Source organism: Butyrivibrio sp. TB, assembly GCF_900110805.1.
Classification (GTDB): domain Bacteria; phylum Bacillota; class Clostridia; order Lachnospirales; family Lachnospiraceae; genus Butyrivibrio; species Butyrivibrio fibrisolvens_C.
The window spans coordinates 1-51889 of the sequence record NZ_FOER01000030.1 but is presented as its reverse complement, the minus strand read 5'-3'; the positions used below and the strand labels follow the sequence as shown (position 1 = coordinate 51889).

Here is a 51889-nt window from a genome sequence, read left to right as displayed (position 1 = left end):
AAGCTTCATCAGCGCTAAACTCCGTTCGACTTGCATGTGTTAGGCACGCCGCCAGCGTTCATCCTGAGCCAGGATCGAACTCTCACTTTAAAATAATTGTTCTTTCCGGTTCAGACTTATGCTGACTTAATCAGAATAATTCTGCTCCACTGTTATTTCTAACAGCTTGATGGTGGCTAAACCATCAAAAATTTACTTTTGGTTTTTGTTCTTCTGAACATTCTGTCCTTCTTTAAAAAGAAGAACTGGAATTTTCAGGGTTGCATTACTGTTAAGTTGTCAAAGTGCTTTCAAAAGCTCTTGTCTTAAGGCTTTTAAGCTTTTGTGTCTTGGCTTTGTCCGCCGCAACGTGATTTATTTTAACTCGTTGCTAGTAACTTGTCAAGAACTTTTTAAATCATTTTTTGCTGCAACTCGTTGTCTGATGAAGCTCTCGCTCTTCAAAACAGCTCGTTTCTTACGCAGCGAAGATGATTATATCTTGATGCTGATTTTTTGTCAACATCTTTTTCGATTTTCTTTTTCTTATTTATAAGCGATTCGATCGCTCATATTTAAGGGACAAAAAAAGAACCTTGTAAACCTCTCAAGATTCTCTTTAAGCAAAAGCATTAAATCGAAAAACGGAGAAAGCGGGATTTGAACCCGCGCACCGGTCGCCCGGTCTACACCCTTAGCAGGGGCGCCTCTTCAGCCACTTGAGTATTTCTCCACATGTCTGAATAACCACTCTACCAAATGGTATAAATATTTGGTTCAGCATCTCTCCAGAAGCCGATCATACTACCTCGTATATCGAAATACTTCCTTCGCGACGCATCATTTATTATACAGATGACATTTCCTGTTTGTCAATCGTTTTACGCAATAATAATAAATATTTTTTTCAGACATTTACAAACTATTCTATTGATCATCTTGAACTGTATTTACAAAATCACACATTCGTAAAAATGCTATTCATGAAAGTGTTAAATCTGTTCATACAGATTGGTTCCCTCTGAGTCTATTACAACTATACAAGGGAAGTTCTCTACGTGAAGTCTTCTGATGGCTTCTGTTCCAAGATCATCATAGGCTATAACCTCAGATGAAGTTATGGCTTTAGATAGCAGGGCACCAGCTCCGCCTATTGCAGCAAAATACACTGCTTTATTCCTGACTATGGCATCCTGTACTTCCTTGGTTCTCTTACCCTTGCCTATCATGCCTCTAAGGCCAAGATCAAGAAGTGAGGGTGCATACTTGTCCATACGGCTTGCTGTTGTAGGACCGGCTGATCCTATAGGTCTTCCCGGTCTTGCAGGAGATGGTCCCATGTAATATATTATATTGCCATCAAGTTCAAAGGGGAGCTTCCCACTTTTTGAAAGAGCCTCTGACATTCTCTTATGAGCCGCATCTCTTGCTGTATATATAGTTCCGGTGATGTATATCATATCCCCGGCTTTTAACTTAGATGTATCCTCTTTGGTCAAAGGAGCATTAATATGGTATTCCATTTTTTAACCTCATGTCGCGAGCAAAGCGAGTGACTAATGGTTCAAATTGGTGGAGCTCGCGACACCAATTTGGGTTTGAAAGTGGAACACTTTCAAACTTAACCTCTCACAGTGTTCTGCTTATATGTCTGTTAACATGGCAACAGATGTTAACAGCAACAGGAAGTCCTGCTATATGTGTTGCATAGGTGTTTATATTAACGGCAAGCGCTGTAGTAGATCCGCCCAGTCCTCCGGGGCCTATACCTGTTGCATTGATACGCTCTAGCATCTCCTCTTCCATATCTCTAATATATGGTATATCCGAATGCTCTCCTGCAGGTCTTGTCAGTGCCTGCTTGGCCATAATAGCGCATTTTTCAAAGGTACCACCTATTCCTACTCCGACAACCATAGGAGGGCATGCGTTAGGGCCGGCATCCTTTACGGCTTGAAGTATGGCATTCTTCACTCCCTCTTCTCCGTCAGCAGGTTTGAGCATATAGATCTTGCTCATATTCTCGCTTCCAAAGCCCTTGGGGGCACAGGTGATCTCAACTTTGTCACCTGGTACTATCTCAAAATGGATCACGGCAGGAGTATTGTCTTTGGTATTTTCTCTTATAAGAGGATCTCCTACTACTGATTTTCTAAGATATCCTTCTGTGTATCCTTGTCTTACACCTTCATTGATCGCATCTGTGACACTTCCTCCTACAAGGTGTACTTCCTGTCCGACTTTTATAAATACAACGGCCATTCCTGTGTCCTGACAGATCGGGATCTTGTCAGTGTCAGCTATTTCAAGGTTCTTTTGAAGCTGAGTCAGTATGCTTTTTCCAAGGGGAGATTTCTCAGAAAGTGCATTATCATCAAGGGCTTTTTTCATATCAGGCGAAAGATGATAATTGGCAGAGATAACCATCTCTTTCACCGCAGTTGTTATATTACTAACATCAAGTTCGCGCATACTACCACCTATTATCAAAACTTAAGCTTTTTGCAGATGTCGCGAAGCTTGTCATCTTCGGGCTGCGTTGGTTTCCATGCTATTGTCTGTCCATCGTTAGTAAATCTTGGTATCACATGGAGATGAAAATGCTCTACAGTCTGTCCTGCAGCAGCTCCGTTGTTCTGAACAAGATTGACACCATCGCACTCAAGTGTATCTTTAAGTTTTTGAGCTACTTTCTTGGCAAGGATCATAGCTTTGCCAAGTGTTTCATCAGGAGTCTCAAAAACATTGGCGCTGTGATCTTTAGGGAGAATAAGTGCATGACCAAGGTTTGCAGGACCATTGTCCAGTATCACGTTGAACATATCATCTTCATAGATTGAATTAGTTGGGATATCCCCATTTGCAAGTTTACAGAAAATACAGTTATCGTTCTTCATACGCTCTCCTTTTGGTAGATTGTTTTTATTTTTTCTACATTATCATGTATTATACGGCTGCGACTTGCATCACAGCTGCATAGGTTTGATCTTACTGCCACGGATAAGGACCAGTGCTGTGCACACGATCATACCCATGATAAGTCCGCCTATATGAGCAGTGTTGTTAACACCGCCTTCAGTAAAGCCTGAAGCCACCATAAATACTACCACAAAAAGGCCCCTGTAAAGAAGGCTGCCTGCTGGTTTTCCTTCTCTTGCGGACCTTATTCTTTCATATGCAGTGAGAATGAGCAGAGCCCCGATAAGGCCAAATACTCCTCCACTTGCTCCTATTGAATAGCGCTCTATGTGTTTGAAATTCTCATAATATACAGATACAAGGTTGCCACCTATACCGGACATGAGATATATGAGTGCAAAGCCGATATGCCCTACACTTATCTCTATAAGTCCTCCTATAAAGAACAGCCCTATCATATTAGAAACAATATGGGATATATCTGCGTGGAGAAAGGTTGCAGTTATAAGCCTGTACAGCTGACCGCCATAATATACATTATCTGTGATCAAGGCTCCGCTGTCTGTAAGTCTGTTGCCAAGGATCATCTGACTTACAAAGAACAATATATTAAGAAGTAAAAAAATTATCATCACAAAGGAAGTAAGATATCTTCCATAAAAATCCCTATACCACTGCTGATCATACTTGGCCATAAAAAACTACTGCAAACCTCACATCCGTTAAATTTCGCGCTGTCACTTATCCAAAAACAAAAATCTGATCAAGCCCGCGCAAGAGCTTGAAATCGCCTTTCATCTTCATATTACCTGCCATAAATGCTCTCTGGAAGGTCATACGTCCTGTAACTATCTCATCAAGAGAATCCTTGGTCATAGAAAGTGCAACATCTATATCACTTGTTTCAGAAGCTATGACTTGTGTGACAAGACTATCCCTAATCGTTAAGAGCATGGTCTTCATGCCAGGTCTGTCCGTTACAGTTATAGCATATGTTCCCTGAACTTTATTATCAGGCCTGTAATGCTTTTTGAATGTATCTAAATAGTCTTCTGAAGTAGACGTGCGCTCATCATTTTTAAGTTTATCACGAAAAAGAGAAGAAAGCTCCTGAATATCAGCTTTTTGAGTTTGAACATATCTGTCATCAGAGACATACTTAGAAAGCTGTTCTGATTCCTGCGGAGTCAGATCGACGCTCTTGGTGAGAGATACTTTCTGCTTTACTACCTGATTGCTTGCAGGAAGGGCGGGGATTTTCTGCGAGATAGTCCTATAGAAGTTCTCGGCCTTTTTTTCTATAAGACGTATATAATCCTGATTGCTGTCAAAAAGTGAAGTATCAGCGATATAGCCGCATACTCCGTCGCAGGGAAGGCCTCCAAGTATCTCCCAGGCCGTCTCAAGGCTGGTCACGCCTTCGCGCTCTCCGTATGTAGTAGACATGATAACAGGCATCATGTACATGCGTCCTATCTTGTCCTTATCGCCATAAAGCCAGCATGCATCTAAAAATTCCATGAGATATCCGCCGATACCGTACCATTCAACTGTAGAAGACAAAATGATACCATCGGCATCTTTAAGTGTACCAGGAAGTGCTGTTATTGCATTCTTTTGATCGAACAGATTGAATCTTTGTACCTCGACATTGAGTTCTTTTAATACATCCGTCATTCTGTTTATCACATACAAAGACGGATCGTCAACAATGCCGCGGCCTCCGTAGTAAATGTTGATCTTCATGGCTTATGTGCTCCTCCATTATTAACCTCATGTCACGAGTAAAGCGAGTGACTAATGGTTCGAATTGGTGAAACTCGTGACACCAATTCGGGTTTGAAAGTGGAACACTTTCAAACTTTAACCTCATGTCCCAACACAACAGGCTGTAGAAAGGGAACGCCAGACAGTACAGAAAAGTACTTCTATTCCCAAAGACCATAATCATAATTAAGTATAGCACATCCGGTACATAGAAATACATCCATGTATTTCTGGACATGTCACGTTACTTCCTGTAACGGTACATAGAAATACATCCATGTATTTCTGGACATGTCACGTTACTTCCTGTAACGGTACATAGAAATACATCCCACCATCATCTATAGTCAAAGACGATATCTGAAAATCTGACTTCATCTCCGGGAACTATTCTTACAGGTTTTTGTGCCTGGAGTCTGCATCCGTTGTGGTATGTTCCATTGGTAGAGCCAAGGTCTATAAGGAACATGTTGCCGTTTTCTCTAAAAAGGCGCGCATGGATCCTGCTTATGGTCTTATGGGGTATCACGAAGTCAACACAGCCTTCCATCTTGCCTATTGTAAGAGGGAGCTTGTCGGTGCTTATCTGGATGCAGTTGTTAAGACCTCTACTGTAAAGGCGTCCCTGTTCCTTGACAGGACTGTCACTTAGGACTGTAGTTCCGGGATCCTTAGGGGCTGATGCATGTGCATATGTATCTGCCTTCCTTGATGCGAACATCTGGAGATTGGGCATAAGTACAGAGTGCGCTGCAGCTCCAAAAGCCTTCTCATCTGATCTTGCAAAAGCAAGATTGCCCGGGCCGAATGCACTAGAGCCTCCTTTTTCACAAGCTCCTCCGAATTCATTTCCGATTTCTTCATCTATATCAAAATCATCGTCTTCATATGACTTTGATCTTCTTTTCTTTTTTCTATACTCGTTTTTATTGGTCAAAGCAGAGTTTTTCTTTTCTGCTTCTTTTCTCTTCTTCACATGAGAGATCTCTGATCTTATGTTGTCATCAATCTCCTGCATCTCTAAGGTTTTGCGTTTATGACTTGCATATATAAGAGCGGCAATACCCATAGCAAATGTCACGCCTATAATAGAAAGAGAGATGATATTCTGTCTTGGAGTAAGAGGATATCGATATCTTATAGCAATACCAAGTAATCCTATTATTATAGAAAGTATTGAAAAGATATAATAACTCTTCATATCATTATCTTTTGACTTTCCTTTTGATGATGTATCTTCCTCTTCTGTTTCATCAAAATCTTCATAAAAGTCCGGGCTGGGAGTAGCCTGTACAGCACTTCTATCTGCGATATGTTCTACAGGCTGCTGCCCTTCTACTTGGCTTACTGTTTCAAGACTCTGTGCCATCTTGTCACGCATCATCCTTGCAATAACAGAGAGGTTGTATCCATTCTCTTCGACAAGCATACAGAATTCATATGCTGTATTTACCGCCTTCTCATCGTTATGATCAACTATATCTGTTAGTTCCATGGCAAAAGTTTCGATATCTTCTCTGTTATCTCCGGGAAGGCACATAAAGCGAAAGCTTCCGCGCGCAAGATCCACCATAACTGTATCCATTGTCATAACAAGGCTGTCTTCTTCAAGAAGGTATTCCGCCATATCTATGCAGGTCTTCTCAAGATCCGTGAAAAAATCTATAAGCTGCGAATAGTTCATTTTCTTACTTGCAAATCTGTCTGCAATACTCCTAAGGCCGTCAGCTTCATAATATAGAAAGGAATCAGAATTGATATTCCTAAGGCTGCAGGCCATAAGACCTTTGGTTTTCTGGGCTTCAAGCATCTTGTACCTGTAATCCCCTGTATCTATATCACCAAGACCAACTACCATGTAATTATGTGACAAGTCTCTTTCATAACGTATATTGTAATTCATTCTTAACCTCATGTCGCGAGTGAAACGAGTGACTAATGGTTCAAATTGATGGAGCTCGCGTCATCAATTTGAGGAGTTAATTCCTAATTAACTCCCTTGAAAATGGAACATTTTCAAACTACCCCTAACATATAATTGTAAGCAAAAAGTGATTTTTTAATCAGAAGTCAAAGCCTCTGTAAATACCTTATAAAGGTCATAAGCCCTTGTGAAAAGCCGGACTCTCTTGGCAGGTCTTGTATAACTTGCCTTCCAGGATATGGAAGATGCCCATTTACCCTGAGGATTTATGCCGTAATAGCTGGTCCCTCCATGGTAAGTCTCCATAGACAGAGTTACTTCGACATTATTAAACAGCCAGTCGCTGGAGGTCTGAACAGAGGGTTTATCACTTCCAAAATACCAGGATCCAAACTGCCAGTCGCTATTGTCAAGCGCATACTGCTCAGGCTCATCATCAGATATAACCGCACCTCTTAAAGCAAGAAGGTATGCATCCTGAGACATTATCACTCTGTCATACATCATAAAGCTCCAGTGTACGACCAAGACTATAACAAGTAATATGATAGGAAATATCAGTGACAGTTCTATAGTAAGGTATGCGCCCTGCAGCCTTTGAACTGTATCTTGTATATTCTTATGATCAATATCATCTTTTTGATAATGTGATCCTTTGGAATGATTTCTTGTATCAGATTCTTTTGGATAATATTCTTCCTTAAAAGGAATTATGGTATTAGATTCTTTTTTATCACAATCTACCTTCTCAGAATAATTATGATGTCTGTCTATAAGATCATATGCTGCAAAGTACACAGACTGCCCCCATTCCAGCCGCAAGGAAAGGAAGAAATGGTAACGACTCCTTTTTCCCGGCTTTTTTGAACATCAATAATCCTGCTGAAACAAAAGCTGATATCACAAGACCTGCGCACAAACCTATAAGCACATTGATAAGCCCAAATACAGGTCCCAGGAAAAGAATCATAAGTCCATCTCCATAACCTATCTGCTCCTTGGTAAGATATGAAAGTGCCAGCATAAAAGCGCCCGGCAAAAGTGAGCATATTTCCATATAGATAGTAGAATCATAAAAGAGCTGACATATACCGCAGATACAAGATATGCATCCTGCTATAACAAGGATTTTGACAGAAACGGATTTATTTTTGATATCATAGACAGCTGATATTACAAGGATCAGCATCATTAGAATTATAAAGATCATATTATTCCTTTCCTATTATCCACCGGCGCATACAGAACACGGTCTATATCCTTGCTCCTTGGCGGCCGATAGTTTAAGCGTTATTATGTCGCGGGTAAGCTGATGACAATCAAGACTTGAATGGTATCTTCTTCCATAATCTGTGTAATATACCGTTCCGGATGTTCCTCCGCCGCAGGTACTACAGGGATAATATATGGCTCCGCCTTTATTCCTTTTATCTTCTATCTCTATGTAAGGACAGTTATGTATATTCCTTGTAAGATAGGTGCAGCCTTTGTCCGTGTGATATACAGCTCCTGCTCTCTTAGCTATATATACGTCAGGATCTTCATCTTCCTGCTCCTCTTCCTGGTCAGAAGCAACTGCAAATCCTGACCAGTCATGGCCATAGTACCTTGCTTCCATCCTGATGTCAGAAAGGCCAAAGCACTTAAAATACGGATGCGTCGTATATACAGCTTCAAGCCCTACTTCACCTTCATTGGTCAGATTAAGAGGTGCTATGTATATCTCACCATCAAGGACTGGTGTTTCTAAGATACTTGATGGATCAAGATAATTCTTGACCATCATATACGTAACTGCCGAATCGAATACATTCCTTCCGGCAGTTTTGTAACTGTCAGGGATACCCGCCAGATCATCGAATATGGTGCCGCTCTCATCTCCTGTACTAAGCAGCTCCTCTCCAGCGCCAAGGACCATATCTGCTTCGAATCTAAGAAGACATATCTCATTGCCCGTCTGATGGAGAGCAATCTCTACCGCATTCTGAAGACGCAGCATTTCAAAAAGTGAAAATACTGTGACAAAGAACATCAGAAAAAGAGGTATTAGGATCGATGCCTCAAGTGTAATGGCAGCACCTGGCGATATCCTTTTCTTAGCGCCATGATCTGCCCGGAGAGGCTTATGCTTTTTGTTTTTATATATTTTTGTGATCGTGTCCGAAAAGGACACCCCCAGGTGCTTCATTACATCTACCTCATATCGTGAATAAATATGTAGCCGGAAACATTAAAAGATCCAAGCTTATAAAGCAGCTTCAGACCATGATCATCTAGGAGCTTCTTCATATCCGAAGAACCTTGTGAATTCATAGCTGTGACCACTCTCACCGTCATAGGTTACAGTAACTTTATAACAGTCTATACAGCCGTCTATCCTGAAGTTTGAATACCCGGGGACTTTACGTATATCAAGTTCCATGATATCCATCATGCGCTTTGTCTCTTCATCAACAGATCCTATTGCTTCATGAAGGAGCATCAGGATAAGAAGATATCCTTTATAATCAGGGCCGTAAGAATTGGAACCTGTCACTCCGTGAAGACCTGAAAAAAGATCTGTCTTCCAGGAATCATCTGTTTTTATGATGGGAACTTTGCCACCCGACATGAGCATGGCTACATCATTTCTGCCTTCTATAAAGGCGTAGACTGCTGTAAGAAAGAGCTTTACAAGTTCTGCCAGCGTAACTCCTATAACAGGAATAAGACATAGCGCTTCAGTTATTGGCGTTATCACAAGTCCGGGTTTAGAATCCGGTCTAAAAGCATATACATAATCAATGACACATCTTATAGCAAACAGCCACCATACGACTGCTGCCAGATTGCCTTTGTCTGTATTTTTTTTGCCGATAAGATATTCGATCTGATACTGAAGATGTGAATTTTCTTTGGGATGCTTGTAATAACCGAACTTTTCAAAAAGATATATATTAAAAAGTCCAAAGTTTTCAAAAACGTTGGCATCAAAATTATCAGAAAGACCTGTACCTTGAAGACAATTGCTGCGTCCTGTATAAACCGAGCCTGTATCAAAACTTGCATCAGATACAGTCTCTGACTCAGGTATTACAAGATCCAGGATCGAGAACTTCTTGGTCTGAGCATCCTGACCTGCAATATCAGACATAGTCTCCTGAGTCTGCCTGGCATCCTCAAGATCTACTTCATCTTCTGTATGACCTCCAAGGTCCTGATCAGAATTATCAGTAAATAAAGCTGATATCTTTTCAAATACGCCGACAACATTTTCAAAAAATGATATGTCTTCGCCGCCTGCGCCTTGTCCTTCAATATCGGACTTACCACTTGTAGCCTCTTCGGCACTTCCCAAAAGGCCTTCTAAAGGCTCAGCTTCAAGATATGAGAAAATCTGTCTCTGAACCACAGCGCTTCCGTTGTCACCTGCAAAGGTATACTCCGGAACACTGACATCCGCCAGAGAAAGCTCTGAGAAGTTACTGGTATTTAGAAGAAATTCTCCAATCTGGGATATGGTATTGCCATCGGTATTCGCACTTAGATAATAATCCAGTCTCTCTGTCATATTTGAAAGAGCGGGGGAGCCCTTGTCATAAGCGGTATCGACCATTAAAAGTCCATACTGCTGCCTAAGTGGTCTATTGTATTCACCAAGTACTGCGTTTCCAGCAATATCAGTAACTATCTCAACTTTCATCTTCTCTGCTCTTATTCTGGCGCCTGTAAAAAGCGCCAGTACAAGTGACAGAAGGATAGGCAGCATAAGAGCCATATAGATGGTAAGCGATGCACTTATTTTTGTATTAAAAGCTGCCTTGTTTCTACTCATTAGTATGTTGCAGCCTGGCTTACACCGCTATCAATTGTGCCGAATACTGTCTCAAGAACACCGTTGATGTTCTCCTTAAATACAAGAACAAGACCAATAAGAACCACGATGATCAGAACAATCTCAATAGTACCCATTCCGGCATTATCATCTGAAAGCTCTGCTGCAAAATCCCTGCACGCAAGACGATTCTGAGCCACTGCCTTCATAGCAGCAAACTTTGTTTTTACATTCTCCATTACTTTTTTCATGTTGTTTTCTCCTTTTTCATTTAAAGTATTTTGTTATTTTTGATATACAAGTTGTTTTATCTTATATATCTTTTTTATAGTCAGCAGTTTTAAAACCGCGAGCTACCTTTGATCAAAATGACGTAAACGCCGGATACATGATGATGACCATCACTATTCCAAGCATCAGCATCATGGGTGCAAGGAGCTTGGTGGTGACTTTCTCACCCGCTTTTCTTGCGATATTAAGCCTTTCTTCGGATGCCTTGGCTGCCTCCTGCTTTAGAAGCGGAAGGAGCGAGCTGTTTCCTTTTCTAAGGTTCTGTGACAGAAGGTTTACAAGCCTCGTATAAGGCTGGCTCCTGCACCTAAGACCAAACATCTCATAGGCCCTTGATTCAGATTCTCCTGCTCTTAGCTCATTGACCATGACTCTTATCTCCTCGTAGGCATACCTTTTGGGAAGCCCCCTTTGAAGGCTCTTTTCATAATCTATGCAGAGCTTTTCGAATATGCCGCGAAGCGTCATGCCGGCTCCAAGATACAGAACAAGCTTTGAGATTATCTGTGAATAATCTTTGATCATCTCTTCCTCGCGGTCTTTAATACTTGTTTTGAGCTGTTCGTCTTTGATGAAATATATGAGAACGCCTATGATCAAAACCATGATCATAAGAAGCATACTGTTGTCCTGTATGTTCTTCTTCCAGATTATGTGCTGATCGTTGAAACTATCGGGAAGAGTCTGATAGACTCCTGTAGATGAATCGTCACTGTTGGTCTTAATAAGATCCTTCATATAAGCATCTCTGGCTTCCTCATCGGTAAGGATCTTGGGATAGACCATGACGCTGAACTTCTGTTCAAATGTAAGATCCTGAGCTGTATACTTAGCTGTCAGATTAACAGCTATCCCTGCATCAGGAACTTCATCATTCCTGACCTGTCCTGTAAAGCCCAAAACTCTGTACTGATCGGATGTCCATTGGATCTTGAAGGGGTACCCTTCTATAGAACTGACAAGATTCAAGTCATTGTGAACTTCATCAAGAGATTTATTGTTTCCAAGGATTATCTTGTCCATGCGAGCTGCAAGATCTTTTTGCATATCTGTGAGCTCTTTATCTGTATACTTCCTTGCTTCTACTGTGACGTTATAGGTTCCTATAGTGTCACCGTCTTTATTTTCTGCTACAAGACTCTGGGAAGATGTAGCCCCTCCATAAGAAGATCTGGGAAGGCCGGTCTTTGAATCGATCACCTTCTCCTGCGTATTCTTCATGGCAAGGAATATCGCCATGATGCAGCCGGCAGCAATTATGATTATCGAAAGACCTATTTTTTTGATATAGTACTCTGCCGCCTGCTCTTCACCTTTATTGGTAGGTGTTAGGGTACTTAGATCACTTTTGATCTTACTGACCTCAAGAGTTCTCTTTCTTCTTATAAATCTTGAATAGATAAAGCAGGCTGCTCTGTATATATGTCCGGATATACCGGTATCATCAATACTTTCAGGAAGCTCTTCATATCTTGCTATAAAGCACAAAACCATGATCGCTATAAGAATAAGGGCATAAAAACCTGTTTTAATATATAAGTCCATACTCATCCCCCGATCATACCTTGATATCAATTATCTTCTCGATAACTGTATATGCCGCAAGATACACTGCAAGGCATACTGTCATTATCGCTATGCCTGCAAAGTTGCCATAAAGGCTGTCAAAAAAGCCAGGGTTCATGATGCCTACATAAGCCATGATGGCAAAGGGAACTATCTCCATGATCCTTGCTTCCATCTTGCCTGCACTTATCATTACGTCGATCTCTTTCTCAACATCTGTCTGAGTAGATATCTGTGATACAGTCTCTTCCAGCATCTGAGTTATGTTGCCGCCGCTTCTTTTTGCAACTGCAAATACGTTTGCAAACTCTCTAATATAGGAATTCTGAGTTCTCTCACCCATTTCAAACAGAAGATCTTCTAAGACTATATTGTTCCTAAGTCCTTTGCATACACGCCTTAGCTCTTTGCATATAGGTGACTGTTCTCCGTAGAGCTTCTTCATATCCTTGTAAGAAACTGCAAATGCATTCTCAAGAGCATATCCTGCCTTCTGGCTTGTAGCTACGGATATAAGTACATCTTTGAACTGCTGCCCTATCTCGTGATTTTGTCTTGTGATCCTCTCTTTTCTCATCTTCTCTACAAAAGGTACAAGGAGCGGCGCAAGAAATACCGTTACTAAAATCGAATGATAAAAAAGATAGCTGATGGTCATAAGTATTAAAACACCTGCAACAATTGACGGAATATCTTCTTTTTGAGGCTTTTGAAATAATTCTTTAAGCCTGCGATGGGAGTACCAGTCCGGCAGCTGCAAGCTTTTCTTTGTTTTTAAGTTCTCCAATTTTCCTCCACTCTCCTATAACTTTGCCGTTATCACTTTCTCCGGTTTCAACATATTGCCAGAGTACATTGAGCTTCACTTCACCAGTCTCCTCATCAAGGCCCCCCGGAACTTCGCATATCTCAAGGAGCTTCCTGCTCCTGTCTCTAAGTCTTCCAAGGTGGATGATAAGATCTATGCCTGATGAAAGCTGTCTTCTGATAGCACTAAGTGGTAGATCCATAGCCATCAGTATCATGGTCTCAAGTCTTGATAGCATATCCTTGGCGCTATTGGCATGGCCTGTACTCATACTTCCATCATGGCCTGTATTCATGGCCTGCACCATATCAAGAGCTTCTCCGCCTCTGACTTCTCCGACGATGATCCTGTCGGGACGCATACGAAGGCTTGACTTTATAAGGTCTCGTATAGAAATCTCTCTACAGCCTTCTACATTGGCATTTCGAGATTCCATTTTGACTATGTTGGGAACATGCAGAATCTGCAGTTCAGCGTTGTCTTCGATCGTGATGACGCGATCTGTGGATGGGATGCTGTCTGACAACGCATTTAGAAAGGTTGTTTTGCCGGAGCCTGTTCCTCCGCTTATAAAGATGTTATAGCCTGCTCTTACCAGAGTCTGAAGATCTTTGACTATATAGTCAGGAACAGAGCCAAAACCCATAAGCTTTTTCATATTGATGGGCTCGTCCGGGAATCTTCTTATAGTAACAATAGGTCCGTTTAGCGCTATAGGCGGAAGGACTATGTTAACTCTGGATCCGTTTTCCAGTCTTGCATCGACTATGGGAGATGCTTCATTTACGACTCTGTTACAGCCTGCTACGATCTTCTGGATCACATCTTCAAGCTTTTCCTTGGATTCAAAAGTAAGATCGTATTTGGAAAGGCGGCCGCTCTTTTCAATAAAGATATCGTCTTTGCCGTTGATCATGATCTCTGTAACTGTAGGATCATCTACAAGGTCCTGAAGTACGTCGAGCTTTCGCATTGCATGGAATAGCTCTGATCGAAGCATTCTTTTTTCAGAAAGGGTCATGACCATCTCGCTGCAGCTGGATATAACTTCCTTATCGATCATCTCAAGGATCTCATCATCGCTTATATCCCTTGTCATATCCATTGATGCAACAAGCCTTTTTCTGATATCTGTTTTTAAATTTTCTAGTTCAGCTCGCATCCTGTGCCTCCTTCATAGGAAGAGTCTTGGATGCTTCAAGGACATTTAATGCATAGACTTCCATGGCCTGATCTCCTGCTGTAAGTAGGCTGTCCGGAAGGTCGAATACCATGCTCTTATCAAGTATGCCGCCGTTACCTGTAAGGCGAAATGTTCGTCCGTAGTTTTCAAGCTTGGACAAAGAACATGGATCATCTCTTCTAATGGTGAATATCCTGTCGCACATATCAAGTATGTGAGTAAAGCCATCGGTTATCTCCGAAAGATCTATGATAAGATACTTATAAAGTCCCGTCTCTTCTATCTCTTTTAATAGTCTTCCCCATTCATCCCTGCCGACTCCTTTGAGTGTAAGAAATGATGTCGCAGGCGGGATTATATCAAGGCTTTCGTCCTTGACACAGACATTTTCAAGATAGAGTGAAAGCCTTTTGTTATCATTTTCAAAAAAGTATAGAAGATCCTGAAGATTCTGCCCTTTTCCTTTGGGTATTCCAAGATCTGATGCAAAAGGCTCAAGATTCATATAAAGACTTCTGTCTTTTCTGCTAAGGCTGCGTCCAAGTGCTCTTGCAAAGGTTGTCTGTCCGCACCTTTTGATGGGTGAATATACTCCGTATATTGTGAGCTTATCTTCACTTCCGCGCCTTTGGCTCAATGTATCAGGCTGATCCATACAAAAGCTCATTAGCTTTTGCATTATCTTGTCCATGGACTGGTACTTGGGCGTAGATCTTATCTCGATATCTTCATCATCTGATTCTATCCTGTTATAGCTTCCATCCTTGCCTGGCTCTTCAAGTACAAGGAGTCTGTCAAAACCTGCATCATGTACCTTCTCGTATACGCTTTGGGATATGACAAGAGCTATGGTCCTGCTTTTAAGGTCACTATCTGCTGCCATAAGATCATCCTGACTTGTAAAATCTACAATCTTAAAGGGGAGTTTTAAGCTCCTTCTTAGGTACTCATCCAGCCTGAAACAATAATCAGCCGTGGTGTCGCATAAAGCGATAATATTCCTTTTACTCATTTCTTCCTCTCAAAAAAAGGACGCAAAAAATGCGTTTCCAAAAATCTTATAATTAAAGGGATATGAATAACCGGCGATGCCGATCATCCTCACGAATGAATTTCGTGATCTTGTTCGTAATGAACTCGATGTATGAATACTAGCAGAAGATTTTTAAAAACGCAAGTTCTAATATGTAATTAATTTTTGACGTAATACCGCTTATTTTTATCCGTTATATTCTTTTTGAATATAATTATCTATAAATAGTATTAAAAAATAACCATAGCAGGCAAGTTAAGCATATGCACTTTGCCAGTCCTTATAAAGAGAATAGAAGCTGTATCGTATAGATATCAGGCTCTATATCCTCTATTAGTGTAAGGATCTGCTACAGTCTCGTTAAGGTGGCCCGGGCCGTAGGTAAGACCTGCAAATACATGCTGTGCTCCTTCTATAACAGAAGCTGCTTCATTGAGCTTTTCAAGCTCTTTGTAGCAATTGCGCATTTTCTCAAATATACTGATTATGTCATCAATATAATCGCCTTCACGTCTTATGGCTGCTGTTATAAGGTGTCTCTTGGCAAAGATATACAGCTGCATGAAAGTATGTGCTATCTCATAGTTCATGTTAAGAGATCTTATAAGCTCTGTGATGCAGTTCTGTGCTCTTGTAAGCTCAACGTCATATCTGTCATAGTCCTTTGCAAAAAGAGCTTTCTTGGCATCAGCAAGGTAGTCCAGAGTCATCTCATATAGGATAGTTATCATCTGGGTTTCATTAGCTTCTGATATTCTTCTGGTATAGCTGTTTATCTGTTCTTTGGTCATGGGCTCACTCTTTCTTTTAAATATATATTTATCATTGACATTTATAATAAACATTTCTAATTGGATATATTTAATTCTTTAAGTATTTTTTTAATCCTTTGAAATATCACAGGTGTTGGAGCCTTAGATCATCACTGGAGAAGCTGTAATACTTCACTTGGTCTTTCATTGGCCTGAGCCAGCATTGAGATTCCGGCTTGATCGAGGACTGTCTGAGTTGAATAGGTTGTCATCTCTTCTGCCATATCTACGTCCATGATCCTTGAATATGCTGCTGTCATATTCTCAATCGTGACATCAAGTGACTTATTGGTATGCTCAAGTCTGTTCTGGTAGGCACCAAGGCGGCTTCTTGCTGTTGAAACATATGCAAGTCCGTTCTTGATCTGCTCTATGGCAGCTCTTGAATCTTCTATGGTCTTGGTGTTGGTATTGTATATACCTATATTGGAAAGAGACATTGTAGGAATCCTGATATCAAGATACTGTCCTTCATTGGCACCAATCTGAACTGCCATGGCGCCGGTTGCTGTAAGTTCAAGTCCTATTGTTATAGGAGTTGTAGCAGGTATAGTCTCATCAACCTTGATCTGAACCTCCTGGCCTCTTGAGTTGTAGAATTTGATAATATCTCCATCTACAGCTATATTGTCATATACATTACCTTTAGAATCCGTAAGAACTCCTTTGGGAGATGTCATCTGACCGTCAACTATAGTAGGTACGATATTCCTTGTACCTGTTATAGGATCTTCTTCGAACTCACAGGTAAAATCTGTTATAGTAGCCATTCCGGCAGGAATCTCATCCGAGTATGTACTAACTGTGATATAAGGGTCCGTGACATATTTGCCAGTGCCGGGTTCACGGATAGTTGCATATCCTTTTAGATCAAAGGATCCGTCAAGGAGCTTCTGGCCGTTGAATTCTGTTGTATCGCATACTCTCTGAACTTCACTTTTTAGCTGCTGTATCTCTTCATCGATGATAGCTCTGTCATCGTCAGTATTGGTATCATTGCAGGCCTTTATGGTAAGCTCATTCATACGCTGGAGCATATCCTGTATCTCTGCAAGAACTCCGTCTGCTGTCTCAACTATGGAGATTCCGTCTGCGTTAGAGTCATCAGCTGTGTCAAGACTCTTGATCTGAGAGTTCATCCTTCTTGACATTGCAAGTCCTGAAGGGTTGTCCTTGGCATTGGCTATCTTGAGTCCGCTTGAAAGTCTTTCCAGGGATTCTGTAAGCTTGTTGTCAGTTGTTTTGAGTGCATTGTTTGCTACTAGAGCAGATACATTGTAATTAATCTTCATGGTACTTCTCCGTGTTCTAACTCTGGGCTTTAAGATTCTTCCATCATGGTAAGAGAATCTGTAACCGCTTTAATAAATAGTTCCGCTGTTTTTATAAGTCTCTTGTCAGTAGTATCTGCTTCCCTGCTAACTGCTGCCTTAGTACTTCCTCCTGTCTTTGATGCTGCGCCGTACATAATACTTATATCCTGTGACGATGCATCTCCTGTCATTATGTACTTTATATTGTCCATAAAGCGCCTTGTCTGCGATCGTCCCTGAGCAGATGTCGTCAACATTCCGGTGACTTTGGGCGCTATAGTATCTTGGTTATTGCCACTTTCATCTTCGGAAGAAGAAAGAGATAAATCCGCCTTAACTGTTCCGAAGTTTTCAGTTTCTATACTTGCTTCTATCCTTGAAGATTGTCCATCTCCCTGCCTAAAAGAAAGATGTAGTGAAACCTTAGAACTGCCCATATCAACCGGTATCTCATAACTTCCGGCATCAGACATTGCGCCTGCTATAGACAGCTGGGTGTAAAGGAGTTTATAAGCTCTTATGTCAATATATGTATCGGCAGTATTCATGGCTGTTTCAACTGTTTTAGACAGATTATCTATAGTATTTTTATATTCAGACAGGTTCTTAAGATTATCCAGAGCTTTATCTATGGCATCATCTGAATCTTCATCTGACTTTTCAAAAGTACTGTCATCTTTATTTTTGATCCTGCTTCTTAGCTGATTCCAGATATTTTTTGTATTATATTTGATCCTTGATGCTATTAGCTCATTCATTGCTTCAAGATTTCGAACTGTTACAGGAATCTTGGAATCTTTGAGCTCTTCTTCGCTTTGTGAGCAAAGCTCATCTGCAAGAACATCCCTTATGTCCTGAAGCTGTCTTTGGTTATATTCTCTTTCTAAAGCTTTACTTTCCTCGCCTTCACTTTCTACCATAGCATCTGCAAATTCGGGAAGTGTAGCTTCCAAGATGTCATTGCCCTTATCTTCAAAGGACAGCATCTTCTCAGGGCTTATATGCTCATAGGCTCTGTCAGCCTTGCCTGCATAATATCTAAAAGCGGTCTCTATCTGCACATCTATTGAAACACTCTTAAATCCACCGCTTTCAAGACCTCCAAACTCATCATCAATCTTATAATCCATGCCGCGTTTTGACCTTTGAAGAGTTCTGCTTGCGCCAAGGAGGTTGCCTATAGTCATTTCAGATCCTGACATAAGCACTGTTCCTATAGCTGCATGATCCGTTGCTTTGAGATTTTCAAAAAGTCTGTAGATGCCTATATAGGACTCTTTCTCCTTATCATTAATCTGACCTGAATGCTCTAATTTGTACAAAAATCTCGAAAACTTCTCGTTTCTTTCATCCGGATTCTTGTCCTTATCTGAAAGATATGATGACAGCTCATCAAGAGTCATCTTAAGAGGATTGCGGCCTTCCCTTATCATGTCAAGGACAGCCCCTGGCTTTAACTTATCTATGGTATCAACAAGCTTAGAATCCCAGCTTCTTACTGTCTCTACGCTTATCCTTGTAACTTCTGTGTGATTGTATGAAAGAATGCGGACTGCGCGCCTGTTATCATCGTTTGTCTCAAGATCCATATCTTTTAACAGCTCATCAACATTCCTAAAAGCCTTCTTGATACTGTCACCAAGATCTGCTCTTACCGCGGTGCCAACAGCTTCGTAGGTCTTCTGGGCTTTGTCATAATCAGCCTTTATAATCGATGATCTATTGAATATGTCTTCAAGAGTCGCTGACTTAAATTCCTTGGTAAGCGCACCGACTACAGCTGCAGGAGACTGTTTGACAGCCTCTATATCTTCATTAGTATTTCTATACAGATCGTATAACTTATCAGCATCACTTCTATCCGGGAAAAGAGCTTTGGCAATCTGAAGCTGGGCATTTCTGATATCTTCCATTGACTTCTCTACATAGGAAGTGTCTATCTCTATACCGCTTCGAAGAAGTCTAAGGTTAACCTCTGTGCTCATCTCGAATCTTATTTCTTCAAGATAAAGACTCTTTTTAAGGCTTACTGCCTTTTGTACAAGGCTTCTTGGATCTATGAGATTTCCTTCAGACGCTTTCTTTCCATCTGCTATTGACGCTGCTGCAGCTTCTATTATCTTTTCCTTAGAAAGAGGGAATGATAAATCTGCAAGGTCTTTTTTCTTTTGAAGGGTATCTGTTGTAAGTCTAAGGCCGTCTTTTAGAAGCTGCCTTGCCATATCCTTAATGTCTTCGTCTTGCGTGTCAAAGCCTGCCTCTTCTATGACTTCAAGGATAGAAGCATCAAGATCTTCATATGTATCATCCTGTGCAATCTTATTAAGATAGCCACCTTCCATGTAGTAAGAGCTGTGCCCTGTCTTTGGTCCTCCAACTGCGTGATCTGCAAGGTAGAGATTGTCAATGGAAGGTTCTAAATTGTTATCAATAAGAAAGTTTTTGGATTCATCTTTGGGCGCACTACTTAGAAGCGCACCCTTTTCAAGCGCGCCAAGAACATCTTCGATATTATCTTTGGTAAGAGGGATGTCATGGTGCTCAAAAGAAGCTTCTATATCTCTTGCAAGAGAGCTGCTGCCTGTGATCTTGGATAGAGTCTCAACATCAAGATCATCATTGAATCCATCTATAACCTGTCCTGACTCAAGAAGGGCTGTCTTGACCTTATCAAGTATAGTCACAGCTTCTGAAGGCTCAAGGTCTTTGGGATCAAAGCCGTCTTCTCTTGCCTTACGGTAGTCACTTTCTGTCATTGTATGAGACATTACTACATCAAAATTATGGAAGCTTTCAAAATCCGCAGCTTCTCTTCCAAGGCCATTAACAAGTGTACTTGTCTTAGCGCTATAGCCTTCTGTATCATGCCTTATAGATCCAAACTCCACATCAAGGCAAGGGTCTATGCTCATGGGTTTACTATACCCTGCGCCTTTGATACTGCCTGCTCCAAATGGTCTATAGGAATCGCTTCCAGGAAGGTGCGCGTTCTTTTCTGTTTTGTTATCTTCAGGGGATGCCATAAACTGTCCCAGCGCCGATACATTTGTCATATAAAACCTCAAAATGCTTTCTCTGCCGGCACATCCTGTTATGGCTTGGAGAAAAAAATAAAGTGCGGCTGCATATCCTTTGCAGTCACACTTTATTTCGGCACATTATATCAGATTCTTAACCGTATTTGATTTTTGGCTTTTATTTAATGATATACTTTCGTGTTTTGGAGCTTTTTGGTCTCTGTTTTTTTATCGGCCTTCTTTTCATCAGCCTTCTTAGTAGCGGCTTCTTTTTTATCGGACTTTTTATCATCAGCTTTTTTATCTACAGACTTCTTTGTAGCAGTCTTTTTTTCAGCCGTTTTTTTAACTGCTTTGGAAGTTGAAGCTTTTGGGTCACTATCAGCACTTTCCTCTGCCTTTTCAGACTTGGATGTACGAAGGGTACGTTCCTTGCGCTGAGATCTTACTATAGTATCTTTGTTGGAAGGATCCTGGAACAGGAACACTTCTGCTGCATATGGTGGAAGATCAAAGGTAATCGAATAATCCTTGTAATCGCAAAGCCCCTGCTGCGCTTTGATCTTATCAGGAACTCCTGTTCCCATGCCGCCAAATCTTGGATCAGCACTATCAAGAAGGTGAGTATAGGTTCCTGCAAATGGAACGCCTACCTTGAATCCCTTCCACTCCATAGGGGTAAAATTGATTACGAATAAAAGGTTGTCCTTGCCATCTGATGCCTTGCGGACAAAGCTGAAGGTGCTTCTGTCAGAATCATCTGCATTGATCCATTCAAAGCCGCCCCAGTTATTATCAATCTCGTGAAGGGCAGGATACTTGTTATAGAGTTTTAATAGCTCTGCAACATAGTCCTTCATCCCTCTGTGAAGAGGCTCTGCAAGAAGTCCCCAGTCAAGTTCTCTCTTCTCACTCCACTCACGCTTTTGGCCAAATTCCTGACCCATGAAAAGGAGCTTTTTGCCGGCATGTCCGAACATAAATGTATATCCGGCCCTAAGGTTAGCAAACTTATCTGTCTCATAGCCCGGCATCTTCTCAAGCATAGAACACTTAAGATGTACTACTTCATCATGGGACAGAGGAAGGATATAGTTCTCAGCTTCGTTATAGCTCATAGCAAAGGTCATCATGTTATGAGCACCCTTACGGAAATATGGATCAAGCTTCATATATTCACAGAAATCGTGCATCCAGCCCATGTTCCACTTAAATGAAAATCCAAGGCCGCCATCATCTAGCTTGCCTGTGATCTTGGGCCATGCTGTAGACTCTTCTGCTACAGTCATAAATCCAGGGTATGTACCGTGTATAACGCTGTTTAAGTGCTTGAAGAATTCTATAGCTGCAAGGTTTTCATTGCCGCCGTATTTATTAGGAACCCACTGGCCGTCTTTTTTGCCATAATCAAGATAGAGCATTGATGCTACTGCATCTACTCTTATTCCGTCGATGTGGAATTTACGGATCCAGTAAAGTGCGTTAGCTATGAGGAAGTTCTTGACTTCATTTTTTTCAAGATTAAAGATCTTGGTACCCCAGTCAGGATGCTCTCCCTTGCGAGGGTCCGGATCTTCATAGATACACTGGCCGTCAAAGCGGGCAAGACCATGGGCATCAGGGCAGAAATGCGCCGGTACCCAGTCAAGGATAACTCCTATATTGTTCTCATGGAGAAGGTTTACAAGATACATGAAGTCTACAGGCTCGCCATATCTGGATGTCGGTGCATAATAGCCTGTTACCTGATAGCCCCATGAGCCGTCAAAGGGATGCTCAGCTATACCCATAAGCTCGATATAGTTATAGTTCATCTCCTTAAGATACTCTACTATGCGGTCAGCGAACTGACGATAAGTATAGAAGCCGTCTTCGGTTCCGTCAGGATGTTTCATCCAGGAACCGATATGGCATTCATAGATAGCTATTGGCTGTTTGTTGAGATCTTTTTTGGATATCTCACTTGTCCATTTATCATCAGACCATGTAAAAGCGGAAAGGTCTGTTGTGCGGGATGCTGTACCCGGTCTTAGTTCTGCAAAATTAGCATAGGGATCAGCTTTGTAAAGCTTCTCACCACTCGGCGTAGTAATCAGGTATTTGTATAACTCACCTACTCCTACTCCGGGAATAAATAACTGCCAGATGCCGGATTTGAGTCTTTCCATTTTGTGGACTTCTTCATTCCAGCCGTTAAAGGAACCTATTACATGAACACTTGCTGCGTTTGGGGCCCATACAGCAAAAAACATACCGTTTTTGCCATTTTCCACAGAAGGATGAGCGCCAAGTTTTTCGTAGATTTCATAATGAGTACCGTTACCGAACAGATACTCATCAGCTTCAGAGATAAATACCTTTTTAACCATACAAAACTTTCCGCCTTTATTTAATTAGTCTATTTATGATCTGCTCTTTCGAAATCTTTCTCTGTCAGAATGATCATATCCTCTTCATCATATCGCTTATTCAGTACTACGTCAAAGAAATGACTGATGGTCTTTTTCTCGGCACTTCGAATAGCTTCATCCACAATATCGCGCACTTCAGAGATAGTAACGTCATGGTCGATGGTCTGCATCTCTTCGATTCGTGAGTGAAGGGAGAGCATTCCGAAGTTGTCTATCTTGTATTCACGCTCAAGGGCGTACTGCTTGGCATAGGCTACCAGTGATTCGTTATCAAGAGCTTCTACATCAACTCTTACGTTGAAGCACTTGGAAAGCTCAGGATGACGCTTTAGAAGGCGATCCATATCCTTGTGGTTGTCTTCCATAACGATTATGATGCCATGCTTGTCAGCTGTAAGCTCCTTATAGAGAGAATCCACAGTATCTGTCTTCATATCAGCTGCACGCTGTATGATAAGAGCTCCTGAGTCGAGCTTCTCTATCACCTGGCTTACGCTCTTTCTGTTAAGAGCCTGTGCAGTGATCTTGGCAACCTTGCCGGAGAAACCTGAATCACCTGCCTGAACGGACTTAATAAGACCCTTGGCAAGGTTGATGGTTCCTGTTCCCTCTTCACCTGTAACAATGGCATTGTTGGTTGCAGGTGACATATTGAGTGAATCAATTGCCCGAATGATCTGCTTTCTGGACTTACGATGGTGAATATAGGGTCCGAAAAGCTCTTTCTCCTCAGGCGTCATAACGCGTACCCTTGTATCCAATTCCTTCGCCTCCGACTCTGTCTCCGCTTCCCCTTCGGAAAAGCCGGCTCTGTGTGAATTGTTATCTGATTCTTCTACATCGTGTGACTTTAGTTTATCTTCGTCCTCTTTATCTTCTTTTTCTTCTTTTTCTTCTTGGATAACTTCCTTATCTTCTTCGTTGTCGCCGGATTCTGCGGCTATTGCATCAGATGTATCGCCATCATCTGGCTCTTCGTCAGAACTTTTTTCATCAAAAGATTCTTCAGAAGGAGTCTCGTTACCGGATTCTTTTGCATCTTCCGCTTCATCTATGTTGTCTGAATCTTCATAGCCAAATGTATCGCCAAGACTCATCTCAACAACTTCTTCAGTATATTCAGGAACTTCAAGTGCAGAAGATTCATCCTTTTCAACTACTGTGATCCTGCCGCGCCTTGTACCTACCTTATCTTTAGAATCATCCTGTAGGTTCGTGCTTTCATCATCTGAATCATTGTCAAAATCCGAATCTGATTCAATATGCTGATCATTATCTTCTTCGATATCTTCGTCTGTATCTGATTCCTTTGCCAATTCAAGACTTGATTCTATATCAGAATCATTATTTTTAGCAGAATCAGTATATGTATCCTTATCAGCACTTTCTTCAGAATCATTATCTGCATCTATATCAGAGACGATCTCTTTGATCTCATCTGTAAGATCTGCCTCTTCTGTGATATCAGCCCCTTCTTTGGACTCTTCTAAATCTGCGGATATATCTGAATCTTTAGATTCATCCGTATCTTCTGAGTCTGCAGACTCTTCTGACTTTATTGAAGCATCCTGGTCTTTAGCATGATCAACTTCTTCAATATCTTTATCTGAATCTGATTCTGTATCTGAATCTGTATCTAAATTTTTATCTGAATCTGTATCTGATTCTTTTTCTGAATCTGTGTCTTTATCAGAATCTGATTCTGATTCTTTTCTTGAATCTGTGTCTGATTCCGTATCTGAATCTATGTCTGATTCTGTATCTGAATCTATGCCTGATTCTGTATCTGATTGTTCATCCGGCTTAGTATCATCAGCAGCTGATACTAAGTCACTATCTGTCTTTTCATTTTCAAGATCAGCATCCGATTCAGCATTAGGATCAGTTTCAGAATTAGTATCAGCATCAGACTCTATGTCCGGAATATCATCCGGAAGATTATCAAGATCCATGATGTCGTCATCGTCCATGAGCTTTTCTTCATTAGCTCTTCTGATGCCTTCTTCACCTGCCTTTACAAAAGGAGCTGTAGAAGGTCTTACGACATTGCCTGCATGGCTTAAAAGTGCTCTTCCTGCATTCTTCTCAGGCTTTGGACGATTGCCTCCCATGAGTTCACGCTTTACTTCTTTCTCCATCTCTTTCTGGAGATCGTATTTGACGTCCTCATCGTACTGGCTGATAACTGTGCTTATCTTGTCCTGTACTATCTTGGCAACTTCCTTCTCCTGACGTTCCCTTTGCTGCTGCTTGATGCGGTTCATGATGTCATCAATGCTGATCTGACCTGTGATCTGATCTTCGACCTTATCATTTTCAGGAACTACCATGCTTATCTGGCCATCATAATCCTGTTTCAGGATGTCATCATAATGGCTGGTTGCTACTTTCCTTGTAGGTCTTATGGTAACTCCCGGCTCTTCCTTCTGGTTCAGGGGAGCATCTGTCCTTGTCCAGCTTGCTGTATCCGGAGTTGCAAACTCTTTGGTAGCATCTTCATAGAATACTTCCTGTACAGTTGCCCTGGCTTTGCTCTGCTCCTCTTCGGCCATTATCTGTTCCATGCTCTCTGCAATGGCCTTTTGAAGATTGACCGTATCATAACCTACAGGCTTTGGAGGCGCTGATGGAATAGAGTCCTCTACCCTTCTTGCCGTATTAACAGGTATAGGTTCAGATACATGAGGAGCTCTCTGGTATGCATTAACGCGTCCTGTATTCTGAAGCTGCAGATGATCGTCATAGCCTGCATATGTATTCTGATATCCGCTCTGATATGTACTCTGATATTCATCCTGAGCTGCATAACTGCCTGTATCTGCATTAGAGGGATAGTAGCCCTGATTCTGATACTGCCCGGTTGCACCGGCCTGTTCGTTATAATATGCCTGAAGCTGCTCCTGGGTCGGCATTCCGGCTTCAAGTGCAGCCTTCTCTACAGCATCCCTTTCTTCAGGTGTGTTATAGAAAGGCTTGGTAGGCTGCTTCTCTTGCATCTGTGCATATTCTGCCGGCATATCTGAGCCATACATATAGCTTGGACTCTGACTGTATGCTCCCATCTGCGGCTGCTCATATGAACTGTACTGCTGCTGGGTATACATTCCAGTCTGAGGCTGCCCATATGCAGATGCCTTCGTCTGCCCCATAGACGGCTGCCTCAAAGGCTGCTGAGGCGGTGTATATATGCCAGGCTGAGGCTGTGTATATATGCTTTGCCCAGACTGAGCGCCTTCCTGATTTCCAGACAAGGGCTGCCTACCCATCATATTAGGACTTGTATCCGATACATCTGTGCCTATAGGATCTTCATCCTTTTTTAAAATAGCTTCACGGTCTATACTACCGTCAAGACCGCTCTTATATGCCTGATATCTGGCCTGCTGCTCCTGAGACAGCGGCTCGTGAAGTGCCTTGAGTTCCAAGGCCTTCATAACAAATTTGCCCACGCCGAACCAGAGGAACATCTCATCGACTTCCTCAATACACTCTGTTGTCAGACCTACGCGATGATACAGATACGCAAGCTCATATGCCCACTTCTCTCTGTAATCATGCTTCTTGAACTCCTCAAGTACTGCTATACGCTCTTCAAGACTTACATCCTGTGCTTCATATAGTCTGTACTGGAGAATATAACGCCCTGTATCGCGAGGTGCGATGCGGACGAATTCTTTATAATATTCTACAGCCTGAACAAACTCTCCCATTTTAATGGAGAGTTCACAAAGCGAATATACAATTGCTCTACTGCTGGGATAACGCTCATATGCGAGCAGAAGGATCTCTTTACTTTCTTCAAAACGGCGATTGACCTTATAAAGGTCGCTTATAGTGCAGAGCATAGTAGTACTCTTGACACGTCTCCAGTCGATCGTATCTGCGATCTTGACTGCTTCCCCGTATTTGCCCGAAGAAATCAGGACTTTTATCTCCTCTGCCCGTACTTTATATTCATACTTATCCAAAGTCATAGCCCTCTTTTTAAGGATTTTCCCTTTTAAAATTTTAACATAGCTCTATCTGTCTGTCAAAAGACAAAAGCCCGAAAATAACAGTATTTTCGGGCTTTTGGTGCTTACGCACAAGCGCTTTTGCGAATATTTTATTACGAAAAGGTCATATTTTACTTTAAGCTTCATTTAAGAGTTTAATGAATACTTGAAAAAAGCGGGCCAATTATCAGATTTTTTATTTTTTAAGTTCTATAAGAACATCTGAGAGCCTTCCAAATTCTTCAAGTGAAAGCTTCTCTCCTCTTTCAGTCCTTGATCTTCCTATTTTCTCAAGGGCATCTCCTGCCATATCCTTGGATACGCCCAGTTCCTTGTTATTAGAAAGGCCATTAACAAGGGTCTTACGACGCTGTGAAAAAGCAGCCTTGACCACCTGGAAAAAGAAGGCTTCGTCCTCTACTTCAACAGGCATCTGTTCATAACGTGTCATCTTGATAACAGCTGAATCTACGCCAGGCTGCGGTATAAAAGAAGATGGCGGTACTACGCATACAACTCTTGGATCTGAATAGTACTGGACAGCTATAGAGAGTGCTCCGTATTCTTTAGAGCCTTCCTTCTCCTGCATTCTGTCTGCAACTTCCTTCTGGACCATTACGGTTATTGATTCTACAGGGCTTCCAGCTTCAAGAAGCTTCATGATGATAGGAGTTGTAATATAGTAGGGAAGGTTAGCTACAACTTTAAAAGGCTTACCGTTATTCTCAGCCTCAGAAAGAGCCTTGATGTCAACTTCAAGGATATCTGAATTCAAAACCTTAGTATTATCATATTCAGAAAGAGTATCCTCAAGAACAGGAAGGAGTTTGTCATCTATCTCTACTGCTATAACATGGCCTGCTGCCTCTGCAAGATACTGAGTCAGAGTTCCTATTCCAGGACCTATCTCAAGTACAGTATCTTCCTTGGTTATGCCTGCTGCTGATACGATATCTTCAAGAACTGAAGTGTCTATAAGGAAGTTTTGTCCGAACTTCTTCTGGGCACTTAAGTGATATTTATTTATTATTTCCTTGGTTCTTGCGGGATTTCCAAGATATGCCATCTTATTCCTCAACTTTCATAATACCCCAAAAGCCTGACAGCTTCCGGGAAAAGGGTTTTCATAACAGATATCAGCTGCGTATACCATAAAATTTTCTGGCATTTTGCTCAGTAATATCTATAACTTCCTGCGGCGTGACACCTTTTATATCGGCTATTGCCTTCACAACATAAGGAAGATAGACAGAAGAGTTGCGACTTCCTCTAAAAGGTTCCGGAGCCATATAAGGGCAGTCTGTCTCAAGAAGGATCCTATCAAGCGGAATCTTATCAACGGTCTGCTTTAACTTCTTGCCATTTTTGAAAGTGACAACTCCGCCTACGCCTATATAAAATCCCATCTTCACATATTCAAGTGCCTGCTCAGGACTATAAGAATAGCAGTGAATATCAGCGACTATTCCTTTACTTGCAGCTTCCTTCATGATCTCCATGGTATCTGCAGCTGCATCTCTTGAATGGATCACGACAGGGAGCTTTTCCTCAAGGGCAAGACGGAGCTGTGCTCTAAACCACTTGATCTGGGTATCTCTGTCAGGATTGTCAGGATAATGGTAATCAAGGCCTATCTCTCCTATAGCAACCGCCTTGGGATCATGGGACTTGTCTCTAAGCCACAAAAGTTTGGAGTCATCAAGTTCGTAGGCATTCTCAGGATGAACGCCTACAGCGGCATATACAAAGTCATACCTGTGAGCAAGTTCTAAAGATGTCTCTACAGACTCAAGATCTGCTGCATTATTGACTATGGTTCCGATCCCGGCTTCCTTCATACTATCAAGAAGGCTATATCTGTCATTCTCAAACTGACGATCATCATAATGCGCGTGTGTATCAAATATCAAAACGTGTCCCTCTTATCTAAAAATACCTATACGAAAAAAGTACCGCCCCACGAGATATACTCATGAAACAGTACTCGGCGTGCGCTGCCAGGGTCTCGAACCCTGGACAACCTGATTAAGAGTCAGGTGCTCTACCAACTGAGCTAGCAGCGCATCTTTTATTTTGTTTGCCGCAGTTCCTTGCGACAAAAGATACTTTACTACAACCCAGGGACCTTTGCAAGTACTTTTTTCAAAAAATTTCAGATATGTAAAAACTGCACACAAAAATCCGGTTTCTTGTCTCTAAATTGTGCACGAACACAATAAAAAGGGGCTTAAGCCCCTTTTGTACTGTGCTCGAAAGCTGCAAGCTCCGGATGCAGACGCTTCTCGGAGGTGTAGTTCTCATAGCTTGGTCTATGATGTGTCTGAGAATCCCAGATCTTATCTGCTACCTCGCCCCACTCTCTTGCATAATCATCACACTTGGCACACAGATGTTCCACAGACTCTTCTGACTCTTCATTGGTCTGATGTGCTCCTGTTTCTGCGACCATCTGACGCAGCAGCTGAGGATTCTCAAGCATAGGACATGGACGAAGGTGGTTTCTGTTAAAAGGCTGTCCCTCGTGATAAGCCATGAACAGTGGAGACTGAAGCATCTCCAGAATGCTGTTGTCATGAATATTGGTATTGGAGAAGTGAATGAATACGCAAGGCTCTGCATCTCCGCTTGCATTGATATGGAAATAGTTACGGCCTCCTGCGATACATCCTCCGACAGCTTCTCCGTCATTTTGGAAATCCATAGGGAAGAATCCTATGTCGCACTTATCTGAACGTATATATCTTATCTTGTCTATAATCATCCTGCGCTGCTCTACTGTGGGCATAAGCTCAGGAACTGCATTGTTGCCAACCGGCATATAATGGAAGAAAAATCCAAACCTTGCACCCTTATCTGCGATCATACGAAGGAACTTCTCATCTGTAACAGCTTCTATATTAGCGCGTGTATAGCAGATAGATGTTCCGAATATGATGCCGTATTTTTTCAAAAGATCCATTGCCTTCATAACAGCTTTATAGTGACCTTGACCGCGTCTTGCATCGTTGGTATCAGGGGTTCCCTCTATAGATAGCTGGAAGGTTATATTGCCAAGGCTTACAACCTCTTTACAGAACTCATCATCTATAAGAGTAGAGTTGTCAAATATTGAAAATTCTACATCGTTATGTTTTCTTGCAAGCTTTAAGATATCTTTCTTGCGAACAAGGGGCTCGCCTCCTGTAAGCATATACAGATATACTCCGAGCTCTTTGCCCTGAGTTACTATCTTGTCCATATCTTCAAAGGACAGATTGTGCTTGGCTCCATATGTTCCTGACCAGCAGCCCTGACAATGCATATTGCAGGCACTTGTAGGATCAAACAGAATAAGCCATGGGATGTTACAGCCATATTTCTTACGATTAGCTCTTATAGTCTTGGTCCCTCTGAAGAATGCTTCATAGCCAAGGTTTAGCATAGTCATCTTGGCAACATGCGGATCTGTCTCATCTACAACCTTATTTATAAACTTAATCCATCTATTGTCAGGATCCTTAATAGCTTTCCTGACAGCATCCATATTCTTCTTGTCAAATCCATCTGCAAAGAACTTCTCTGCTTCATCCACAAGCTTTAAATATGTTGCCTGCCTGTCTGTAGTTTTACCTAGTTTTTTTAGAAACTGATCGATAAGAATGCTAAATGCCTGCCTTTGAGCAGCATGTGAAATATTCTGCAATGCGTCAGCCATAGTTTATCCTCCTTTTTCCTTTTTATATATTAATTGTATGGTCAGCGCCTTGATCAGTCATCGGACAATAATCCTGGTCTGAGCAATTTTGGGACACATCCTTGTATCTGTCCTATTATTAATTATTCTTAACCATAAACAATTCGTGTATTATATATAGTGGAACATTGAAATCGGCGTACCATAAGCAAAGGCTCGTCATATAACAGCACTTATTGAGGCATATATTTACTATGGACAAAAAGAAACTAACAAGACTCATGATAGATACTGTCGTAAAGCGTGGTATCGAAAATATGGCAGATGATCCCAGGAGGAGCATAAGAAGACTGGCAGATCTTGGAAGGCAGTTCTCCACCGGACGATTCCAGGATGACATAATAGATATCATACAGACAATTCTGGCTGATGATAACAGTCCCTACTATACGATGATGCAAAACTTACTCGATAACACAGACCATGCCTGCATCAGAAAGCTCGGCATCAACATAGGCTATAACAGCTGGACCTATGACGCTAGAACTCTTAGAAAATGTTCTGCAGAGCTTGGACATATAATTCCATGGCTATTGATATTCAGATTGGAAGATAATCATATAAAAGATAGTAATACTAACGATACTAATAATAACAATAGCAGTGCTAACGATATAAATACAAAAGACAATATAAATATAGAGTTTATAAAAAGAAGGATAAGCGAAGCAAGAGACCTTGGCATCAACTCTTTTTCCATAATTCAAAAAGGTGGAAATACGGATGCAGATAAGATCATTGATATATTTAGAGAAAATGAAGAAAGTGCCTTTTTCTACTTTCTTGATGATGCCATGCTTACAGAAAGCCAGATATCTGCCATAAAAGAATGCAAAAACGTTATGATATCCATAAACGCAGATGATCCTCAAAGCAGTAACATGTCCAGGAAGATGCACGATGATAAAATCCTATACAGTATATATCATTACTATGATGATAATGATTTTGATAATGTAGATTCTCTTGATGCCAATTCCGAAAGCCTCAAGAAATATTATGACTATCAATCAAGTATGATATTCCTCATGCCTGGTAAAGGATGCAAAAATCACGGAGAAACAGTCAAGAACATCCGTCTTAAAGGAAAGTTCCCTTGCTTTATATGGGATATGTACTACGATGCCCATCTTATAAGTAAGAGACTGCTAGATGAAGAGAATGGATTCTTGGAATTTGAAAAAGACGGCGATGTTATAAATCCTCGCCCTAAAAGTGACTGCCCGGATAACTTGGATAAAGATACAAGTCTTACAGATATAATAAAAGCTGTCATGCCAAAATATAAAACAACATCTGCCTGTCAATAACCAAGACTTTCCTATGGGACGGACTGCCTCCGCTGTAAAAGTTTTGAGGATGCCGATCCTGTAAAGGCTCTGGGAGTGCCGATCCGTCCAAATAGAAGTTTTTAATCAATAATTCAAACTTCGCACTTGCAAAACATACGCCACCCTTTGAGGTAGCGCCGATGCGGATAGTTTTGCAAGTGCGAAGTTTCAGTCAATAACTCTTACGCAGTTACGTCCGTCTGATTTGGCCTGATATAAGGCCTTGTCCATCCTTTCGAACGCACTTGTAAGATCATCGCCCATCTTAAGAGCTGTAGTTCCAATACTGGCTGTAATATTGCCAACCTTCTCAAAGTGCTGTGACCTGATCCTATCAAGCAGGCTCTCTGAAAGCTCTCTTGTCTTATCAATAGAGCTGTTATAGCATACTGCCACAAACTCTTCACCGCCCCATCTTCCAAGAACGCTTCCTCTTTCTTTAAAATAATCACCTACTACCTTACTGAAGACTTTAAGAGTCTTATCTCCAACAGAATGTCCGAAATTGTCATTTACTTCTTTAAAGAAATCTATATCAAGGATCATGATAGATGAAGTTTCGCCTGTCTTCTTGACATTCTCGATAGCATTGGTTATCTCAGTCTCTATACGTCCATGGTTAAATACTCCTGTAAGGGCATCGATAGAAGCTTTCTCTTCAAATTCCTTAAGGTATGTGTTCATGTTGGTCATGGATTCATTGATATCCTGAACCATGAAGACAAATCTGTAGTCATCCGCATTAAGAGTCTGAGAACGGCTGAATATAAGTTTGACCCAGATATATACACCTTCAAGATTCTGCATCTTGACATCAAAAGACGAGTACTGTCCGGGTGCAAAGTGTTCTTTGAGATACTCAGGATCTGTCCTTCTAAGAAACTTCTCCTTGTCCTGGGGCCAGATCATATTGACTATCATCAGCCTCCAGTCTGTATAGAGGATATGGGAATGCATGGTTTCATCGGATACTTCTGATACATTTATACTACTTGTAGTATTTTTTATAAGATCGATATACATAGAAAAAAGATATGTATTCTGAATGGTATTGACTTTGGTAGATGCAAGCATATCACTTCTGGAGTCTTCATAATCCAGTTCATTTAATACAAAAATATACATGCCAGTCCCCTTGACCGGATATATAGTCATCTGCACGATATGAGGCTCATCATTATGAACCATCTTGCAGCGCCTTGTATACTTATCATCATAGGTACCATAGGATGACAAAAATACCTTGTAGCCATCTACAACAGTATCGCCACTGTCCTTCATATGGAAATAAAGTGTCTCTAAAAGCTTGTCATAATAACCATTAGGCGGAAGAAATTCATCCATAAATCCGCGGCTTATGATCCTTCTGTACCTGTTAGTATTAGAATCTACTATAATAACCTGGTCTACCATTTCTGACATAATTTTTGTGACAGACTCAGGTGTATACTCATCAATGTTATTAATATCCATACCCAATACGCCTCCCAGCATCTCTTCCATCCTCCCCCGGCAATCCTGTATGCTGCTTATTTCAAATTATAACCCCATAAAACTTCGAACGCAAAAAATCAGCAGGTATTGCCCGCTGATTTTATTTATCTTCATCACGTATAACTATTTTGGCAAGTCCTACACTTATAATCTTAAGCTTACCTACAAACTCTTCATCATTCATCTTCATGCCTTCCGAAAGCCACCTTGTGATGGCTGTAAGAAAAGCATCGCAGTAGAATGTAACAAAAAAGTCCTTAAGATCTGTATCCTCGATTATATCATTGATATACATGTACATGATAGGTCTTATGGATTCGATAACATAGTCATGAAAAGAGTTCTGTCCATGAATACTCAGAGCCACCCGATAAAAATCTCTATCGGCGTAGAAATGATGGCATATATCCTTAACTGCATCCCATCCCGTCTCATAGTCATCGATATTCATCTTAGAAAGAAAACCTACAAGAAAGATCCAATTCACAAGATCATACTTGTCTTTGAAATGATAATAAAAACTCTTCCTGTTCATTCCACAGGCATCGCATATATCCGATACACTGATCTTCTCGAAAGGTTTTTCTTTCATCAAATTTTTTAGTGCTGTCGCCAGAGCATTTTTGGTAATATTAGAATCAGCCATTTTCTCTATTGTCTTTTATACTTACTCAAAACAGTCAAGATCAGATTTCGTTCTTTTCAGGGTGATCGAGTATCTCCTGCATTGTCTTCCATCCAAGAACAGCACATTTTACACGTGCCGGCATGTGGGATACGTCATGAAGTGCTGCTGCCTCGTCAAGCTGCTCGATTTCTTTTTCATCAGTTATATCTCCACGGATCATGCCCATGAAAGTAGATGCAAGCTTTAGAGCTTCATCCTTATTGGTGCCAATTATCTGATCAGCCATCATATCAACAGATGCCTGTGAAATAGCGCATCCTGATCCATCAAACATAGCATCTTCTATGATGCCATCATCACTTATCTTAAGCTGAAGTGTTATATCATCTCCGCATGAAGGATTAACTCCTCGAAGTTTAAGAGTCGGAGCATCCATAACTCCTTTGTGCACAGGATTCAAATTGTGCTCATTAACGATCTCGCGATAAAGCTGCTTAATCTCCATAACCCATAACCTTTCTAACGCCTTTTAGTACTTTCAAAAATCTCTTGACCTCTTCTTCTGTATTGTAGAAATAGAGGCTGGCTCTTGCCGTTGAGCCTACTTTCAAGAACTGCATGAGCGGCTGAGCGCAGTGATGACCCGCTCTTACGCATACATGGTCTTCATTTAACACAGATGAGATATCATGTGGATGTACGCCATCCATTGTAAATGTCACTATGCCGCAATGCTTATTGGGATCTTTGGATCCATATACTTTAATATACGACAATTCGCTCATTCCGTCCATAAGAAGACGAGTAAGTTTATGCTCCTGTTCCTTGATAAAGTCAAATCCAACGCTCTCTATATAGTTAATAGCAGCTTCGAGACCCACTGCATCCGCAGCGTTGACTGTTCCTGCCTCAAACTTGTGAGGAAGCTCAGCCCAGGTAGCAGAGTCTCTTGTAACATATTCGATCATCTCTCCTCCTGTAAGGAAAGGATCCATTGCTTCAAGAAGGTCTTTTTTGCCATATAATACGCCGATTCCCATCGGAGCCATAAGCTTGTGGCCGGAAAATGCAAGGAAATCTGCACCTATCTCATTAACATCAACCTTCATATGAGGTACAGACTGCGCTCCGTCTACCACGACAACAGCACCCTTGTCATGAGCATATGCAGCTATTTCTTTGACAGGATTGGTAACACCAAGGACGTTGGATACATGGCCTATAGATACGATCCTGGCCTTGTCTGTTATCTTGGACTTATATTCATCTTCTGTGATGACGCCCTCTTCATCAGGCTCAAGCCATACAAGCTTTGCACCAGTCTGTCTGCATACCATCTGCCATGGAAGTATATTAGAATGGTGCTCCATTACTGAGATAACGATCTCATCGTCCTTGCCTACATTCTTAAGCCCGTAGCTGTAGGCGATAAGGTTCATGGATTCAGTTGTGTTTCTGGTAAATACTATCTCGCAGCTTTCCTTGGCACCTATAAACTTTGCTACTGTACTTCTTGCATGTTCATAGCGCTCTGTAGCATCTACGCTCCAGTCATAGAGTCCTCTAAGAGGATTGGCATTGGACTTTTGATAAAAGTCTGCAACTGCATCTATAACTGCCTGCGGTCTCTGAGATGTAGCCGCGTTATCAAAATATATATAGTCATTTCCCTTAAAAATAGGGAAATCCTGTCTGAAATCTTCTGCCTTCATATTGCCTCCAACATATAAACTCTACACTTTAATTCGATGCTGCCTTAACCAATTTATAACTATGATCTTCTATAGTTTTTTATAATTATGCCCACCACCAAATGGCAGTGGGCAGCAATAATATCTCGTTTTAGAGAATCTCATCAAGATATGATGAAACCTTATCTTTTAACTTCTCATCAGGTATCATGCGGGCTATCGAATCAAGCCTTGCACGAACCATTATCTTCTTGGCTGTCTCTTTGTCTATTCCTCTTGCTTCCATATAAAAGAGCATATCATCAGACAGCTGGCCTATAGTAGCGCCATGTCTTCCGTCAACATTCTCTTCCTTGCAAAGGATAAGAGGTATGGATCTGTTAACTACGTCAGGCGAAAGAAGAAGTGTATCTTCCTGCTCATCACCTTCACCGCCTACAGAACCTTCACGGAAATCAAGTGAACCTCTCCAGTTCTTGACAGCTCTTCCATCAAGCACGCCTCTGTAAGTAGCCATAGAGCTTGTCTTAACGCCGCGCTGCTCAGCAACATAGTTAAAATCATAGAACTGATCGTCTGTTCCAAGGAATCCTGTATTATTATCAGATACAGCTTCTCTTCCAAGAAGACTTACATATGCTCCGGCGTATGCCTTTATAGCACCAATCTCCATCTGAACAAGTTCAAATCGGCCATTGTCCATAACTACGCCGCCAAGATCATCAAAATGCCTTACCTTTTTGCCAAGCATCTGAATCTTGACAAGGCGAAGCGTAGCACCTTTACCTACATAGAATTTAGTGCTGACTGCCTCTATGCCGCTTGCATCCTCATCTGAATCATAGTCCATTATAACTGTAAGTGATGAACCATCAGGAACAACTATAACCTGGCGACTTATAGTGCTGCCACTGCTGCAAAGATGATCATGGAGCATTACAGGCTCTGAAACTGAAGTCTTGTCGGCAGCCTTAATGACAGTAGCTCTAACGTCTGCACTTTCTAGCAAGGCATCAACACCTGATCCCATACCTGTTCTTACTATCTGACCTGCATGATTGATTGAAGTATCGCCGTTAGGTCCTACAAGTTTCTCATCAGCCTTAACTCTTTGCTCATATGAAGGTGCAAAAACTTTCTCAGCTTCCTTGCCATCGACATCTTCGGCTATGCTTACGCCTTCAGGAGCCTTGACTATATCCATGGCAAAAGAGGAAAAGGAGATATCCTGTTCATTTATATCTTCACCATTTAACTGAAGCCACCGGTAAGTTCTGGCCGGAAGCTCATTAACTCTCATATCTATATTCATGTGTTACCTCACATCTATATGCCTAATATATGCAACCAGCGTTACATATTGCCGGACATCTCAAGTTTGATCAGGTTGTTCATCTCTACTGCATATTCAAGCGGAAGTTCCTTGGATACAGGATCTGCAAAACCTGATACTATCATAGCTCTTGCATCCTCTTCCTTGATACCGCGGCTCATGAGGTAGAATACCGCATCATCGCTTATACGACCAATCTTGGCTTCGTGTCCTACATCTGCATCGTTGGTACGAATATCCATTCCGGGGATCGTATCTGATCTTGACTTGGAATCAAGCATCAGTGAATCACAGGAGACAACAGCCTTGGAATGCTTGGCATCTTTATTGATAGTTACTGAACTTCTGTAAGTACCGATACCGCCGTCTTTACTGATGGACTTGGTGCTTATAACAGAAGAGGTATACTTACCGATATGAACTACCTTGGCACCTGTATCCAGATTCTGACCTTTACCAGCAAAGGTGATACCTGTATATTCCATTCTGGAATGATCACCCTGAAGGATTGTCATAGGATAAAGGTATGAAGTATGTGATCCAAAAGAACCTGATACCCATTCCATTACACCGCCTTCTTCTACAAGAGCGCGCTTGGTGTTGAGGTTGTACATGTTCTTGGACCAGTTCTCAATTGTCGAATAGCGAAGTCTTGCATTCTTGCCTACAAAAAGCTCAACGCATCCTGCATGAAGATTGGCAACATTATATTTAGGAGCAGAGCATCCCTCTATGAAATGAAGATCAGCACCCTCATCTACAATGATAAGTGTATGCTCAAACTGTCCTGCACCAGCCGCATTAAGACGGAAGTATGACTGAAGCGGTATCTCGACTTTGACTCCCTTGGGTACATATACAAATGATCCGCCGGACCATACTGCGCCATGAAGTGCAGCATACTTGTGATCTGTAGGAGGTACGAGCTTCATGAAGTGCTCTCTTACCATATCAGCATATTCGCCGTGAAGAGCGCTCTCAAAATCTGTATATACAACGCCCGAAGCAGCAACCTCTTCCTTGACATTATGATATACAAGCTCTGAGTCGTACTGGGCTCCAACACCTGCAAGAGATTCTCTCTCTGCCTGGGGGATACCAAGCTTTTCAAATGTATTCTTGATATCATCAGGAACATCTTCCCAGTTGCCCTGCATTCCTGTCTTCGATTTTACATATGAAGAGATAAGATCCATATTGAGTTCGCTGGTATCAGGACCCCAATTAGGCATCTGCATATTGTTGTATATATCAAGACATTTTAAGCGAAACTCTCTCATCCATTCCGGATCATTTTTTTCCTTAGAGACCTTCTCAACTATCTCTTTAGTAAATCCGGCCTCTTCGCGGTAAAAGTCTTTATCTGTTTCTACATCTTTAAAGTCGTACATTGACTGATTGATATCAGCAACAGACTTCTTTATATCATCGAACATATCAGTCCTCATTCTACGGCAGATCTTATATCTGCCGGCTCTGTGTTATCTTAATATCAAAAGATAATAGTAACCATATATCTAAAAGGTCCATGATCTCAGGCCCTTGGATATTAACTGTCACCTTTTAATCAACTATCACTCTTTAATAAAACGCTCAAATCCGTTAGCGTTGATCTCATCAACAAGTGATCCGTCTCCGGATGCAACAATCTGACCCTTTACAAGGACGTGAGTGTGATCAACATGAAGTGATTCAAGGATCTTGGTTGAGTGAGTGATGATGATAAGAGCACCGTTCTCTCTCTTCTGATACTCTTCAATTCCCTTGGATACTGTACGAACAGCATCTACATCAAGTCCTGAGTCAGTCTCATCAAGAATTGCAAGGCGGGGGCTGAGCATAAGGAGCTGAAGGATCTCTGCCTTCTTCTTCTCACCGCCTGAAAATCCTACGTTAAGATCACGGTCAGCATATGAAGGATCCATATTGAGAAGCTCCATAGTTGACTCGAGAAGCTTCTTGTATGCAAGGAGCTTGATAGGCTTGCCTGTCTGGGCGTGGATGGCATTCCTTATAAAAGCTGAAAGTGAGATACCCGGAACTTCAAGAGGATTCTGGAATGACATGAACATTCCTGCAGCTGCTCTCTTATCTGTAGAAAGATTAGTAATATCCTGTCCGTCAAAAAAGATCTTGCCTTCATCTACTACATAGCTTGGGTTGCCCATAAGGGTGTTACCAAGTGTAGACTTACCGGCACCGTTAGGTCCCATGAGTACATGTGTCTCACCGGGATTAACACTTAAGTTTAATTTATGCAGGATCTGCATCTCATCAACAGAGACTGAAAGATCACTAACCTGCAAAAGATTCTGTTCAGACATTGTTTCACGTCCTTTCTATATTTAACAAATAATAATTACAAAATATCCTTTATGTGTTTTCCTAGGTACTTACTAGGAATTAACTATAACACTACTAAAATATCCTGACAATACACAGAGAAACATTTTATAAAATTTTCACCAAAAAAGCAACTTGTTATACACGGCAAACAAGCTTAATTTAGGGTATTTCAGGTTACAGTGAAGGGAGCAGCATCCCCAAATAATTTGCAGGTGCAGGCGGGAAGTATATGAATAATCCCAGCGCTGTTAATCGTTTTATAATTCATGGCATGATATCCTGAGCTTTTTATTCTGGGGTCCAAACTCGCTTCGCTCAAACATGTGGACCCCTGGCAGAATAAAAAGCTCCGGATATCACGCTCATGAATTTTATAAAACGATTAAAAAGCGCTGGGATTATTCATATTCTTCCCGCCTGCACCTGCAAATTATTTGTGGATGCTGCTTCTTTCAAACCGTAAATTCTTGAATAAACTCAGGATACTTAACCTTGTAGCCAAAAATTTCTTAGTGTAAAATCACAAGATTATTCCTAATATTTTGCTGCTTAGGAAGATTGAGGTGATCTTGTTGTGGTAGGTTTTGAAAACGGTCATGACTTCTTCATCGCTGGAGGAGGTCATGTCTATGTGCATTTCTGCTGGAGTGAGTGGCATAGAGGCTGTTGAAGAGTTTTTTGATTCTATGTGAAGCTCTATGTTGCCTATGCGGCTTCCTGCATTGAAGGATATGACTGTCTCATCTTTGGTATTATCTTCTGATCTTGTGGTTGTTATCAGGGCTTTTGTGGTGTTTGATTTATCACAGGCGGTTATTTCTGTTGTGCCGTAGGATAGGCCCAGGTGGGATGCGGTGGATTCGGGGGTTTCTGAGGGAGTTTTTAGTATGCTTATATATGAATCGTCCAGAGTTGCTGACATGTACATGGCTCCCTTAGATGCTTTTTCACAGGTCAATACTATGTTGGTGCCGTTACATATAAAGGAAAGATTAAGGGCTCTTCCTGTGCCGGTATTGTCGCTTATAACAGACCAGGTAAATGCACTGCAGGAAAGGTTTGTAGCAATCTCCTTGGCCTTATTTTTTAGGCATCCGTCTTCGTTTACAAGGAGAGTCTCTATATCTAGTACAGTATCGCTTTTATCAGATATATTTCCTAATATGTTATGGATGTAGGTTCTGGCGCTTTCATGGGTATCCATATAGTCACATAGGTCATATAGCATATTCTCAAAATCATCTGCTGATGGCTGGCAGGTATAGGTGGTACCTGATATTGTCTCATCAACGTGTTCAAGATGGAGGTTATCACTATATGTAGCGGTGACATTGTCCTTGGTAACGGCTGTTAATATGACATCTAAGATATTCATGAATTCGGAATCTTCTATACTTGTGTTGTCCGTATGTGAATCATTTGTATCTGTACTACTAGTGGCCGAGCTTTCTGTATTAGCATTTTGATCATCAGCTGCATCATCTAAAGGCTGGGGATCAGCACTTTCCTTGGCAGGATCTTGGGATGCATCTTCTGCATTACTAGTTGCTGCCAGCGAGATACCGGTGGTAGTCTCAAAACCGTTTATAAACTGCTCTTTGGTAAGATCATAGTAATACTCGCTTATGGAAGGGCTGTATAGTCCTGCTGTATCACCTTCAATATCAGCATATAGACTCAAGGTCTGTGACCCATTTTCCGTAATAAATGCATTGATTAGCGCTTCGCTATTATTTTTATCGTAATGGATCTTAAGATCAAGGCTGGTATCCTCTAACACGGTCTGAAATTCCGGATTATCAGACTTGGCCCATATTAAGATGTCGGTATCTGTATCAGGAATCTCCCTGCCTGTAAACATAGCTTCTAAAAAACCATCTCCGCTTCCTTGCACGATACTAGCAGCAGTCTGCGGCATAAGGTCCTGATTGACTGACAGGAACTCTTCTCTACTATCAATAGTTATATTGCCCTTATCATGTGTCTTATCATAGTAGATAGCGGCGCCTCCACTGACAATAGAAAGGCAGGTTATAGCCGCAGTTAGTGTGGTTACAATTTTAGAATTCATGTTTCGTACCTCTTTGTAATTATTAATGACAGCGCCTTCGTTATTGCCTTTATATATGAGTTATGCAATAACGAAGGTACCAAGACCCTATCGCCTCTAAATCCTCCTTTTAAAGGCGCGGTGCAGATAGGTCTATGCTTCCCCCAATAATCTTTTTAGGAATAGGCAGACCTAGAAGAACATATTTTTGTGCGTTTCTTGCAAACACAAAAAGCATTATAAAATATAAAAAAATGTTTGTGTTAATTTCCGACGAAACGTCATTTTTGCAGAGCAAAATCGAAGTATATTTGTTCTTTTTGATTTTTTAGTTCCCGTTTGATTTATCTTCTATTCTAGTTTTTGCTAATACTGTACTTTGCTTAGTTTCCATTTTTCAAAAAAGCAATCATTATCGTAAATACATCAGCATTTTTATTGTTAATGCGTTTATAAAATGACAGTTTTTGCTGGGGAATTTTTTGGAGATTATTTTATGAATTAATTTCGAAAATAATATTGTAGAAAGATTTAAGTTAGTGCTTGACATAACCCTGACACTTTACTAAAATAATCATTGTGCCGCGCAGGTGTAGTTCATTGGTAGAACACCAGCCTTCCAAGCTGGATAGGTGGGTTCGATTCCCATCACCTGCTTCTAAAACCCTCAGGTCTTACCTGAGGGTTTTTTTGTTAAACAGGTGGGATCAGGCCTTTGAGCCCGATCCCACCTGTTCTTATCTGATAGTCACTTTACTTATGATGCTTTTTTTACTTTCTGAGCTCTCTGAGCATTTTGGATATCGGCAAATATCTGAGATATGATCTGAGCGTTTTCTTTCTGGCCCGGAAGATTTTTACCACCTCTTTCAGTCATTGTAAGCCTATACCTTACCAACTCTGAATTTTATGAAAACATCAAAAAATCATCATGCGAATCTAGTTGCAAATCATTTGCATTTAAATCAAAAGTGTGATATATTCTCTTTGCTCAAAATATATTTCGCAAAACCTAATGCAAATATAGCAGTATTTTTTATCATGACTAAAAGGAAAAGTTTGAAAATGTTTTATTTTCGAGGGAGTTAATTAGAAGTTACCTCCTCAAATTGGTGCCGCGAGCTCCACCGATTTGAAACATTAGTCACTTTATTAGCTCGCGACATGAGGTTAACAATGGAATTATTAGTAGATGTAATCTTAGATACAGTGATAGATGGAGTGAAGATCCTTCCATTTCTATTTATAACATATCTTCTCATGGAGCTTCTGGAAAGGCATACTATGGACAAGGCTGGTGATATTGTAAGAAAAGCCGGAAAGTCCGGTCCCTTATGGGGAGCTGTCCTTGGAGTACTGCCTCAGTGCGGATTCTCAGCCGCTGCCTCTAACCTATATGCAGGCCGTGTTATAACAGTTGGAACCCTGATCGCCATATACCTTTCTACATCCGATGAGATGCTACCTCTTATGATATCTGAAAGGGTTCCTGTTACTACAATCCTTCCCATTCTGGGTCTTAAGGCTCTGGTTGGAATCATAGCAGGATTCATTGTGGACTTTGCAGCCAATAAGACTAGGAAGATCCGCCACCAAGGAAGAGAAGATTTCAGAATAGAAGAGCTCTGCGAGCGTGAACACTGTCACTGCGAAGACGAGGAAGAAGGAAGCATCTTAAAATCCGCTTTTGTACATACTGTTCATATCTTCTTATATCTTCTGGTTCTTACTTTTATACTCAATTTCATAGTTGAGCTTATAGGTGAAGAGGCTATTATGTCAGTAATTACCGCTAATCCTCTGCTGGGGCACATTGTAGCAGGCATAATAGGTCTTATCCCTAACTGCGCTGCTTCTATAATCATAACCGAGCTGTACCTTGGCGGAATGATAACAATGGGAACTATGATGTCAGGATTATTAGTAGGTGCCGGAATCGGTCTACTTATCCTGTTCAGAGTCAATCCTGAATTCAAGAGAAATCTCCATATCACTGGAATTCTCTATGTTACAGGTGTATTCTTCGGAATACTTATTGATCTTATTTTGTAATAATTGTATCGCAGAGGATTCACAAGTCTTCTTGATATTTTAATCATATGAGGTCTATAAATCTTCGTGGCGTTATTAATCGTAAGAGATCTATAAATCTTCGCGTTTTTTATTTTAATGAGGTTGAATATGTCTTGCAAAATACATGCTGAAACCGTTGAACGTCAGATGGAACGCAACTGGCCAGAGGGAATCAAAAAGACAAAGCAAAGACTTGATATATATCATATTCTTGCAGATGCTGTTAAACCACTGACTGCAACTGAGATATATGAGGAGCTTAGCAAAAAAGAAGGCGGAAACAGCTACGCATTTTCCACTGTATACAGGTGCCTTCAGACTTTTGAAGATGCAGGTATCCTTACTAAGTCAACTGCCGTCACCAGTGAAAATGCCATGTACGAGCTGCGCCTCGCCCAGCACAGGCATTATGCCATCTGTCTTAAGTGCAAAGAACGCTTCCCTCTAAGGACATGCTTCCTTGGAGATCTAAACAAAATGCTCCCTGCCAACATGGACGATTTCGAGATCACAGGTCACCAGCTTGAAATATACGGCTACTGCGCAAAATGTAAGTAACTAAACCTTCCCACTTGGACGGGCCTGCCCCAGCAAAGACTTTGGGGATGCCGGCCCGTCCAAGTGAGAAGGTTGCGTAGTATATCAGATTCTTGAAAGGCTAAGTGGTAGCTCTAACGAGTGTGATGTAAGAAGTTCTTTATCTCGTAATATCACATCAGTATCACCATCTGCGATAATCCTGCCATCATCAAGTAAGATGGTACGTTTGCAGGTATCCATTACGAAGTCGAGATCATGGGATGTTATTATCTTTAGTGCTTTTATTTCATTTAGTATATTAATAAGATTCCTTCTGTTGCGGGGATCTAGGGCAATTGAGGGTTCGTCCATGATTATGATGTCGGGCTCCATGGCAAGGATCGTGGCTATTGATGCAAGCTTCTTCTCACCGCCTGACATCTTATAGGTCTGTTTGTGCCTTAAGTGTTCTATGTTAAGGAAGGAGATTGCATCATCTACTCTCTTTTGAACTTCATCTTCAGAAAGGCCATAGTTCCTGGGGCCAAAGGCTATGTCATCTTCTACTGTTGACAAAAAGAGCTGGCTGTCAGAATCCTGAAACACATAGCCAACATGCTCTCTTATGTGATTAAGATTGGCAGGAACGACTTCATGCCCAGCTACTATAAGCTTACCTGTATATCCGGTATTTAGTCCTACAAGGAGCTTCATAAGAGTTGACTTACCTATACCGTTAGCACCTATGATTCCTATACTTTCACCATCCGTAGCTGTAAGGTTTATGCCTTGAAGGACGGGAGTTTCGTTGTCATAGCTAAAGGATAGATTTTCTATTTTTAGTATCTGTCCGTGTATACCTGTTTTCATTAATAATCTCCAAATAATAGGCTTTGATCATGCACAAAAAACATTCTATGATGAAGACCCTTAGTTATATACGCAATTTTCAATACACTCTTTACTTCTTTTTATACAAAAATCCGAAGTTTGATAATCACCCAAATACATATCCATACAAGAGGATATATGATATCCAAGGGTCTTACAGCTTTATGCTTAAAAGAAAAATCGCCCTTAAAACCTCTAAGAAGCATGCTCTCATAAACAAGCTCTGCCTTATCTATACTGCGAAGAAGCCATTGGCCCACAAGAGTCCCCCAAGCTTTATAATGAATCCCTTTCTGCGAGGGAGCTCTCAGTTTGTAAGCTGTTGTAATCCTGTCCGCTTCCTGTGCCATAACATCGAAGTACCTGTATATGAGCATTATGACAATCACTATGATCCTGGGAATCTTTATACATCTAAGTGCATAACAGATATCATCTATGGATGTTGTGGCTATTAGTATGTACGCCGCAAGAACTGTGTAAAAGCCCTTGATTATAAGCGTGATCATAGATAAAAAGCCGCCTGATACATTGATGCTACCTATAGTTAATACTATCTCCCTGTCAAAAAAAGGATTAAAGATACCTACAAATAACACAAGCGGCAGGATGATCCTCATTCTATACAGGGCTTTCAAAACAGACAACTCTCCTATAAGGAAGGCAAAAATAAGATATACAGCCATAAGTATCAAAGGCGTAATATCGTATTTGCCAAAAGAGGTTACTAAAAATATGTATATAACGCAAACTAGCAGCTTCCCCAAAGGATGAAGGTCATTCATCCAATGGGTACGCTGCTGCAGATCCTGAATGCTATTTAGTTCCTTAATATTTTTTTCAATTGAGCTCATTTATTATATGAATCTAAGCACATCCATGTACTTTTGAATATTGAATCCCTAGGCACCTTAGGTTAATTACTTGTGCCTGTTTTTTTCTTGAAAAACTTAAAAGCGTAGCAGGCACCGACTGTAATAAGTACAACTACCAGCGCTCCTACAATACCCGAAAAGCTTGTACCAATTGCAGATTCACTGCCTTTAAAGGCATAATCAGGAAGAAGAGATGTAGCTTCCTGAACTTTGGCTGCTGCATCATATGCTCCGCCTACAGCTTCAAGCTCAGCAGTTCCTGCAACCTTCTCCATGGACCATTCTAACCCATCAGGGAAGGATGAAGCAAATAGTGAAACAACACCGCCGCAAATAGCTGCAGCTACTGCAAGTACAGCGATTGTAGGTCCAAAAGAAAGCCTGCCCTTAACTGTCTCATCATTTGAAGTACCCCATAAAAGCTCTGGTCTTGCTTCATGTACAAAAACAAGGACAGCTGCTGTGATAAGGCCTTCTACAAAGCCTATCGCAAGATGTATAGGCTGCATTGTTGCAAGAAATACTGTAAATGGAAGCTCAGTAACACCTGATAAAAGTGTCTCTATCGTAACAGAGAAGGCTCCCATCTGCAGTGTCAGAACGCAGCCTATTATAGAAGCTGCTATTATCCTGCCTCTTGTTGCGCCTTTTTTCATAATAGGACGCCAGATAAGAAGGGCGCCTACAAAGCATCCGTAGAATGCCATATTCCAAATGTTGCAGCCAAGTGCCAGAAGCCCTCCGTCTGCAAATAGCAGGCATTGGACGAGCAATACCCCTATCATAGTTAAAAATCCCGCATACGGCCCAAGGAGAGCTGAAAGCATCATTCCTCCGCACAGATGTCCTGATGAACCGGTCCCCGGTATGGTGAAGTTGAGCATCTGAGTAGCAAATACAAAAGCTCCCATAACGCCCATCACCGGGATCTTCTTAGGATCATTTTCTTCTCTTACTTTCTTGACAGAAAGTCCTGCCACTGTCGTTGATAATACATACATAGTTCCTGCAACCGCCGGAACTACAAGCGCGTCTGCCATGTGCATAGTCTATACCCCTTATTCTCTTATTACTTTAAAATCGCACAAGCCCAAATGACTTGTGCAACATTTAATCTCATATAAGTATAAGAGGTAGCCAAAGATACCCACAAGCCCCCCTGGGGGTTATAAAGTAAGATTTTGATCACCTTTTTCTAAGACGCCATTTTTTAGTCATAATATCATCATCAATCTCATATACTTCTTATTTGGAAAACCTGGCAACAAATCTTATGATATTATCGCCATCTCTAAGAGCTTCTATGCTTCCGCCATGAGATGTCACTATCGCTCTTGCAACAGACAGGCCTATGCCATATCCGCCGCTTTTCCTGTTCCTTGATGTGTCTGCTCTGTAGAACCTGTCAAAAAGCTTGTCCAGATCCCCTTCAGGAATATTGTCACAGGTGTTACGAACTTCTAATTCTATATGCTTGCCTCTTTGAAGCCTGACTTCAATACTCCCTTTTTCCGAAGAATACTTCATGGCATTATCTATAAGAAGTGATAATAGCTGGGTCATGGAGTTTTTATCACCTTTAATATGAATGCCATCTTCTATATCAGTTGTATATTTCTTCCCGGCACTTTCTGCAACTGCTTCAAAGCTTCCGGCTGTCTCAAGACATATACTGCTAAGATCTATATCTGTAAAAACAAGCCTGACATTCTCTTCTTCCATGCGGGATAGCGTCAACATCTTCTGGATAAGGTCTGTCATTCTCTTTATCTGATTCTTGATGCTAATGGTCCACTCGCTCTTACCATTATCAAGCTCTATAACATCCACACTCGCTGATATGACTGCAAGAGGGGTCTTTAGTTCATGACCTGCATCGGTTATGAATCTTTTCTGCTTTTCTAGAGATTCTACTACAGGGGATACCGCATGTCCTGACATAATCCATACCAGGATGAACATGGCAAGAAGACATGCCAGCATTAGAAGGAATGTGTTTCGAAGAAGTTTGATGGCATTGTACATATCCGAGCTGCAGTCTTTGAACAGCAGTAGTGTATCTCCGTTATCAAGGCTTCTCACATAATATCTGTAGGTGGATTCGTAGCCCTTGGTCTTAGATGAAGCATAAATGCTCTCTGCCATCTCTCCGGCTGTCTCTTCCAGAATAGATGCTATGTGGCCTGTATCAATCTCTTTAACCTTTCCACTATCGTCGATCTTGACCCAGAAATATCTTGTAGAGAAGGGAGCTTCAACATTTTTATTATAGGAAAAGATATCCCTGCCACGCTCCTCACTCTTAGGAGCCGGAGGAGTAGACGATTCCTGAGCAGAATTCATAGTCTGGGATGAACCATTAGAAGGATCACTTTCCATGATTGACGCTTCTATGCCCGCGACTTTCATCTCGTTCATAGCCTGGCCAGGGCCCATCTCAGGAAATGTTCCATCGTTATCTGCCAGGATCTTAAGAATATCGTCAGCACTTTTTGTAAACTCTACGAAATTGGCCACGTTGATGACACTTATAAGCACAAGAAGTATTACAAGAAGTGCACTCATCGCTGTTATTACGAACTTTCTACGAAGTTTACTAACCATATAGCCCTTTCCGCTTAACTGATCAAACTACACTACATGCCGCTTTTTTCAAAAATCAGAATATATAAGTCCAGCCTTGCCGGCTTTTAATAAGTGATTCTAAGACTATTTACTCATCCTTCTTCTCGTGGATTGAATAGCCAACGCCCCTTGATGCCTTAATCTCAGCGCTAGATCCAAGTGCTGTCAGTTTCTTCCTAAGATTAGAGATATAGACCCAGACTACGTTGATATCAGCTTCTCCATCAGACCAGATCCTGTCCATGAAATTGTCAACAGATACAACTCTTCCGGGAGATGTCATGAGCATCTCCATCATCTGGAACTCTCGTCCTGCAAGGCGTATGCTGTCATGCTCCGGAGTAGACAGTTCGTATGTATTACGGTCAAGTGTAAGATTCCCACAAGATAATGATGGCTGTGAGAAGTCTGATCTTCTCCTTGTCATTGCACGGATTCTTGCAAGAAGCTCTCCCATATCAAAGGGCTTAGTAAGATAATCATCTGCTCCAAGATCAAGTCCTTTGATCTTATCATCCACATCACTCTTGGCTGTAAGAAAAAGGACAGGGGTAGTGATACCTTCTTCTCTTAATCTTTTAAGTACCTGGGTTCCTTCCATACCAGGCATCATGATATCAAGTATTATCCCGTCATATTCGCCGGAAAGCCCATAGTCAAGGGCTTCTTCACCATCATATACAGCATCGACCGTATAGCTTGAGTGCTTAAGTATTGCAACAAGAGCATTAGAAAGCTCTTCTTCATCTTCTGCAAGTAACAGACGCATAGTGGTACTCCCTTCGTTTTTACATATTATAACAAAATTTGAAAATTAGAGCATTGCATAGCTGTGCAAGCAGGACAAGTATATGTTTTCTTGAATTATACTTTAAACAATATATAATGAGTAAGGTGTCAAAAGTTCCTTTTGATATCAATTGGGATTTGAAAATGGAACACTTGTAAACTTAACCTAATGTCACAACATCAACTACCACTCGAAGGAAAGGCATCAGTCTATCATGAACACATCATCTACTAAGGCTATCGATAATATTATCGGCAAAGAAATCTCTCTAGGTCACATATCCGGTGCAAATGTAATGATCACTCATAAAGGCAATATACTGTACCAAAACAGCTATGGTCTTGCAGATATCGAGAATAACATACCTATGAAAGAAGATACTATCTTCCGTATGTTCTCAATGTCCAAGATGATCACATCAGTATGCGCCATGATCCTCATGGAAAGGGGCGTGATAGACCTTTTCGATCCTGTCAGCAAATACCTTCCGGGATTTGAAAACCAGAAAGTCTGGACAGGAAAAGGGGAAGAACTTGAAGATGTAAATAGACCCATGATCCTTAAGGATCTTCTCAATATGACAAGCGGTCTTACATATCCTGAAGAAAACAACTATCCTACTGCATGCTCTACAGCTCTGTTTAATGAGATGGACGCTTCTCATGCAGCTGGAAAGCTCATAAGCACTGTCGAATTCGCAAACAAGATAGGCAGACTACCTCTTGAGTTCCAGCCGGGAGCACGCTGGAGATATGGAACAAGTGCTGATGTTATGGGTGCTGTTGTAGAGGTTGCCAGCGGCAAGCGTTTTGGACAGTTCATTGAAGATGAGATAACCCGTCCGCTTCATATGCATGACACGGGCTTCTATGTACCTGAGGATAAGGTACATCGTCTTGCCCAGAAATACAGATTTTATGCAGATGGTGATAATGCTCAGCCGGTTTCTGTTATAGATTCTGTAAGTGGCAAGGTTAAGATCAAAGATGTGACAGGTAAGCTTGTAATAGAAAAAGGGCCCCATCTTGCTATGGAAGATACTATAACTAAAGCTCCGGCCTTCGAATCAGGGGGAGCTGGTATTGTATCAACTATAGGCGACTTTAGAAACTTCGGACAGATGCTTCTAAATGGTGGCACTTCTCAAGATGGAACCAGGATCCTTGGAAAAGAAACTGTTCGCTTCATGCGCACAAATCAGCTGACTCCTGAGCAGATCAAGACTACTCAGTGGGATAGTCTTCAGGGTTACGGATACGGTAACTTCAATCGTGTTCTTCTTGATCCTGCTGCCTACCAGACGAATGCTCCTGTGGGTGAGTTTGGATGGGATGGATGGCTTGGAACGTATATGACTCTGGATCCGTCCAATGACTTCATGTTCCAGTACTACATCCAGCTTGCGGATGCGGGTTCCATGGGACCCACAAGGCTCCTAAGACAGGTCGCATACGGAATGCTGTGATCTAGAGTGGAGGACGTATAATCGAAGCCTCACAAGGAGAGGGCAGCACATATATAATCGCCTCGCTTTAACCATTTTATAAATTCATGGCATGATATCTGAAGCTTTATATTCTAGGGGCTGAAACTCGCTTCGCTCAGACATGCAGCCCCTATGCAGAATATAAAGCTCCATCTATCACGCTCATGAATTTTATAAAATGGTTAAAAGCGAGGCGATTATATATGTTCTGCCCTCTCCTTGTGAGGCTTCGATTATACTGCAACAGCAAGTCGGTTACTCTTAATTATTCTGAAAATATTGCCTCAGATGGTTCAATACTAAATGACATAGTTTGGCCGGTTACCGGGTGCTTGAATGAAAGTTTATGGCTGCAGAGAGCTATGGCTTTGGGTGAGAGGTGGGCACTATCCGGGGGGATGGGCGGCGCGCCGTATCTTGTATCGCCTACTATGGGGCAGCCTAGGTATGCCATGGTGGCTCTTATCTGGTGGAAGCGGCCGGTTAAGAGGTGCACTTCGATAAGGGATCTATTATTATTCGAGCTTATTATTTTATATTCTAGTTTTGAGATTTTTTTATCTTCAGGATTTCCTAATGTCTTTAGTTCATCTGCGGGTAGTCCTGTTACGATTCTTGCATTTCCATCGGATTTTTTTATGATCTCATCTTCTATATAGATAGTTCCGTCTTTAGATACTTCTTTTTTTAAATGAATCTTGTCATCATTAGGAATTCCCTCTACTACAGCAAGGTAGCGCTTATCTATCCGGTTATCTGTAACCTGCTTTGAGAGGTTCGCAGCAGATTCCTTGTCTTTGGCAATAACAAGGATGCCTTCAACCGGCTGATCCAATCTGTGAATAAGGCCTACATAAGGCTCGCCGGTTAGTCTGACTTTATTCTTTCTTGCCTGTCTTACAAGATGGGTCTTTATAAGAGATACCAAATCTTTACTGCGAAGATCCGCTGATTGCGTCGCAGTTCCTGCGCTCTTAACACAGACTATTATATTGTCGTCTTCGTATATTATATGGTCTTTTTTATCCGGAATATTTAGCTCTGTATTTTTCCCTCTAGATATATCTTCCATAGCACCCTTCTTTCATACGTTTTTCGTCAACTACCCATCACCTAAAGGTAATGGGCTTGTAACTGCCCTGTGGTATGACGGATTACTCCTTCCACATTTAGTCGTTCAGCATTATTGCTA

At 41.3% G+C, this 51889-nt stretch carries 41 protein-coding genes, 3 tRNA genes and 1 rRNA gene; 5 read left to right on the top strand and 40 right to left on the bottom strand.

Translation table 11 applies throughout. The features are described 5' to 3' along the window. From BMX21_RS16715 to BMX21_RS16590, 26 genes are all read right to left on the bottom strand, one after another. Nucleotides 1-90 (bottom strand): 16S ribosomal RNA (locus tag BMX21_RS16715); the annotation flags it as partial. 534 nt (nucleotides 91-624) lie between these two features. Beyond that, nucleotides 625-712, bottom strand: a tRNA-Ser gene (locus BMX21_RS16710). Between the two features lie 259 nt (nucleotides 713-971). Continuing rightward, on the bottom strand, nucleotides 972-1502 hold the full coding sequence (locus BMX21_RS16705; RefSeq protein WP_022756250.1) for a Fe-S-containing hydro-lyase: 531 nt from the start codon (nucleotides 1500-1502) through the stop codon (nucleotides 972-974). Nucleotides 1503-1608: 106 nt separating this feature from the next. Then, nucleotides 1609-2451, bottom strand: coding sequence for a fumarate hydratase (locus BMX21_RS16700; RefSeq protein ID WP_092046070.1), 843 nt, complete (start codon nucleotides 2449-2451; stop codon nucleotides 1609-1611). Nucleotides 2452-2465: 14 nt separating this feature from the next. Then, a complete protein-coding gene (locus BMX21_RS16695) occupies nucleotides 2466-2876 on the bottom strand; it encodes an HIT family protein (RefSeq protein WP_022755225.1) in 411 nt (136 codons plus the stop codon). A 69-nt stretch (nucleotides 2877-2945) separates the two neighbouring features. Continuing rightward, nucleotides 2946-3593 (bottom strand): rhomboid family intramembrane serine protease, encoded by a 648-nt coding sequence (locus BMX21_RS16690; protein ID WP_051212048.1) that lies wholly within the window; start codon nucleotides 3591-3593, stop codon nucleotides 2946-2948. 46 nt (nucleotides 3594-3639) lie between these two features. Then, nucleotides 3640-4644 carry an SCP2 sterol-binding domain-containing protein gene (locus BMX21_RS16685; protein ID WP_092046068.1) on the bottom strand — a complete coding sequence of 335 codons (1005 nt, stop codon included), beginning with the start codon at nucleotides 4642-4644 and terminating at the stop codon, nucleotides 3640-3642. A 358-nt stretch (nucleotides 4645-5002) separates the two neighbouring features. Next, nucleotides 5003-6568, bottom strand: coding sequence for a DUF6382 domain-containing protein (locus BMX21_RS16680; RefSeq protein ID WP_177174087.1), 1566 nt, complete (start codon nucleotides 6566-6568; stop codon nucleotides 5003-5005). Nucleotides 6569-6724: 156 nt separating this feature from the next. Continuing rightward, nucleotides 6725-7387, bottom strand: a complete 663-nt coding sequence (locus BMX21_RS16675; RefSeq protein WP_092046065.1) for a TadE/TadG family type IV pilus assembly protein — start codon at nucleotides 7385-7387, stop codon at nucleotides 6725-6727. Continuing rightward, entirely contained in the window at nucleotides 7368-7799 is a 432-nt protein-coding gene (locus BMX21_RS16670) for an A24 family peptidase (RefSeq protein ID WP_092046063.1), read from the bottom strand. Before BMX21_RS16670 ends, BMX21_RS16675 begins: the two co-directional genes overlap by 20 nt. 15 nt (nucleotides 7800-7814) lie before the next feature. Further along, nucleotides 7815-8777 carry a hypothetical protein gene (locus BMX21_RS16665; protein WP_092046061.1) on the bottom strand — a complete coding sequence of 321 codons (963 nt, stop codon included), beginning with the start codon at nucleotides 8775-8777 and terminating at the stop codon, nucleotides 7815-7817. A gap of 81 nt (nucleotides 8778-8858) precedes the next feature. Further along, a complete protein-coding gene (locus BMX21_RS16660) occupies nucleotides 8859-10403 on the bottom strand; it encodes a DUF5702 domain-containing protein (RefSeq protein WP_027205024.1) in 1545 nt (514 codons plus the stop codon). Further along, nucleotides 10403-10654 carry a Flp1 family type IVb pilin gene (locus BMX21_RS16655; RefSeq protein WP_242952947.1) on the bottom strand — a complete coding sequence of 84 codons (252 nt, stop codon included), beginning with the start codon at nucleotides 10652-10654 and terminating at the stop codon, nucleotides 10403-10405. The genes BMX21_RS16660 and BMX21_RS16655 overlap by 1 nt, the downstream gene beginning before the upstream one ends. Before the next feature lie 112 nt (nucleotides 10655-10766). Next, on the bottom strand, nucleotides 10767-12239 hold the full coding sequence (locus BMX21_RS16650; protein ID WP_177174086.1) for a type II secretion system F family protein: 1473 nt from the start codon (nucleotides 12237-12239) through the stop codon (nucleotides 10767-10769). A 13-nt stretch (nucleotides 12240-12252) separates the two neighbouring features. After that, nucleotides 12253-13047 carry a type II secretion system F family protein gene (locus BMX21_RS16645; protein WP_143057280.1) on the bottom strand — a complete coding sequence of 265 codons (795 nt, stop codon included), beginning with the start codon at nucleotides 13045-13047 and terminating at the stop codon, nucleotides 12253-12255. Next, nucleotides 12983-14230 carry a CpaF family protein gene (locus BMX21_RS16640; protein ID WP_027205022.1) on the bottom strand — a complete coding sequence of 416 codons (1248 nt, stop codon included), beginning with the start codon at nucleotides 14228-14230 and terminating at the stop codon, nucleotides 12983-12985. The genes BMX21_RS16645 and BMX21_RS16640 overlap by 65 nt, the downstream gene beginning before the upstream one ends. Beyond that, nucleotides 14220-15263 (bottom strand): P-loop NTPase family protein, encoded by a 1044-nt coding sequence (locus tag BMX21_RS16635; RefSeq protein WP_092046057.1) that lies wholly within the window; start codon nucleotides 15261-15263, stop codon nucleotides 14220-14222. The genes BMX21_RS16640 and BMX21_RS16635 overlap by 11 nt, the downstream gene beginning before the upstream one ends. 335 nt (nucleotides 15264-15598) lie before the next feature. Further along, nucleotides 15599-16075 carry a flagellar export chaperone FliS gene (locus tag BMX21_RS16630; RefSeq protein WP_022755560.1) on the bottom strand — a complete coding sequence of 159 codons (477 nt, stop codon included), beginning with the start codon at nucleotides 16073-16075 and terminating at the stop codon, nucleotides 15599-15601. Between the two features lie 131 nt (nucleotides 16076-16206). Further along, nucleotides 16207-17388 (bottom strand): flagellin N-terminal helical domain-containing protein, encoded by a 1182-nt coding sequence (locus tag BMX21_RS16625; protein WP_022755561.1) that lies wholly within the window; start codon nucleotides 17386-17388, stop codon nucleotides 16207-16209. Between the two features lie 29 nt (nucleotides 17389-17417). Continuing rightward, complete coding sequence (locus BMX21_RS16620) at nucleotides 17418-20462, bottom strand: DUF6240 domain-containing protein (protein WP_092046053.1); 3045 nt, start codon at nucleotides 20460-20462, stop codon at nucleotides 17418-17420. A 146-nt stretch (nucleotides 20463-20608) separates the two neighbouring features. Further along, on the bottom strand, nucleotides 20609-22795 hold the full coding sequence (gene glgB / locus BMX21_RS16615; RefSeq protein ID WP_092046050.1) for a 1,4-alpha-glucan branching protein GlgB: 2187 nt from the start codon (nucleotides 22793-22795) through the stop codon (nucleotides 20609-20611). 29 nt (nucleotides 22796-22824) lie between these two features. Further along, nucleotides 22825-26805, bottom strand: a complete 3981-nt coding sequence (locus BMX21_RS19140) for a hypothetical protein (protein ID WP_143057279.1) — start codon at nucleotides 26803-26805, stop codon at nucleotides 22825-22827. 223 nt (nucleotides 26806-27028) lie between these two features. Beyond that, nucleotides 27029-27898, bottom strand: coding sequence for a 16S rRNA (adenine(1518)-N(6)/adenine(1519)-N(6))-dimethyltransferase RsmA (gene rsmA, locus BMX21_RS16605; RefSeq protein WP_022758794.1), 870 nt, complete (start codon nucleotides 27896-27898; stop codon nucleotides 27029-27031). Nucleotides 27899-27968: 70 nt separating this feature from the next. Further along, the gene (locus tag BMX21_RS16600; protein WP_027205016.1) at nucleotides 27969-28742 is read right to left on the bottom strand and encodes a TatD family hydrolase; all 774 of its coding nucleotides are present in this window, start codon (nucleotides 28740-28742) and stop codon (nucleotides 27969-27971) included. Between the two features lie 80 nt (nucleotides 28743-28822). Then, nucleotides 28823-28895, bottom strand: a tRNA-Lys gene (locus BMX21_RS16595). A gap of 164 nt (nucleotides 28896-29059) precedes the next feature. Further along, the gene (locus BMX21_RS16590; protein WP_027218820.1) at nucleotides 29060-30526 is read right to left on the bottom strand and encodes a radical SAM/SPASM domain-containing protein; all 1467 of its coding nucleotides are present in this window, start codon (nucleotides 30524-30526) and stop codon (nucleotides 29060-29062) included. Between the two features lie 233 nt (nucleotides 30527-30759). Between BMX21_RS16590 and BMX21_RS16585 the strand changes: the two genes are divergently transcribed. Beyond that, complete coding sequence (locus BMX21_RS16585) at nucleotides 30760-31875, top strand: hypothetical protein (RefSeq protein ID WP_092046047.1); 1116 nt, start codon at nucleotides 30760-30762, stop codon at nucleotides 31873-31875. Nucleotides 31876-32064: 189 nt separating this feature from the next. On the opposite strand, the gene BMX21_RS16580 is transcribed toward BMX21_RS16585, so the two are convergent. From BMX21_RS16580 to BMX21_RS16545, 8 genes are all read right to left on the bottom strand, one after another. Continuing rightward, nucleotides 32065-33369, bottom strand: a complete 1305-nt coding sequence (locus tag BMX21_RS16580; RefSeq protein ID WP_027205013.1) for a GGDEF domain-containing protein — start codon at nucleotides 33367-33369, stop codon at nucleotides 32065-32067. A 121-nt stretch (nucleotides 33370-33490) separates the two neighbouring features. Continuing rightward, complete coding sequence (locus BMX21_RS16575) at nucleotides 33491-34036, bottom strand: TetR/AcrR family transcriptional regulator C-terminal domain-containing protein (RefSeq protein WP_027218817.1); 546 nt, start codon at nucleotides 34034-34036, stop codon at nucleotides 33491-33493. Nucleotides 34037-34076: 40 nt separating this feature from the next. Further along, nucleotides 34077-34523, bottom strand: a complete 447-nt coding sequence (sufU, locus tag BMX21_RS16570) for a Fe-S cluster assembly sulfur transfer protein SufU (RefSeq protein ID WP_027218816.1) — start codon at nucleotides 34521-34523, stop codon at nucleotides 34077-34079. Beyond that, a complete protein-coding gene (locus BMX21_RS16565; protein WP_092046044.1) occupies nucleotides 34513-35730 on the bottom strand; it encodes an aminotransferase class V-fold PLP-dependent enzyme in 1218 nt (405 codons plus the stop codon). The genes sufU and BMX21_RS16565 overlap by 11 nt, the downstream gene beginning before the upstream one ends. A 130-nt stretch (nucleotides 35731-35860) precedes the next feature. After that, the gene (locus BMX21_RS16560) at nucleotides 35861-37021 is read right to left on the bottom strand and encodes a SufB/SufD family protein (protein WP_092046041.1); all 1161 of its coding nucleotides are present in this window, start codon (nucleotides 37019-37021) and stop codon (nucleotides 35861-35863) included. Nucleotides 37022-37062: 41 nt separating this feature from the next. Then, nucleotides 37063-38478, bottom strand: a complete 1416-nt coding sequence (gene sufB / locus BMX21_RS16555) for a Fe-S cluster assembly protein SufB (RefSeq protein WP_092046039.1) — start codon at nucleotides 38476-38478, stop codon at nucleotides 37063-37065. Between the two features lie 138 nt (nucleotides 38479-38616). Beyond that, complete coding sequence (gene sufC / locus BMX21_RS16550; protein WP_022755506.1) at nucleotides 38617-39366, bottom strand: Fe-S cluster assembly ATPase SufC; 750 nt, start codon at nucleotides 39364-39366, stop codon at nucleotides 38617-38619. A gap of 542 nt (nucleotides 39367-39908) precedes the next feature. Next, entirely contained in the window at nucleotides 39909-41459 is a 1551-nt protein-coding gene (locus tag BMX21_RS16545) for a hypothetical protein (protein WP_092046037.1), read from the bottom strand. 565 nt (nucleotides 41460-42024) lie between these two features. On the opposite strand from BMX21_RS16545, the gene BMX21_RS16540 reads away from it, so the two are divergent. The 3 genes from BMX21_RS16540 to BMX21_RS16530 all read left to right on the top strand — a co-directional run bounded on the left by BMX21_RS16540 (nucleotide 42025) and on the right by BMX21_RS16530 (nucleotide 44069). After that, nucleotides 42025-42095 (top strand) — tRNA-Gly (locus BMX21_RS16540). Between the two features lie 519 nt (nucleotides 42096-42614). Then, a complete protein-coding gene (locus tag BMX21_RS16535; RefSeq protein ID WP_027207216.1) occupies nucleotides 42615-43490 on the top strand; it encodes a putative manganese transporter in 876 nt (291 codons plus the stop codon). 129 nt (nucleotides 43491-43619) lie between these two features. Then, the gene (locus tag BMX21_RS16530; protein WP_022755502.1) at nucleotides 43620-44069 is read left to right on the top strand and encodes a Fur family transcriptional regulator; all 450 of its coding nucleotides are present in this window, start codon (nucleotides 43620-43622) and stop codon (nucleotides 44067-44069) included. Nucleotides 44070-44153: 84 nt separating this feature from the next. Here the strand turns inward: BMX21_RS16530 and BMX21_RS16525 are convergent, their stop codons facing one another. The 5 genes from BMX21_RS16525 to BMX21_RS16505 all read right to left on the bottom strand — a co-directional run bounded on the left by BMX21_RS16525 (nucleotide 44154) and on the right by BMX21_RS16505 (nucleotide 49190). Continuing rightward, nucleotides 44154-44900, bottom strand: a complete 747-nt coding sequence (locus BMX21_RS16525) for an energy-coupling factor ABC transporter ATP-binding protein (RefSeq protein ID WP_022758619.1) — start codon at nucleotides 44898-44900, stop codon at nucleotides 44154-44156. Between the two features lie 101 nt (nucleotides 44901-45001). Then, nucleotides 45002-45706, bottom strand: coding sequence for a cobalt ECF transporter T component CbiQ (cbiQ, locus tag BMX21_RS16520; protein ID WP_242952948.1), 705 nt, complete (start codon nucleotides 45704-45706; stop codon nucleotides 45002-45004). Between the two features lie 131 nt (nucleotides 45707-45837). Further along, a complete protein-coding gene (locus BMX21_RS16515) occupies nucleotides 45838-46842 on the bottom strand; it encodes an energy-coupling factor ABC transporter permease (RefSeq protein ID WP_092046033.1) in 1005 nt (334 codons plus the stop codon). Nucleotides 46843-47041: 199 nt separating this feature from the next. Further along, nucleotides 47042-48400, bottom strand: a complete 1359-nt coding sequence (locus tag BMX21_RS16510) for a sensor histidine kinase (protein ID WP_092046031.1) — start codon at nucleotides 48398-48400, stop codon at nucleotides 47042-47044. A 109-nt stretch (nucleotides 48401-48509) separates the two neighbouring features. Beyond that, nucleotides 48510-49190, bottom strand: coding sequence for a response regulator transcription factor (locus tag BMX21_RS16505; RefSeq protein ID WP_022755497.1), 681 nt, complete (start codon nucleotides 49188-49190; stop codon nucleotides 48510-48512). A gap of 235 nt (nucleotides 49191-49425) precedes the next feature. On the opposite strand from BMX21_RS16505, the gene BMX21_RS16500 reads away from it, so the two are divergent. Continuing rightward, nucleotides 49426-50676 (top strand): serine hydrolase domain-containing protein, encoded by a 1251-nt coding sequence (locus BMX21_RS16500; RefSeq protein ID WP_092046029.1) that lies wholly within the window; start codon nucleotides 49426-49428, stop codon nucleotides 50674-50676. Between the two features lie 286 nt (nucleotides 50677-50962). On the opposite strand, the gene BMX21_RS16495 is transcribed toward BMX21_RS16500, so the two are convergent. Further along, nucleotides 50963-51769, bottom strand: a complete 807-nt coding sequence (locus tag BMX21_RS16495) for an RluA family pseudouridine synthase (RefSeq protein WP_092046027.1) — start codon at nucleotides 51767-51769, stop codon at nucleotides 50963-50965. Between the last annotated feature and the right edge of the window lie 120 nt (nucleotides 51770-51889).

Excerpts from the sequence above, each read along its gene's own strand:
- BMX21_RS16500 (WP_092046029.1), top strand. The coding sequence starts at position 49,426 with ATGAACACATCATCTACTAAGGCTATCGATAATATTATCGGCAAAGAA.
- BMX21_RS16525 (WP_022758619.1), bottom strand. The coding sequence starts at position 44,900 with ATGAAAACAGGTATACACGGACAGATACTAAAAATAGAAAATCTATCC.
- BMX21_RS16530 (WP_022755502.1), top strand. The coding sequence starts at position 43,620 with ATGTCTTGCAAAATACATGCTGAAACCGTTGAACGTCAGATGGAACGC.
- BMX21_RS16655 (WP_242952947.1), bottom strand. The coding sequence starts at position 10,654 with ATGAAAAAAGTAATGGAGAATGTAAAAACAAAGTTTGCTGCTATGAAG.
- BMX21_RS16580 (WP_027205013.1), bottom strand. The coding sequence starts at position 33,369 with ATGGATATTAATAACATTGATGAGTATACACCTGAGTCTGTCACAAAA.
- BMX21_RS16705 (WP_022756250.1), bottom strand. The coding sequence starts at position 1,502 with ATGGAATACCATATTAATGCTCCTTTGACCAAAGAGGATACATCTAAG.
- BMX21_RS16565 (WP_092046044.1), bottom strand. The coding sequence starts at position 35,730 with ATGAAGGCAGAAGATTTCAGACAGGATTTCCCTATTTTTAAGGGAAAT.
- BMX21_RS16685 (WP_092046068.1), bottom strand. The coding sequence starts at position 4,644 with ATGAAGATCAACATTTACTACGGAGGCCGCGGCATTGTTGACGATCCG.
- BMX21_RS16585 (WP_092046047.1), top strand. The coding sequence starts at position 30,760 with ATGGACAAAAAGAAACTAACAAGACTCATGATAGATACTGTCGTAAAG.
- BMX21_RS16635 (WP_092046057.1), bottom strand. The coding sequence starts at position 15,263 with ATGAGTAAAAGGAATATTATCGCTTTATGCGACACCACGGCTGATTAT.
- BMX21_RS16510 (WP_092046031.1), bottom strand. The coding sequence starts at position 48,400 with ATGGTTAGTAAACTTCGTAGAAAGTTCGTAATAACAGCGATGAGTGCA.
- BMX21_RS16640 (WP_027205022.1), bottom strand. The coding sequence starts at position 14,230 with ATGCGAGCTGAACTAGAAAATTTAAAAACAGATATCAGAAAAAGGCTT.
- BMX21_RS16690 (WP_051212048.1), bottom strand. The coding sequence starts at position 3,593 with ATGGCCAAGTATGATCAGCAGTGGTATAGGGATTTTTATGGAAGATAT.
- BMX21_RS16505 (WP_022755497.1), bottom strand. The coding sequence starts at position 49,190 with ATGCGTCTGTTACTTGCAGAAGATGAAGAAGAGCTTTCTAATGCTCTT.
- BMX21_RS16680 (WP_177174087.1), bottom strand. The coding sequence starts at position 6,568 with ATGAATTACAATATACGTTATGAAAGAGACTTGTCACATAATTACATG.
- BMX21_RS16590 (WP_027218820.1), bottom strand. The coding sequence starts at position 30,526 with ATGGCTGACGCATTGCAGAATATTTCACATGCTGCTCAAAGGCAGGCA.
- BMX21_RS16665 (WP_092046061.1), bottom strand. The coding sequence starts at position 8,777 with ATGAAGCACCTGGGGGTGTCCTTTTCGGACACGATCACAAAAATATAT.
- rsmA (WP_022758794.1), bottom strand. The coding sequence starts at position 27,898 with ATGGCATATCTTGGAAATCCCGCAAGAACCAAGGAAATAATAAATAAA.
- BMX21_RS16560 (WP_092046041.1), bottom strand. The coding sequence starts at position 37,021 with ATGAATATAGATATGAGAGTTAATGAGCTTCCGGCCAGAACTTACCGG.
- BMX21_RS16620 (WP_092046053.1), bottom strand. The coding sequence starts at position 20,462 with ATGACAAATGTATCGGCGCTGGGACAGTTTATGGCATCCCCTGAAGAT.
- sufU (WP_027218816.1), bottom strand. The coding sequence starts at position 34,523 with ATGGAGATTAAGCAGCTTTATCGCGAGATCGTTAATGAGCACAATTTG.
- BMX21_RS16495 (WP_092046027.1), bottom strand. The coding sequence starts at position 51,769 with ATGGAAGATATATCTAGAGGGAAAAATACAGAGCTAAATATTCCGGAT.
- BMX21_RS16660 (WP_027205024.1), bottom strand. The coding sequence starts at position 10,403 with ATGAGTAGAAACAAGGCAGCTTTTAATACAAAAATAAGTGCATCGCTT.
- sufC (WP_022755506.1), bottom strand. The coding sequence starts at position 39,366 with ATGTCTGAACAGAATCTTTTGCAGGTTAGTGATCTTTCAGTCTCTGTT.
- BMX21_RS16515 (WP_092046033.1), bottom strand. The coding sequence starts at position 46,842 with ATGCACATGGCAGACGCGCTTGTAGTTCCGGCGGTTGCAGGAACTATG.
- glgB (WP_092046050.1), bottom strand. The coding sequence starts at position 22,795 with ATGGTTAAAAAGGTATTTATCTCTGAAGCTGATGAGTATCTGTTCGGT.
- BMX21_RS16695 (WP_022755225.1), bottom strand. The coding sequence starts at position 2,876 with ATGAAGAACGATAACTGTATTTTCTGTAAACTTGCAAATGGGGATATC.
- cbiQ (WP_242952948.1), bottom strand. The coding sequence starts at position 45,706 with ATGAATGACCTTCATCCTTTGGGGAAGCTGCTAGTTTGCGTTATATAC.
- BMX21_RS16625 (WP_022755561.1), bottom strand. The coding sequence starts at position 17,388 with ATGAAGATTAATTACAATGTATCTGCTCTAGTAGCAAACAATGCACTC.
- BMX21_RS16545 (WP_092046037.1), bottom strand. The coding sequence starts at position 41,459 with ATGAATTCTAAAATTGTAACCACACTAACTGCGGCTATAACCTGCCTT.
- BMX21_RS16700 (WP_092046070.1), bottom strand. The coding sequence starts at position 2,451 with ATGCGCGAACTTGATGTTAGTAATATAACAACTGCGGTGAAAGAGATG.
- BMX21_RS16670 (WP_092046063.1), bottom strand. The coding sequence starts at position 7,799 with ATGATCTTTATAATTCTAATGATGCTGATCCTTGTAATATCAGCTGTC.
- BMX21_RS16575 (WP_027218817.1), bottom strand. The coding sequence starts at position 34,036 with ATGGCTGATTCTAATATTACCAAAAATGCTCTGGCGACAGCACTAAAA.
- BMX21_RS16630 (WP_022755560.1), bottom strand. The coding sequence starts at position 16,075 with ATGACCAAAGAACAGATAAACAGCTATACCAGAAGAATATCAGAAGCT.
- BMX21_RS16535 (WP_027207216.1), top strand. The coding sequence starts at position 42,615 with ATGGAATTATTAGTAGATGTAATCTTAGATACAGTGATAGATGGAGTG.
- sufB (WP_092046039.1), bottom strand. The coding sequence starts at position 38,478 with ATGTTCGATGATATAAAGAAGTCTGTTGCTGATATCAATCAGTCAATG.
- BMX21_RS16650 (WP_177174086.1), bottom strand. The coding sequence starts at position 12,239 with ATGGACTTATATATTAAAACAGGTTTTTATGCCCTTATTCTTATAGCG.